The sequence below is a fragment of the Jeotgalibacillus terrae genome (assembly GCF_016908195.1).
Lineage (GTDB): Bacteria > Bacillota > Bacilli > Bacillales > Jeotgalibacillaceae > Jeotgalibacillus > Jeotgalibacillus terrae.
On sequence record NZ_JAFBDK010000003.1, the window covers coordinates 114,331 to 171,167 of the forward strand.

The window sequence follows — 56,837 nt, forward strand, 5'->3', positions numbered from 1 at the left end:
AAACACCCCGCTCTACTTAACTTCTATTGCTATTTCCCGCAATAGAAGTTTTACGGTCCACCTGACCAATCAGATAGGCAGAGCCAGGTATCCTTTTAATCAGATAGGCAGTTGTGATGCTTCCTGCTATTGAGAAAACAAATGCAGCAGGAGCAAAAATAGACGCTTTTAAATCAAAAGGAACAAAATTCGTAAACAGGACCAGAAACATCATATGTAACAAGTAAATTGAAAAAGAGTATTTACTGATCAGCTTAATAGGTCCAGGTATCCCTTTTAAATAGGAGGTTACGTATAAGCCTCCAAGAAACACAAAGATCGTATAGAAAAGAACATCAACACGACTTGAAACAATCACGATATAATGTCCCTCAATCACATTGTAGAGGACAAACAGCCAGGACATCAGTGCCAATATGACAATTGCACTTCCTGCTTTTTTTAAAAATATCATCCACTCAGTAATATATCTTCCCGCAAAATAAGCGATGACAAAAAAGATCAGCCAGCCCGGGAAGAAGATCCTGGTATTAGTCACCCATACTATGCCATCTAACAGCCCGCCAGCAGCAGAAGCTACTCTGAAAAAATGAAGGTAAGCGATATTGAGAGCTAAAGATAATGCAGTGACCAGATATGGATTAAACCGGTGAATATAACGGTTAAATAAAAAATGAAGCAGATAGAATTGAAAGATAATCAGAATAAAATAACCATGCCAGCGTGCCGCAATAATATAATTTTCGACTACTCTCAGAAAATAACTGAAATCTCCGGCATTCAAGATCATATAAAATAAGCCATAGGCGATAGACATTGTAATGTAAGGGATAAATATAAAAGAGATTCTCTTTTTCCAAAATCCTTTAGGAGGAGAATTGTGATAGGAGTAACTCAGGAGAAACTCTGAAATCATGACAAAAATCGGTGTCGCAAAAATAAATGTCATCTGAGTCAGCTTGGCAATTTCGACCGTGGATGCCGGCAAATCAAAGTTCATTAAAACCTGAGAAGCTGTATGTATTAAGACAACACTTAAACATGCCATGGCTCTGATATAATCAATTCCAATGACGCGAGCTTTTTTCAATGTTATAACCTCCAAAATAAACAGCACTTTCAATAATATATCATACCAGACACTGGCACTTAAGGTAGAAGCGGGTCAGACCCGCTTCTACCTTCTGACTCACCACTACCTCCCTCTACCCCACCACCACGTTAAAGAATTAAACGAAAAAGTATTGACTTTCTTTTTTCTTCCGATATACTTTACATACAATTCCGATTAAACAAATAGGATTAAATAGATAAGCAGGTGATGGTTTGTTTTTATCAATGAATAACGTACATAAGTCTTTTACAAATAATGATAAGACTGAGCTTGTGCTTTCGGATATTCAGCTTGATGTGAAAGAAGGCGAATTCGTTTCGATCCTGGGCCCTTCAGGCTGTGGTAAGTCTACGCTGTTATCAATTGTTGCCGGGCTTGCTCATGCAACTGAAGGATCAATTGAACTTGAAGGCAAAACGATTAAAGGACCCTGCAAAGAACGCGGGATGGTGTTCCAGCAGGCAGCTCTATTTCCCTGGCTGACCGTTGAGGAAAATGTGATGTTCCCGCTTTTACCGGACATGTCAAAAAAAGAAGCGCAGCAAAAAGCACATCAATACTTACAAATGGTGCAGCTGGGTGCTTACACAAAACACTCTCCACATGAGATTTCAGGCGGCATGCAGCAGCGTGTGGCAATCGCACGCGCACTTGCGATGGATCCGGCACTGCTCTTAATGGATGAACCATTCGGTGCACTCGATGAGCAGACGCGTTCGCGACTCCATGAGATTGTAGAAAAGATCTTTCTTGAAACAAAGAAAACGATTCTTTTTGTCACACACAGTATTGCTGAATCGTTAAAGCTGTCTGACCGTATTGTTGTCATGGGTACGCAGCCCGGCACGATCTTAGAAGTCATCGAACTGAACTTCCCGAGACCACGCTCTCAATCAAAAGAAGAGCTGCTATATTATGAAGAAAAAATACAGGCGTTATTGAAATCTGAGATTGATAAGGTAACGGAAAAGGAGCAGAATCATGCAGCCAGCCGTTAAACGGGTCATCTTTTACGTATTACTTTTTGGAATCTGGCAGGTTGCTGTCTATCTATTCGATGTATCTCCTGCTCTGCTGCCGGCACCGACTGATATATTCGTATCACTTTATGAAGGCTTCAGTAATCTCACACTGGTCTATGATCTGGTAGCCAGTTTCCGAAGATTATTTATCGGACTTGCGATTGCGCTGGTGCTGGGCCTTTTACTCGGCGTCCTGTTAGCTAAATCAAAAACAGCTGATGAAACGCTTGGCTCATTGATTCTGGCTTTGCAGTCCGTACCAAGTATTGTCTGGCTGCCACTTGCGATTATGTGGTTTGGTCTGAATGAAATGGCTGTTATTTTCATTGTGGTGCTTGGTGCCACAATTGTGATGACAATCAATGTCCGCACGGGAATTATCAACGTTCCCCCGCTTTTTATAAAAGCTGCAAAGACTATGAATTACAGGGGCTTCAGATTGTTCAGTAAAGTAACCATTCCTGCTTCAATTCCTTATGCAGTAACAGGTATGCGCCTTGCATGGGCATTTGCATGGCGGGCACTAATGGCCGGTGAGCTGCTCAGCACAGGTCCCGGACTTGGCTATTCATTAAGATTTGCATCAGATTTTGGGGATATGAGCCGCGTCATTGCGATCATGCTCCTGATTATGCTGATTGGTATTATTGTTGACTTACTGTTTTTCCAGCGTATTGAAAAGAAAGTTCTTAGAAAATGGGGACTGGCAACATAAAAAATTATTGGAGGCGAAAGCAATGAAAAAGACTTTAAGCGCATTATTCTTCCTAACGGCCATTCTGGTGCTATCAGCATGTGGCTCGGACAGCTCGTCAGGTGGCAGCAAGGATGAGGTCGTAATCGGTTATTTCCCGAATATTGACCACGTTCCTGCAATGGTGGCAAAAGAAAAGCAGTACTTTGAAGAAGCATTTGGTGAAGACAAAGAAGTAACTTATAAAACATTCCCTGACGGCGGAGCGTTCATGACTGCACTGAAAACCGGTGATATTGACGCAGGATTTGTAGGACCCGGACCTGTCATGAACAACTATGCGAATGGTGCTGATGTGAAAATTCTTGCCGGTGCCTCTTCAGGCGGAACAGTGGTTGTGGCAAGTGAGCAAAGTGGGATTGAAGGCTTAGAGGATCTTGGTGATCATACATTTATTACGCCTGGTGTCGGCTGTACACATGACGTTCAGATGGAAACATTCCTGAAAGAACAAGGCATCACTTCAGCCCGTATCGGCGGATCATTAAAGCACGTTACAGGTAACCCGGCTCAATATCAGGCTATGTTTGAATCAGGGAAAGTGGATCTTGCAGCTGTACCTGAGCCATGGGCTTCAACACTTGTCGCAAACGGAGCCAAAATCATCGTGGATACTGATGAGATTGCTTACGGCACAACTTTACCGAACACAGTACTTGTTACGAGTGGTAAGATGATCGAAGAACAAAGTGAACTTGTTGATCAGCTAACAGCAGCTCATGAAAAAAGCGTTGCATTTATCAATGAAAATCCCGAAGAAGCACAAACAATCGCAGTTGATTCAATTGAAGAAATCACGAACCAGCGCATGGATGAGTCAATCATCGCAAGTGCATGGGAGCGCGTGTCGTACACAACTGAGGTTAACGCAGAAGTGATTCAGGCATTCGCTGACTCTTCACACGATCTGCAGTTCCTGAAAGAAAAGCCTGAATTCGATGAGTTAGTCGTTCCACAAGGCACAGAAGTAGGAAGTGCACAGTAAATATGAAAAAGTGGATCACAGCATGTTTCGCACTGCTGATCCTGCATGGATGTTCATCCGGGGTTAACCTGGATGAACATTTTTCCTTAAACGGGGAAGTCACTGACCTGCAGGCAGTCAATCAAAACGAAGAACCTTTTCACACAAATGATATGGAGGGTGAAATCTGGCTTGCAGCCTTCATCTTCACACATTGTGATACGGTGTGTATGCCAATGACTTACAACATGTCAGAGCTGCAAAAACAGTTAGATGCTGAGAACCTCGACTATCAATTCGTCTCCTTCACCATTGACCCTGAACGCGATACCCCTGATGTCCTTAAGTCATATGGAGATCAATTCGAAGTGGATTATGCCAAGTGGGATTTCGTCTCAGGCTATAAACAGGAAGATGTTGAACTGTTTGCCAACAGAGGCTTCCTCTCCCCTGCTGCACAGGTGGAAGGCTCTGATCAGTTTGTACATAGTACCTCACTTTACCTGATGGTTGGCGACCGGATCCTGGAGAAATATGAAATGTCAGTTGACGTGCCTTATGAGAGAATAGTTGAGGCGGTTAAGTTGCTGCAGGATTACTAGAGCGGAGTTTGGGACAGACCCGGACTTCGCTTTTTCTTTTGTGCTTTCCGATTTACAATGGAGATACATACTTCCATCAATTTCAAGGAGATCAATATGAATATCTATCTTTTCTGGTTCATTCAGTTAACCTGGGGTGTGCTGATCAATGTAATCGGCATATGTATTGCAGCAGTTTTATTATGTACAGGTTCAAAACCGCACAGATTTAATCATGCGATTTATTTTGAGGTTGGCGAAAAATGGGGCGGTGTGAATTTCGGAGGATTCTTTTTTGTGCAGAAAAATGCCCCTGACAGGCTTAAATCACATGAATATGGCCACAGTTTTCAAAACCTGCTGTTAGGACCATTCATGATTGTGGCAGTAACGATTCCTTCTGCGGTCCGTTATCACGTCCGGAAGGTTCAATTCAAAAAAGGTTATTCTCTCAAGCCGTATGATGATTTCTGGTGTGAATCGTGGGCGACAGAATTGGGTCAGAAACACACATAACGGCAGTCTGGGTCTGACCCCGACTGCCGCACATGGCCGCCCGGGACAGACCCGGACTGCGCAATCATACTGTCAGCTTAATCTGATTTCCGGAAGGATCAAAAGTGACAACATACTCTCCTTCTTCGTCAACTGTTGCATCAATTGATTTTAGATTACGAATGGTTTCATTGAGTACTTCTTCGTCCGCAAACGATAGAACATATGACTCCAGCCCAACACTTTCCGGATCAGGGGCCGGTGCGCCAACTCCATTCCAAACGTTAACACCAACATGATGATGGTAGTTTCCATAGGACAAGAATAAAGCCTGCCCCCCAAAGCGGTTAACCAGATCCATCCCCAGTCCTTTCACATAAAACTCTTCAGTTTTCTTAAGTTCAGAGACATGAAGATGAATATGACCCATGACTGTCTTTTCTGGCATTCCCTGCCATGGTTTCTCAGGCGTTGCGTGCGTCAATAGTTCATCAAAGTTCAATGGATCTACAGTCATTGCCACTTCTTCATTGCGCCACGACCACTCAGCAGGATCACGGTCATAATAAATTTCAATTCCGTTTCCATCAGGGTCATTCAGGTACAGTGCTTCACTTACATCATGATCGGATGCCCCAACACGGATACCGTTTTCCGCGAAATGAATAACGATATTTGCTAAGTCTGAACGCTTCGGCAACAGAATCGCAAAATGATACAGACCAGTCGTTCTTCCCTGCTTTGGTTTCGCGTATTCAGGCTGCACAAGCGATAAAAAACTTGTACGTCCATCTGCAGTAAGCTTTGCGGTTGATGCTGTCTGGTCCAGCACACTAAACCCCAATTTATTTTGATAAAACTCAATCGAACGATGCAAATTCTCTACTTTTATTTCAACGTTACGGATAAACGTTGTTGGCTTTGAGTGAAATCCCATATTCAGCTCTCCTTTTAATCAAGTAACTTTATGTAACTAAGTATATTATATTAACAAAAGTACATCAAGCCATCCTGCAGTAAATGAATATCATTGATTGTTTTACAATATTCACTATACAATGACAACAATTATATAAAGTCTTTTTCGGAAAGGAGTATCTTATGAACTTTGAAAACTTCGCAAAAGAGCACTGGCAAGGCAATCTTGATTTGTTTATAAAAGAGGCACTTACATTTTATCAGATGAAATCCCATATCGAGATTGAAGATCCATCAAAAAATGATTCACTCCTCTATCTTTCCTCAATCGCTGAAGAAAACATGTTATCAAGACTGGTTGAGGCCACTGGCGCTTATGAAGATATTGAATCGGCTTTTGAAGGAAGGGTTATAAGGAATTATTGAGCGAAGTCTGAACCGCACTCAAGCTTTTTCGTGTGCCTTTAATTAATACCGTTTAATCGTTTGTTATACATTTCCTTTTTATTCCTTCTCTTTGCTATACTTCTACTGAAAGCGCAGGTGATTTGATTGTTTAAGATTTTATTAATTGAAGATGATGAAACGCTATTTAAAGAGATAAAAGACCGACTCACAGACTGGCAGTATGACGTATACGGAGTGAAAGACTTTCAGAAGGTCATGGAGAATTTTGCTGACGTTCAGCCGGATCTGGTGATTATTGATATACAGCTGCCTAAGTTTGATGGATTTCACTGGTGTCGCATGATCCGTGAGCATTCGAATGTTCCGATTGTCTTCCTGTCTTCACGCGATCACCCGACAGATGTGGTGATGTCGATGAACCTGGGGGCAGATGACTTTATCCAGAAGCCTTTTCATTTTGAAGTGCTGATTGCAAAGATTCAGGCGATTTTGCGCCGGGTCTACAATTACAGTTCAACTAGCTCAGATCTGAAGATGTGGATGGGTGCGACGATTGATCTCGAGAGTAATCGTGTTAAAAATGATCAGGGAGTGATTGAGCTCACGAAGAATGAAATCTTTATTCTGAAGCTGCTGGTTGAACGTAAAAATAAGGTCGTCAGCAGAGAGGATCTGATGAATCTGCTATGGGATGATGATCGGTTTGTCAGTGATAATACGCTGACTGTGAATGTGAATAGGCTGCGAAAAAAACTTTCTGAGATCGGGCTTGGGGATGCGATTGAAACAAAAGTTGGTCAGGGATATATTGCGCTCGAACAGGTAGAAACATGATTAAGAAGTTCCTGATAGAGAGAATCAGCTGGATTCTGCTGATTTTACTATTACTACTTTTAGCGATGATCATTGCCTATCTGGACCCTTCCCTTGCGATCAGTTCAATGATGTATTATGTGTTTCTGTCCCTAGTGATCACTGCTGTGTTTGTCACGGTACGCTTTTTCAAAGAGACGCCGTTTTATAAAGAACTTGATAGTCGGGATGCTTCGACTGATCTATCCACCTTTCCTGAACCGAACAGTCCATTTGAAACATCTATTTATGAGCAGGTAACTTCCTCTTTGGAACAGCTTGAAAAGGAAGCTGCTTCAAATAAGGTGCTGCTTGAACAGGAAAAGGATGAGCTTATGTCATGGATTCATGAAGTGAAAACGCCGCTGACTGCAATGAAATTAATCATTGATCGGACAGAAGACCCCCGTTTAAAGTCTGAGCTGATGTATGAATGGCTGAGAATTCATTACCTGCTTGATCAGCAGCTGCATCAAAAACGGATCCCATTCATTGAAAATGATCTGTTTATTGAAAAGGTTGAGCTTGAATCACTGATCCATAATGAAATACATACGCTGCGTTCCTGGTGCCTGAAAAAGAAAATCGGCTTTGACATAGAGCTGAGCGATACACATGTACTGTCAGATGCAAAGTGGCTATCCTTTATTCTCCGTCAGCTGTTAACAAACGCTGTAAAGTATAGCGGTGAGGGCTCAGACATTACAATACAGTCATCAGAGCAATCTGGTCAGACCGTACTCACTTTAGCGGATCATGGCCGTGGCATTAACCCGCGCGACCTGCCGAGAATTTTTGAAAAAGGCTTCACCTCTACTGCCAATCATGATCAGCATGCGACAGGAATGGGACTGTATTTAGTGAAAAAAGCTGCTGCTCCGCTTGACATAAACATAGCTGTTCAATCAAATCCCGGAGCCGGCACAACGATGACGCTGACCTTTCCAAAAGAAAATGAGTTTCTCAACATTCAGGGCGTGTGACAATAATGTCACACGCTTTGCTTTTTTGTCAGGAGAATCGAAGGACTTCAACTGTCTGACCCGATACAATAAATGTATCTTAACACCTGGAGGAAATAGCCATGACAATTCTTGAAGCGAAAAAAATTCATAAGTTCTACGGAAATAAATTTACAAAGCAGGAAGTCTTAAAGGGCATTGATATCAGCATTCAAAAAGGTGAGTTCGTGACCATCATGGGCGCATCTGGCTCAGGTAAAACCACTCTTTTAAATATACTGTCAACGATCGACCGGCTGAGCCACGGCTCTTTAGTCATTGAAAATGAGGATCTGACAAAAAGTAAGGAAAAGAAGCTCGCTGAATTCAGAAAGCACCATTTAGGATTTGTTTTTCAGGACTATAACCTGCTCGATACGCTGACTGTTAAAGAAAATATTCTGCTTCCCCTTTCGATCACTAGTACTTCTAAAAAAGAAGCACACGCTAAGTTTCAAAGTGTTGCAGAAGACCTTGGAATTGAAGATATTGCGGGGAAGTACCCGAACGAAATTTCTGGTGGTCAGAAGCAGCGGACCTCTGCTGCACGCGCATTTATTCATGAGCCCAGCATCATCTTTGCTGATGAGCCGACTGGTGCGCTTGATTCTAAAGCGGCATCTGACCTGCTTGGCAAGCTGACCCATTTAAATGAAAAACGCCAGGCAACAATTGTGATGGTCAGTCACGACCCGGTAGCAGCAAGTTACAGCAGCCGCGTCATCTTTATTAAAGACGGCCAGATTTATACGCAGCTGAATAAAGGTGATGAAAGCCGGAATTCATTCCTGAAGGATATTATGAAAACGCAGGGCGTGCTGGGTGGTGTGCAGTATGAGCATTAATCAGCTGATCTTCCGCAGTTTCCGGAAGAACCTGAAAAGCTATTATCTGTACGTCTTTGCACTGATCTTCAGTGCTGCTCTCTATTTTGCGTTCGTCACACTGCAGTTCGATCCATCAATGGATGAAACCTCAGGATCAGTAAAAGGTGAAGCAGGGATCAGAGCGGCTTCTGTTCTATTAATTGGGATTGTAACGATCTTTTTGCTATATGCAAATAATTTATTTATTAAACGCCGGAGTAAAGAAATTGGCTTGTTCCAGCTGATCGGTATGACGAAAAATCGGATTTTTGCCATTCTGAGCGCTGAAAATTTATTGCTTTATTACAGCTCTCTTATCGTTGGAACAGCGCTCGGCTTTGCCATTTCAAAATTGGTCGCGATGACCTTTTTCAAATTAACAGGCGTGGATGAAACGGCAACACTCAGTTTTTCCGGAGCTGCATTTATACAGACATTACTGGTTTTCAGCGCTGTGTATGTATTGATTATGGTGATGAACTTCTTATATATCAAACGCCAGACCATACTTTCCCTTTTTCATGTGAAAAGTAAAGCTGAGAGCAGAGTCAAAAAGATATCCTTCCTTGAAATGCTGATTGGCATCCTCGGAATCTCTCTCATTGCGACTGGCTATTATGTATCTGCACGCCTGTTTGATGGGGATTTCTCATCGATGACTCAACTGTTTCTGGCGATGATCTTTATACTTGGAAGTGTGATTATCGGGACTTACTTTTTTTATAAAGGTTCAGTCAGCTTTATCGCAAATATAATCAGAAAAAACAAAGGAGGCTACCTGAATATTAATCAGGTCATGTCCCTCTCTTCTATCATGTTCCGGATGAAATCAAATGCGCTACTGCTGACGATTATCACAACAGTATCAGCTCTAGCAATCGGGCTGCTGTCGTTAAGCTATATCTCCTACTACTCTGCTGAAAGATCGGCTGAGACTCCTGCTCCTGATGACTTTATATTCATTACTGAAGAGAACGCAGAAGCATTTGGCAGCGTCTTAAGTGAAAACGGCATTGCTTACAGCGAAAAACAGATTGATGTGATCCAGGCAGATATAGGCATTGAGGAAATTCTGGGTACAGAAATTGAAAATATGCAGTTTGATCCTAATCGGATGAATATGTCGGTCGTCAGTGATCGACAGGTTGAAGGCGTTGATGTGAGTATAGATGACATTTTGTTCTCAGGTTCAAGTGATGCAATCCAGGCACTGATGAACCTGCAGAATGCAGGAACACTTACACTTTATACTGCTACAGATGAGATTGAAAAAGAATATGCCGGATTGAGGGACGACTATGTATTACCTTCTATCTTCACCGGCGGCTTACCGGCAGTAGTGGTTGATGAAGCAGTATATGACAGGCTGGCTGAAGATGTGGATGAGGAACTCCAGCGTGAGGCTTCTTTGTATGTCGGTCTTACACTGGAGGATCCGGAAACCATTGAAAAAGCTGATGAACTGTTCCACAGCATGCCATTCAGTGAAGAAGCCGGGAGTGCCTCACAATATTCTATGGAACGCATGCAGAAATTGAGTATGGGCTTCATCATGTTTGTGGTCGGCTTCCTCGGACTCACCTTCCTGATCACATCAGGCTGCATTCTTTACTTTAAGCAGGTAGAAGAAGGTGATGAAGAACAGCCGAATTACAGGATTCTGAGAAAGCTTGGCTTCACCCGGCAGGATCTTCTGAAGGGCATCCTTCAAAAGCAGGTCATCAACTTCGGAATTCCACTCACAGTCGGCCTCCTGCACAGCTACTTTGCTGTCAGATCAGGCTGGTTCTTCTTCGGAACCGAGCTGTGGACACCGATGATTATTGTGATGGTTTTGTATGCCGGACTATATTCAATCTTTGGGATATTGTCGGTGGTTTATTATAAAAAAGTGATCAGGACGGCTTTGTGACGTCAGTTAATTAAAAAGACTCCCCGCATCATGTAATTGAATGGTGACGGGGATTTTTTGAATTTTCACCTCACTGTTCTCATCAATATTTAATACAAATAAATTCAGATCCATCATCTACTCAGAATAATAGGATTTCTATTATGAAATAAACATTTTTATTGAATGCTAAATATCACTGATAGGAGAGATAACACAAAACTCTTTCAAAAAAACCTTGACCTCTCTTCACATTTTTTATAAGATAAAACAGAAAATTATGAACAAATCTTGAACTTTCTTTAGAGTCCCTCAAATCTCAGACTGATATGAATAGCGATCCTGTTCCTCTGCCAGCTGAAAATTGAAAGCGCTTTAGAGATCATAGTGGTTATCTACAGCGAACCTGTATGTTTAGCTACCGTCACACATTTCCGGGCACTATTGCCAGGAAACCGTTGTGGCGGTTTTTTATGTCAAAAAACGACAAAAGGGGTATGAAAGATGAAAAAGACAAAAAATCGCTGGCTCATTGCTTTGTCAGCTGTCGGGATTCACATCTCAATCGGGTCAGTCTATGCATGGAGTAATTTCACGAATCCGCTCATTGATGAATTTGGCTGGAGTTCAAGTCAGGTACAGCTCACATTCAGTCTTGCGATTCTCTTCCTCGGGCTTTCAGCAGCTTTCATGGGTCACTTTGTTGAAAAGCACGGACCGAGAAAATCAGGAATTGTCGCAGCAGTGTTTTTTGGGATTGGTGTTACAGGCTCAGGATTTGCCGTTCAGCTTGGCTCATTACCACTGCTCTATTTATTCTATGGCGTATTCGGCGGGATCGGGCTTGGAGTTGGCTATATCGCACCTGTTTCCACACTCGTCAAATGGTTCCCTGACCGCCGCGGACTGGCAACAGGCCTTGCTATCATGGGATTTGGGTTCGCAGCAGCAATTGCAAGTCCTGTCATGAACAGCCTGATCACATCCATCGGAATTGCAGGCACATTTTTCACTTTAGGTATTGTTTATTTTGCCGTGATGTTCCTGTCATCACTTTATCTTGAACGTCCGGCAGCTGACTGGGCACCAAAGGGCTTTAATGCTGAGAATCCGGACAAAAAGAAAAAAGCACCGCAGGATCTCTCTCAGCTTACTGCTAATGAAGCAATTAAAACAAAGCGTTTTTACTATTTGTGGCTGATGCTATTCATTAATGTCACGTGCGGAATCGCTATTCTTTCAGCTGCAAAACCACTCGCTGAAGAGAGTATCGGCCTGTCAGTTGAAGAGGCTGCCATCCTTGTCGGGGCCCTCGGTATTTTTAACGGCCTTGGCAGAATCGGATGGGCCTCAGTATCAGATTTTATCGGCAGAACAAATACATACACGACGTTTTTCGTTCTGCAGGCTGCACTGTTCTTCATGCTGCCACTGACGTCAGAAGCGATTCTGTTTCAGATTATGCTCGCTGTTATTTACACATGCTACGGTGGCGGATTTGCATCTATTCCGGCTTATATCGGAGACATGTTTGGCACAAAACAGCTCGGTGCGATTCATGGTTATATTTTGACTGCATGGGCAGCAGCTGGGCTTGCAGGACCACTGTTTGCCGCATGGATTAAGGATACTACAGGAAGCTATGCAAACAGCCTGAACTTCTTTGCAGCACTGTTTCTTGTCGCACTTGTGATTTCATTCCTGACGCGGATGGATATTAACAAACTGAAGCGCGAGAACAGCGCGAAAGAAGCGGACAAGCTGGCCGGATAAAAAAATAGTATACATTTCATTTCATTTCAGTGCTATCATAATAAGTGTAAATAAATGAAGAGGGATTGTCGTAACTTTGAGTAAATACGAAGCTGAATTCAGCAACCTTGTAAGAGCATTCAGAAAGCGTCATATGGGCAAAGGCCCAAGCCAGATCAAGACAACTTTCTGTAAAAACTGGGCGATCTGTGAAATGGAAGGAAATCTTTCACCAGTTGAAAAGTTCATCGCAGGGGCGAATGAAGGAAAACAAATGCTCCGTGCAGCGAGAACAGAAATGGTCAAAGACCTCTATCAGAAACATAGACCGGTTGAAATGGAAGAACTGGTCGGCGCAAATTTCGTTGATCTGTATGTGGATATCAATATAGAAAAAGACGCAGGCATGTCCATATTCATTTTCGATGAAAACCTTGAAGATAAACTGCGTGACAACTAATTGCATAAATCGTGGATTGGCACTTGGCAGCGATCCTGTTAAAGACTAACCACCTGGGATTACCGTTCTACTTGAGCGGTATTTCAGGTGGTTTTTTTATTTAAAAAACTGACTTTGTTAAAGGGGGCTGTTGATTTCCGCTCCAGGGGGAACGCTTTCCGCAGGGCGTGCGGTAAGCCTCCTCGGGCTTCGCCCTGCGGGGTCTCACCTGTCACGCTTCTCCTGCTGGAGTCGTCCCCTTCCGCTACAATCAACAGCTGTGCCAAAACAATATTGGTCTTTAACATAGCTAAAAACTTAGAAAAAGGATGATTATAATGGGAAAAACACAACATCCGGGACCGGTAAAAATTTCTAAAAAACCTGATCCGTCACTATGGGTCAGTAAAGTTCCATTCGGTGTCGGCAAAATTAAACCACATCACTTTACAGATACGGCAAAAATCGCATGGAAAAACCGCGATAACCTCGGCTATGCTACATCCATCATTACAAAAGGCGTATGCGACGGCTGTGCGCTTGGCGTATCCGGTCTTTATGATCAGACACTGAAAGGCCCCCACGTCTGCACAACCCGCCTGAATGTACTCAGACTGAACACCATGCCGGCAGTAAAGCCCGACATTCTACACGCAGATATTGATGAACTGCGACAGTATTCAAGTGCAGAGCTGCGTGAACTAGGCCGCATTCCATACCCGCTAATCAGAAGACCGGGCGAGCGCAAATTCTCCCGTCTCAGCTGGGATGAGGCAATGGATATCATTGCAGCAAAAATGAAAAAGCTTGATCCGAAGCAGTATGCAATGTTTCTGACAGCGCGCGGGATTACAAATGAGTCCTACTACGTTGCAGGAAAAGTTGCACGTTTCCTTGGTACAAATCATATCGACAATGCATCAAGAATCTGTCACTCACCGAGTAAGACAGCGCTGAAGCGTTCAATCGGAGTCGGCGCAAGTACATCCAACTATCTTGACTGGATCGGAACGGATGTCCTGTTATTCTGGGGAAGCGTTGCATCAAACTCGTCACCTGTATCAACGAAATATATGCTTGCTGCAAAGAAAAAAGGAACGAAAATTATTGTCGTCAACCCTTACCGCGAGCCTGCAATGGACAACTACTGGGTCCCTTCAAACATGGAATCAGCCATGTTTGGCACAAAAATTGCTGATGATTTTTATCAGGTCAATATCGGTGGAGACATCGCCTTTATGCACGGGATCATGAAGCACTGGTTTGAAATGGAGCAGGAAAAAGAAGGTTCAGCGATTAACCATTCATTTGTTAAAGAGCATGTGAACGGATATGAAGAACTCAAGCAAACGGTGATGGCTCAGTCATGGGAAGACATTGTTGAATCATCAGGTGTGCCAAAAGAGCGGATTATTGAGCTTTCAACACTGCTTGCTAATAGTAAAAATGCAGTATACGCATGGGCGCTTGGCCTGACAATGCATTCTTTCGCAACAGATAACATCTCTCAGGTAGCTAACCTTGCCCTGCTGCGCGGTCATCTTGGTCGTGAGCACGCCGGACTGATGCCGTTTCGCGGACACTCATCTGTTCAGGGAAGCGGTGAAATGGGTGCCGATCCTTTCGTCCTGCCGGGCAGTGACTTTAACGATGCGAACATTGAGCGTATGGAGAAGCTGTGGAACTTTGAGATTCCAAAATGGCAGGGTGATATTGTCGGCGTTACGCTTGAAAATGCCGTACTGCCTAAAGATCATGAGCGTAAAATTAAGCTTTATTATCTTTCAGGAGGTAACTTCCTTGAAACGATGCCTGACCCAGATTTTGTTGAACAAGCACTATCAGAACTCGATATCCGCGTGCATCAGGATATTATTTTAAATACAAGTACGCTTGTTGACGCAAAAGAAGCAGTCATCGTCCTCCCTGCCAAAACGCGTTATGAACAGGAAGGCGGCGGAACGAGCACGTCTACTGAACGCATGGTCTACTTCTCACCGGAGATTGAAGGCAATAAAAATCAGGTTGAAGAAGCGCGTGCTGAATGGAAGATCTATATCGACCTTGCAAAACGCGTGAAGCCTGAGACCGCTCACCTTGTTGATTTTAAAGATGGACAGGCAATTCGTGAAGAAATTGCCAAAGCCAATACAAACTATGATGGCGTTCAGCATTTGAAAAAGCAGGGAGATGTCTTCCAGTGGGGCGGCGCATGGCTTTGTGAAGACGGGATCTGTCCCACACCTGATGGTAAAGGAAATCTTATTTCAGTGGATATCCCTGACCTTGGCAAAAAAGACGGACAGTTCGTCGTCACGTCACGCCGCGGTAAGCAGTTCAATTCAATGGTATATAAAGAAAAGGATCCGTTTAATAATGCGGGCCGCTATGATGTGCTGATGAATGCTGAAGATGGAAGAAGACTGAGCATTGCTGAAGGCGAAGGTATTGTTGTTTATAATGGATTCGGTGTTTTCCAGGGCCGTGCGAAGTTCGTTGATATTGCAAAAGGCAATCTTGAAGTGCACTTCCCTGAAGGTAACTTCCTCCTTCCACGCGGCCGCTATGAGAAATACGCGGGAATTCCAGATTACAATATTACTGTAACAGTTGAAAAGGCTGAGCGCTTCAACGCACGTAAGGATACACAGTATCTTGAAAAGCGCATTGACGACCTTGAAACTGAAGCGAACTAATGAGGTGATCACGGTGAATGAAGAAGTGATGGAACAGAGAACGATCATCCGCTATGATGGTGAGTCGCTGAGTGAAACAGATGATCAGATCGCAACCGAATATGCGATGACGATCTACGTGAACGGTGAGGAATTCGCAACGATGGTCTGCACCCCCTCTCACCTTGAGGAACTGGTCATCGGATTTCTCGCTTCAGAAGGGATGATCAGAAGAGTGGATGAAATTGAGTCGCTTGAGATCAATGAGGATCGCGGTTTCGCCTATGCTGAACTTGTGAATAAAACCCCTGCCGGCAGGGAGTTTCACTCAAAGCGATTTATCGGCTCATGCTGCGGCAAAAGCAGACAGTTTTATTTCCAGAATGACGTAAAAACAGCTAAAACCATTGCTAAAAAGTCCACCATTCCGGTCAGAAACTGTCTGAGCCTCATGAAACAAATGCAGGAAAGCTCAACAGATTTTCAAAAGACAGGCGGGCTGCATAACGCAGCACTCTGTACAACAGATGATATTGTCATCTCCCACTCTGATATTGGACGTCACAACGCACTTGACAAGATTTACGGTCACTGTCTGAAAAACCGGATTCCGTTAAAAGGCAAAGTCATTGTCTTCAGCGGCCGGATCTCTTCTGAAGTGCTGCTGAAAGTTTCAAAGATCGGTGTCGGAATCGTGCTATCAAAATCAGCGCCGACTACGCTTGCGATTGAGCTTGCACATGATCTTGGGATTACAGCGTGCGGATTTATCAGAGGAAACAGTTTGAATATTTATAGTCATGCGGATAGGATTACAGGATAAGACCGGGTTTGGGCCCGGTCTTTTTTCTATTAATATAGCTATGTTAAAGCCTAATGTTGTTTTAGCACAGCTGGTGATTGCAGCGTAAGGGGGACGACTCCAGCAGGAGAAGCGTGACAGGTGAGACCCCGCAGACGCACAGCGTCGAGGAGGCTCACCGCACGCCCTGCGGAAAGCGTTCCCCCTGAAGTGGAAATCAACAGCCACTTTCATCAGAACTTTTAATATAAAAAAGCGAACCTGAGATAAACCCAGATCCGCTCTTACCTATTGTTTCACAACGCCCTTTATCAATACTTCTCCAGTATCTGTTTTAAGACTAATATCCTTAAGAGACTCATCAGGGAATTGAAGGCTTGTTAACGCATACTCTCCTTCATTCAAAAGCAACTCCACTGAAAATGTATCAATGACCATTGTAAGCTGAAGTTCTGTCAGATCTCTGAAGAACAATTCCTGATCTTTTGAAAACAGCTCTGAGAAATCAACTTTTCCTGAATTTGAACGTTTGAAAGAGAGTTTTTTCTCGTTAAAATTGAACTGAATGACAGTATGCGTCTGATCAGAATAGTTCAATGCGATTTGGAGTTCTCCGCTCTTTGGACATGGTGTATTCAAATCAAGATACACAGGGCCCTGTTCAACATCAATGTTGATCCCGCTTGAATCTACCGTTCTTTCAATTTCAGTTGTGTGATTGAACCATTGATTAAGCTCCTTGGGAAAATGCTGAACCAGCTTTGTATGACCTTCGCATTCTTTCAAAGTCAGCTCACGCGGCAGTGTCATCTGACTTCTCCAGCCATCCGTTGGCACCTGATTGGCATAACGCCAATTACTCATCCAGCCGATCAGAATTCTGCGACTGTCTTCTTTCGGAATGTCTGAAAAAGTGACGCCTGCATATTGATCCCGTCCATCGTCCAGCCACTTCGCCTCACTGTGTTCTGAGATAAATGCTTTTCCGTCAAACGATCCTGTGAAATACTGCGTGCGGGATCCGTAAGCAAGGCCTTCTCCGTCACCAATACTGACAATCATGACCCACTTGTCTTCATTTGTTCCTTCAACTTTCAGCGCAAATAAATCCGGACATTCCCATACGCCTTCATGTGAACCGATATTTGTGCCAAACTCACTTTCAAATACCCAGTGGATCAAATTTTGTGATGAGTAGATTGAGATTGTCTGACCTGTAGCCAGTACCATCACCCATTTATCTGACTCATCGTGCCAAAACACCTTCGGGTCTCTGAAATCCGGATTTGACGGATGACTCAGCACAGGATTTCCTTCATACTTTATCCATGTTTTGCCCGAGTCTGTGCTGTAGGCAAGACTCTGTGACTGAACAATCCCCGAATCTGTTTCTTTGTGATGCGTAAAGATCGCAACAAGCCCTGGTCCATCATTGAAGAAACCAGTCGTATTGTGCCAATCCACTACTGCACTCCCGGAGAAAATCGTACCATGCTGATCAGGGTACAAGGCAATCGGCAGCTCTTCCCAGTCAATCAGGTTACTGCTTACTGCATGTCCCCAGTGCATTGGCCCCCATGTAGTGCCATTAGGGTGATACTGATAAAAAAGATGGTATTCATTGTTGAAAAATACAAGCCCGTTAGGATCATTCATCCAGTTTTTCTCAGGCGCATAATGCAGGTAAGGTCTGGAGGGATTCACTTTAGTTATACTCATGCTCCGCCCTCCATATGCTGATCGAAGCCTCGCTGCTTAATTTCCAGCCAATCTGATAAGCCCAGTCTTTCCAGCTCAGCCAGATAATCTTCCCACTCTTCTTCAACCATTCCGTTAGTGATCCATTCTGCACGTTTTCGTTGTACATAAGGAATCAGATCCGCTTCCACTTCAGCCAGACGCTCCAGATCTTCTGCTGGGAAAAATACTTTTGGATAAATGTGATCAGCAGTCATATCCGGTACCATTACTTCCTTCATCAGATCAAGTCTCCAAGCTGCATCTTCAGGTTTCGTTGTTACACTTCCATAGTATTCATCCAAAATCGCAAGCGGTCCGCCAATTGAAGTTTGTTCTCTTAATTCTACAGGTGCAGTGCCTTCAAGTGGTAAATGCTTTAACATAGATGCTGTTTCATCATATTCGAAAATGTTCTGCTTTTCAGTATCACCATATGTTCCCCAGTTGTTTTGGACAGACTGTGTTGGATCATAGAGCTGATCAATCCATTTAGCTGTGAGCTCCAGGTTTTGATTCGAACTTGTAATGACCATTTTCGCTCTGTCAAAGCCCATTCCGTTTGTGCGGGCAACATTCTTATGACCATCAGGGCCTTCAAGAGCAGGCATTAATGTATACTGTTCATTCATGCCGGTAATATTTCCTTTATCCCAGGTGAAATAGAGTCCGTAGCGATTTTCTCTTCCCTTCGCAAGATACGTATTCCAGTCCTGTTCAAAAGCTTCTACATCCATCAGGTCTTCTTCATACAGCTCATTGAAAAACTTCATTGCTTCTTTATAACCTTCATCAGCAGCAGTTAATTTCACTTCTCCATCATTCGTTACAACGGTATGGTCCCAGTTATCTCCAAGACCAAATGATCCGAATAAAAATGAAAGATCCTCTCCACCATGATTGATAATGAAAGACATTGGAATGGTCTGTCCATCACCAGCCGGGTCGTTATCTCTGAAAGCAATTAACACTTCTTTCAGTTCTTCCGTTGTTTCTGGTACTTCAAGCCCCAGTTCATCCAGCCACTCCTGGTTGATCCATGGGAATGCATCAACTGAATGAATACTTTCTTTACCTGATCCAAGCTCTTCAATCCACGGGAAAGAATAAATGTGCCCATCAGGAGCAGTCATCATTGATTTATATTCCGGTGCCTTCTCAAATACGGCCTGTAAGTTAGGCATATGATCTTCAATCAGATCTTCGACTGCAATAATACTGCCGTCTTCTGCAAGATTTAACAGCTCGTTGTCACTCAGTGCAGCATTCATAATCGCGTCAGGGTGATCCCCGCTCGCCATCGCAAGATTCCGTTTTTCTACAAAGGAATCAGACGTATAATTGGTCCATTCAACCTTTACACCTGTTTCTTCCTCCATCCGCTGTAAGATCAGCTTATCGTTCGGATCCTCAGGTGCAATTGGAGAACTCTGAGTCATAAATTTCAGCGTGACTTCTTCCTCTAGAGGAAACGTAATATCAGACAGACCATAATCTTCAGATGCAGCATTGTCCCCGGAATTACATCCCGATACGATCAGTGCGCCAGCAGCAATCGGCATCATTACTCTTAACATTTTCTTCATTGATAAAACCCCCATTTTATTATTTTAATGACCCGACCATGACACCTTTTTCAAAGTATTTCTGGAAGAACGGGTACATGATTAACAGCGGAAGACTGGCAACAACTATAGATGAGTACTTGATCATTTCTGAAATCCGCTGAAGTTCGGCTCTGGCCATTTGATCGCCAATCATGCCGGGCTGGACTTCGTTTTGAATCAGGATCGATCGTAAGACCAGCTGAAGCGGATGCAGTTCTCTGTCTTCGAGATAGATCATTGCATCAAAGTAAGCATTCCACTGGCCAATGAACGCATATAGCGCCAGTACAAAAATAATCGGCTTGGACAATGGAAGAATAATTTTCAGGAAAATCATGAAGTCAGACGCGCCATCTATTCTGGCTGCTTCTTTTAACTCATTTGGAATCGCCTTAAAATAGGTTCTTGCTAAAATGATGAACCATACTGAAATGGCGTTTGGTAGAATGATTGCCCAGACCGTATTCAGCATGCCAAGATCTCTGACCAGAAGGTACGTTGGAATCAGACCTCCATTGAAGAACATGGTCACGATGAAAAAAATCATGATTGTTTTTTTGCCGACCAGACCATTCTGCGATAGCGTATATCCGGCAAGAATACTGACCACTACGGTTACCAACGTAAATCCTGTGGCATATAAAACAGAGTTAAAAAATCCTCTTAAAATGGTGCCGTCTGCAAATAATCTTGCATAGCCATCAAGACTGAAATCAGAGAAACTAAGCATGATCCCTTTATTTAAAAGGGTGTTAGGCTGAAGAAATGAAGACAGAAATACGTACAGTAATGGCAGCAATACAAGCAGTGAAACAATCACCAGCAACATTTTATTCACTGTTAAAAGAATACGGTCGCTTTTTGTTAAATTCATTTTATTACCCCTTTCTACATGAGACCTTCGCCTTCATTTAGTTTTTTAACGACGCTGTTCACAAAGACTAAAAGGAATACATTGATGACTGCGTTAAACAATCCGACTGCAGTTGCAAATGAATAATCTCCTGCCTGGAGTCCGAGCTTATAGACATAGGTTGGAATAATTTCAGATGCAGGTATATTCATAGATGTCTGAAGCAGATAAGCTTTTTCAAAACCAATCGCCATAATGCCACCTGCTGCAAGAATGAACAGGACTGCCATCACAGGCTTTAATACCGGCAGATCGATATGCCAGATTCTTCTTAACAGTGAAGCACCATCAATTTTTGCCGCATCGTGAAGCTGCGGATCAACATTCGCTAAAGCTGCTACATAGATAATGGATGCCCACCCGGCTCCCTGCCAGATCCCTGAAATAATATAGATCGAGCGGAATGCGTCCGGATCTGACATGAAAGAATACGAGTTTCCCGTCACGAGTGTAATGAGAGAGTTAATCGGTCCTGTAGGTGAGAGAAATAAAAATACCATTCCGGAAATGACGACCACGGAAATAAAGTGTGGTGCGTACAAAATCAGCTGGATATTTTTCTTAGCATTCGCCCTTCTGATCTGATTGAGCATTAAGGCTAAAATGATCGGAATCGGAAACCCGAGCAGTAATTCAAAGGAACTCAATTTCAGTGTGTTCATAAATATATTCAGGAAATTTGGAGAGGTCAGGAATCCTGTGAAGTGTTCGAGTCCTACCCATTCACTTCCCAAAATCCCCCGCATCGGGCTGAAATCTTTAAAGGCTATCACCGCACCGTACATCGGAATGTATTTGAAAATAATCGTCAGAATAATGGCCGGGGCGATAAAAAGATATAACAGATAGTTCTTTTTGATATACTCAAGGTTTTTGTTTTTCTTTTTTCCCGGCTGATGGTCCTGCTTATTTTCCGGCTCTTTTTGCTTTTGATGCTGAACGTGTTCTTCCTGTAATTCTCTGGCTGCATTTTGCATTGTATCCCCCCTGTTTAGAAAGCGTTTTCATAAGTTGATTTCAATATAACAGAGAAAAAATAGAGGCTATTTTAAAATCTTTGGAATTGGACTTTCATTTTTTTCGGGTTGTGAACACATAAAAAAAAGATCCGCTGAACGGACCTTTACTGGGGAAATGAATATATATCGTTTGCATAGCTGTTTTGTTCCTGAATCCCGTTATCTATTTTATTTACCGCCCGATCAGCAGCTTCTTTTACTTCTGCATTCTCTATAACAATTTCCTCAAAAAGCGTTTTGATCGCATCACTTAAAAACGGATAAGCTGGAGTGACCGGACGGCTTTTGGAATAGATCTGAGACTGAGTCAGAAAGATATTTTCAGGATACTCAAGAAATTCCGGAAAGGATTGCACAATAGATTGCCGTGCAGGTGGTTCTCCAGTCTGATCAACATAAATACTCATTGCCTCATAGTCTGTCATATAAGAAATGAACGTCCAGGCTTCATCAGGATATTGCGTATTGGATGAGATGCCCATCGACCAGCCTCCATTTGGTGCAACCTGTGCAGTGCCTTTCGGGAGCGGGGCAATATCGAAGTCTTCTCCAAGTTCAAAATCCGGATCCGTTTCTTTCAGTCTGCTTAATTCCCATGAACCAAACACACTCATCCCAAGCTTCCCATTTTCAAATGCTCTGGGCGGCAGCTGAACTTCAGCTACATCATAGCGGTGATACAAATCCTTATAAAATGTCAGGGCTTCAATTGATGCAGGCGCATTCAGATATCCATCTGCCGTTGAACCATCAGGACTCAGTAATTCCCCTCCAAACTGCCAGATGAGAGGTGACTTAAAATAAGAAGCCGCCTCTCCTCCGGGGAAACCCTGTGCCGGATCAATTCCAATGACCCCTTTGTCAGGATCTGTGATTTTTTGGGCAGCCGCAAGCACTTCATCCCACGTCATTGGATCATGCGGATTTTTTGATGGGAAAGGAATACCCGCCTCCTGAAAGAGATGACGATTATAATACAGCGCTGCTCCAGGCTGTACGAGCGGCATCAGATAGACGTCATCCTCATAGCTTACCCCTTCAAGAAGCGCCGGTGGAAGATCTTTATCCAGCCGCTCTTCCAGAAAATGATCTGTTAATGGCTCAAGTACGCCAATGCGCGCATAAAGTGCCAGATTCGGGCTGTCAATCAGCATCAAATCAGGCGGCTTCCCAGTCGCAATTTCTGTACGCAGCTTCAATTCATAATCCCCATACTGAATAGCGTTCATATCTATATCAATATTGGGATAAGCCCGTTCAAAAGACGCGATCATGTATTCGAAGGCCTGATTTTCAGCAACATTTCCATAGTTTCTCCAGAATGTTAATACTGTCTGGTCATCTGTTTCAGTAACCGGTGTGATCGTCATGTCATTCTCTGAATCTATATTGAATCTCACTGCGATCACGACTCCAACAATCATTACAATCATAAGAACTGAAAATATGATTCCCTTCTTCATATCAATCCACTTCCCTGTCAATAGAACCAGTATCCTGCTGCCTGCGGTATTCAACCGGTGAACAGCCATAGTGCTTTTTAAATACGGTACTGAAGTAACCAGCACTCGAGTACCCTGTCAGTTCAGCTACATCGATAATTTTCAGACGATGATCCTTTAAAAAATCTGCCGCTTTCTTCATCCTTACTTTTACAAGGTAATCTGTAAAGTTCTGCCCGGTCTGCTGCTTAAATAACTCTGATAAGTAGGTCCCGTTCATATGAAACAGATCAGAGAGAACTGACAGGGAAATATCTTCAGCATAATGCATATCCAGGTATTGTTTGACTGAATCCGTCACCTTCGAACCTGAAAAACGCACTGAATGTACAGCCTGCGTAATCGTTTCAGAAACAAGAACAATAGAATTCATCACCGTTACATAATTTGTCATCTGACGAACTTCCTGCTGACACAACCAGATGGATTGGGAGATGGATGAGTCATTCAATTCATACTTTTGAACAATGGTCCCTAAAAGAAAAAGAATTCGATTAGCACCCACTGTGAATGAATAAGCTGAATGCTGACCTAACTTCACCAATTCTTTTTTGATTAGATCCGAAACCGGTTTTACATCGCCCTGCTCACTTGCACTCATCATAATTCTTTCAAATTCCGGTGACAGCCCGGTCCCCTGCAAACTGTGCTGATCTTCTCTATACAGATGAGCACCTGCCTCAAGTGGGGATTGACTCCATGCAAGCAGACTTGAAATATACGAATCCTTCATTCTGTCAAAGCCTGTTACGCTTTCTCCTGCGCCGATCACGGTGTATAGATTGAGCAGTGATTTGGATTGATCCTGTACTTTTCTTATAAAGGATTGTTCATCCCTTTGATGTAGCAGACTGACCGCATGAATCAAAGAAGGGTAAGCCGGATTCTCAAACAGCCAGATTTGATCGAATTGACTGCTGATCTCGTTACACAATAATCTGAACGATTCCCACAGCTTTTTAGGTCTTGAGGATTCGCCACCTGTCCCTCTGGCTTCAATTGTTAAGATCCTGATCACTGCATCCGGGTCTGCCAGGTCGTTCAATTGCAATTGCTTCAGCCGTTCACCCACCGCTTCCTGATTCAGCCACTCCCCATTGGCTACGTATAGAAGATACTTCCTGCGTTCATCTTCAAAGGCATATCTCGCTGCTCTTTTCATTTTGTTCAGTTCCTGCTTTTCAACTTTTTCATTCTCTATTTCTTGTTTAATTTTACTGAGGGTTGTTTCAAGGTCATCAGGTGACACCGGTTTGAGTAAGTAATCACTCGCCCCTTCTTTCATCGCATTCTTCACATAGTCAAAATCCGAGTAGCCTGAGAGGACAATGATTTTGATATGCGGAAACTGCTTCTTACATTCTTTAGTGAACGCAAGACCATCCATCATAGGCATTCTCATATCAGTAATCACAAGGTCGGCAGCGTTTGAAGCAAGCTTTTCAAGTGCTTCCTTCCCGTCCGAGGCTTCACCAATCACCTCACATGCCTGATCTGTTAAGTTAAGTTTCAAATACATACCTTTTCTGATCTGGACTTCATCGTCTACGATCATGATCTTCATCATTTTCCACCCCCTCATTTGTATAGAAATAAAGATACATTTCTGTTCCATGACCCGGTCTCGACTTAATGTCATAGCTGAACCTTTCGCCAAAATAAAGCTTCAACCTGCCTATGACATTACGTAAGCCAATGCTGTATCCTTTACTTTTCAGTACATCTGACTCCTCAAAATCCTTTAAGTTTGTAATTAAATCCTCTGTCATTCCTTCACCTTTATCTGAGACAGCTACGATGACGCTATGATTCTGATCAGTGATACTGATGTCAATTTCAGCATGATGCTTTTGCGTGAAGCTGTATTTAACTGCATTTTCAACGAGCGGCTGTAACGTAAACTTTGGAACCAGTAAACCCAGTCCACTGCTATCATCTTTAATGGTTACCTTCAGCTGCTCACCATATCTTATTTTTAAAATGTCAGTATAACTTTTCATATACGTTAATTCTTCAGCGAGCGGGACCTCTGTATGTTCTGTTTTCAGTGAATACCGCAGCATTTTTCCTAACGCTACACTCACATTCATCACTTCCCGGTTCTTCTCCTGCAGAGCCAGACTTCCGATAATCTCAAGCGTATTATTCAAAAAGTGAGGATTGATCTGCAGCAGCAAAGCATTGTATTCAGCGTCCTTACGTCTCAGATTCGCCTTATACTCTGTTTCAATCATGCGATTAAGCTGGTCGATCGTATGATCAGCTGCATGAATCAGGTACCCAACCTCGTCTTTTCCCGACCGCACTGAGGGAAGAGCACTTTTTGCGCCTTTAAAATCTCCCCGTTCAATAAAAGACATCGCTTTTGTTAACCCGCTCACAGGACGTATAATCGTCGATGAGAAAATAAAAGATGCAATCATGGTTAAGATAAAGATGGCAAATGAGATGAATAATAACGTCCGCTGCAGATCGTCAACCTCGCTGAACAGCGCTGATTCTGCGACTTCGTTAATCAGTACCCAATCTGCAAAAGGCAGTTTCTGATAAAAGATGAGAAATTTTCCTCCTTCTTCCACCCGCTCAATCATGCCTTTCTCCAGGTCTGACAGGTTGATCGCCCTGATCGTTTCACTTAGATCTGTCTTCTCAGAAGGGACCTGCTGGCTCAATACCTTTTCAGCATTTGAATCCACTAAATAGGTATAACCTGTTTGAACGACTGCCTGATTATCCAAGGCATTTTCAAGAATATGAGTCGGAAAGCTAACCTTAATGACACCACCGTTCATCATCGTATTCAGATCAAAAAGAGGCACTAGAAAACTATTCACCTGTTGGTTGATCATTTCAGTAGATTGCTGGAAAGAGTCAAGATGCGCACCCGTATAAATACGTTCATCATTTAAGTACTCGCTATACCAGTTTTCAGATGTCCAACCCAAACCTTCTCCCCATACCGTTGCACCATCATTTAAAAAAACGTTAATTGACATTGAATTAGAATTATTGATCATCATGGCTGCTAATTGAGATTCCAGATTCGTCTCAGCCAGAAACTTTTCTCCAACAGTTGCTTCCGGATTTCCATTCACCCTCAACCATTCCTGCGTCAGCTCATTAAGCAGCACCTGCTTACCAATATCTTCAGCCTGTGTAGCGATAGACTCAATATATAAAGAATACTGATCCATTACTTCGACTGATAACTCCCTTGTTTGATCTTTGATCGACTCAGTTAACCAGGCAGGAATGAAAATAGACAACACCAAAAAAGGTATGGTTAATAAAATCGTAAATATAACAAACAGTCTATTTCTCAATGAAAAAAACATGTCATCCCCACCCTCTTCATTCAATTAAGAACTTAGCACACTTATTCGGAATATTCTATATGCTTTTGATTTCTAAAGCGGGTCTAGACAAACATGAAATTTAAATCCAAATGAAAACCCTTACATTTTATATTGACATTCCCCCTTAAATAAAATAATCTAAATAAAACTAGTTAACCGGTTAAACGGAGGTTTTATGAAGAATAGAGTAACGATTCGGGATGTGGCCAGGGCTGCCGGTGTATCCGGAGCTACGGTGTCTTATGTATTAAATAATGTAAAAAAAGTATCTGAGGAAACCTCGCGCCGTGTGCATGAAGCGGTTGAGGAGCTTGGTTATTATCCGGACTATACCGCGATCAGCCTGTCTAAGAAAAAATCGAATTTAATCGGGGTGGTAGCCCCATTTATCAGTAATGCCCCTGCTTCTGTATTTGAAAATAATCAGTATTACGATCATTTTCTGAGCGGTGTAGAGAGTGTTTCAAGAGCCCGTCAATTTGACACAATGATTTCCGGCGTGACAGATCCTGTTGAGTGCATTAACTGGGTCAAGAAAAGAAATCTGGACGGACTGATTTTAATCGGGGCGCTTTCTGATGAGTTGTATCAGGTCATATGCAAAGTAGATCTGCCGATTATCTGTATAGATATTTATGAAGAACACGCTGAACAGTATGTAAATGTAAGAATTGATGATGAAGCTGGCGGTTATCTTGCAGCTAAGCATTTACTGGAGCTTGGTCACCGGGAAATTGCTTTTCTGGCAACCTCCCTGCAGGACAGTTCCGTTGAACAGATGCGTTATGCAGGATTTCAGCGGGCATTTAAAGAGTTTGATGTAAAAGTAGATAAAAGCTTAACTTTCGAGCTTAAGGATCTCACTTTTTCAAATGGGTATGACTGGGGAGTACGATTTGTTCAGGATCAGCTTACCTGCACTGCTGCTGTAACAGTTTCTGATCATATAGCCATTGGTGCGATGAAGGGTCTCAGTAAGAATGGTGTCTCAGTACCTGATGACTTTTCAATCATAGGTTTTGATGATTTAGCAATCAGCCAGTACATTACACCTGAATTAACGACTGTGCGGCAGAATATTTTTGAAAAAGGGTCAATCGCTGCAGATCAGCTTATTCAATCAATAGAGTATCAGACTGCTGCTGTTGAAGTTAAGAAAATGATTCAATTGCCAGTAGAATTAGTAATTCGTGGTTCAACAAAAGAACTTTAACCTCTTTTGTTGAATATTTTTAGCATTAGTTAACCGATTAACCAACCTTTAAAGGAGGTGAACCTCTCCGCTATTCTATTTTAAAAACATGATGTTTGGAGGAAAAATAATGAATAAACTAAAGTTAACCGCCGGGAGTCTGACTTTAATATTGGTTTTATCTGCATGTGCGCCAGAGCGATCACAGGATCAAGGTACTGCAGCTGCTGATGCAGAGTCTGAAGGTCTATTGGTTTGGGCGCCAGATATTGAATTAAGTGCAATTGAATCCCAGGTTGAGGCGTTTACCGAAGAAACTGGTATTCCCGTTGAGGTTGTATCCATGCCTCAGGATGATCAGACTGAAGCCATTGTACTTGACGGTCCTGCCGGTAATGGTCCTGACCTCTTTTATCAGCCAGGGGTTGGGAATTTATCAATTCAGGGTCTTGTACAGCCGGTCGAAGTGGATCAGGAAATACTTGATTCATACTCTTCAGGTTCACTTGAAGCGCTCAGCTACGATGGCGAATTATACGGTCTGCCTGCAGTTGTTGAATCACTTGCACTCTACTACAACAAGTCATTGATTCCGGATGCGCCTGAGACAGTTGAAGATTTGGAAGCTGCTATGGCTGAACTCACTGATGATGCAAATGATCAGTTTGGGTTCTTATATCCTGCAAATGATTTTTATTTCTCTTATCCATTTATGGCCGGGTTTGGCGGATACATCTTTAATGAAGACAGTAATGGATATGTAAGTGATGATGTTGGGCTGGCAAACGAAGGATCTGTTAAAGGTGCCTCGTTAATTCAGAGTTGGTTTGAAAGCGGATACATACCAACAAGTATTACAATTGACGCGGCTAATGGATTATTCATGGATGGTCAGGCTGGTGCGATTATCAATGGACCCTGGGCACGATATGATTTTGAGGAAGCGCTTGGTGAAGACCTTGGCACTGCTCCCCTTCCTATGCTTGAAAATGGAGAACACCCGGAGACATTCCTTGGCACGAAAGGATGGATGCTTTCTTCTTATTCTGATTACCCTGAAGAGGCAACTGATCTGGCCGTACATCTGACAAGTGAAGCTTCTCTCAAGGAAACATTCAGTGCTACAGGAGAAATTCCAGCGAATACAGCTATACTCAATAGTCCTGAATTCACTGAAGACCCAATGCTTGCAGGATTCGCAACGCAGCTTGAGCGTGCACGCCCGTTTCCAAATATCGCAGAACTATCAGCTGTCTGGCAGCCAATGGCAGATGCACTTACCTTTATTATTCAGGGTGATGATCCGGCTGAAGCACTTGAAGAAGGTGTAGAAAAAATAGAAGAAGAAATTGAAATAAATTACGAATAAGGAGAAATATTAGAATGCAGGGCCCCATCCTTGCATTCTTTTTTTACCTACTACCTGCCACAGAACAATTTAATTATTTCAATAAAATCAAATGAATATTTAGGTCACACTACGTTCATTTGTTTATTTTAGACTTTATTTTTTGTGAACCCAGAAAGCATGATCTGTTTCTCCGGCTGCAGCTAACCCGCTGATCCCCGGTTCCTATCCTGATCACTTTAATCTTTTGAATGAAGCCCCAAATAAAGGTTCAAAATTTGATAGGCTATGAGAAATCCTGAACAATAGATAATAAATAATTCTTTACTAATCGTTCTAGAAAAGGTATGATACTTTCAAGGCTTGATGTTATTTTTTTAATCATTTTAGAATGAACGTTCTAAAATGAGCGTATTTACATTGATTTAACTTCCATTAAGTCATGAATAGAGATTGATGGGGAGATGAAGATGGCTAGAAGTAAAGCGTTTGATGAAAAAGAAGTGTTGAAAAAAGCGATGCAGCTTTTTTGGGAACAGGGATATGAAAAAACGTCTATGCAGGATCTGGTCGATCAGATGGGCATTCACCGCAGAAGCATCTATGATACGTTTGGGGATAAGCGTTCGTTGTTCTTGAGTTCTCTGTCTTATTATGAAGCGCTCATAACAACCGAAATGACAAGGATCATGGACAGTAATTTGCCGATGAAACAGGCAATAAGGGAAGTTTTTGAGTACGCCATACATGCAGATGGTTATCATCCAAAAGGATGTCTGGCAGTAAATACAGCTGTCGAATTATCTTTATTGGATGAAGAAATCGCAAAGATGTCTACTGACATGTTCAACCGGACTGAGAAAGTATTCAGTCACCTGATTAAAAAGGGGCAAAAAAACGGTGAGTGTTCAAAGAATATTGACCCGGATACCATTTCACGGTTTCTACACAACAGTCTTTTAGGAATAAGAGTATTAATCAAGACCCATTATACAAAGAAAGAATTAGAAAGCATTATTGATGTAACACTTTCCGTGTTAGACTAGCTTTCTTTTTTTACCCATTTTAGAACGTTCATTCTAGAATGAACCGATAAATAACAATCAGACTTCTACACAAAATATGAATGTTTTTTTAGGAGGAATATACAAATGACAACAGTTACAATCCCAAAGGTCTCAGAATTTATCGAAGTTGAAGGAACACGGTATGCTTATAGAAAATTCGGTAAAGAAACAGGTATCCCGCTTTTATTTCTTATTCACTTTAGAGGAACGATGGAAAACTGGGATCCGAATATGATTGAACCAATTGCCAAAAAACGTCCAGTCATTCTTTTTGATAATAAGGGTGTGGGTGAAACCAGGGGTCAGACACCTATCACAATTGCAGAAATGGCAAAAGATGCGGGTGCATTTATTAAAGCGCTTGGACTGGAACAAGTAGATATTCTTGGATTTTCAATTGGTGGCATGGTTGCACAGGAGCTTGCTCTACAACATGGGGACCTGGTAAGACGCATGATCCTCGCTGGCACTTCCCCTGAATCCGGCGTTAATCCAGATCCCGAGATTATTGAAAGAATGAATAAAAACACTACTACTCAGGAGGAAGGGTTGGAAGATTTTATGTTTTTCTTCTACAGCCCCACTGACACCAGCCGCTCATTAGGTATGGCCTCATTGCAAAGGATTTTTGGACAAAAGACAGTAAACAGTTCTGATCAGGTACAACAGTCACAACTGCAGGCAATTGCGAAATGGGCACAGCAAAAGGAGGATCATCAATTCGAGTGGCTTCAGTCTATTGACCATCCAGTACTTGTGACAAATGGCGTGACTGATATAATGGTGCCGACCAAAAACAGCTATATTTTAACTGAAAAATTACCAAATGCTCAGCTCATCATTTATCCAGATTCCGGACATGGCCACCTGTTTCAATATCCGGAAATGTTTGCAGAGCATGTGAATCTATTCCTCAATTCTCAAACCTATGAAGCATCTAAAAATTAAATCAGCCGTTTCACTTATTCATCTACAGAAAACTTATATAATACTAAAAATGGAGGACTCATTATGAAAGCATTCGTCATTGAAAAGTACGGCAAAGATCCTGTTTTTGCAGATCGACCGCAACCTGTTGAGGAGAAACATGATGTATTGGTTGAAATACATGCAGCAAGTGTGAACCCGCTTGATACAAAGATTCGGAATGGTGACCTCAAACTGCTGCTTGAGTACAACATGCCACTAACGCTTGGGAACGATTTTGCCGGCCGCGTCATTAAGGTTGGACCCAATGTGACAAAATTTAAAATAGGAGATGAGGTATACGGTCGTCCCAGAGCAAGTAAAATTGGCACTTTCGCTGAATACCTGGCAGTTCATGAGGATGACATTGCCCTGAAGCCAAAGAACCTGAGTTTCGAGGAAGCTGCGTCCATCCCTCTGGTAGGATTAACCTCCTATCAGGCGCTGCATGAGATTTTGAATATCACCAACGGTCAAAACTTACTCATTCATGCCGGTGCCGGAGGAGTAGGAACCTTTGCGATTCAACTTGCAAAATCAATGGGTGCAACTGTCTCAACGACTGCGAGTGCCGGCAGTGATCTGGTCAAGTCACTTGGAGCCGACCGCGTGATTAATTACAAAAATGAAAACTTTGAAGATACGATACGTGAATATGATGCGGTGCTGGATACAATCGGAGGAGATACCTTAGAAAAATCATTTGTCACAGTGAAAAAAGGAGGACAAATCGTTTCTGTATCCGGTACGCCAACCCGCCGTTTTGCTGAGGAAAACGGGCTTGGTCCTCTAAAGAAAGTGTTGTTATCACTCGTCAGTTCCAAGCTGATGAAGCTAGCGAAAAAACATAATGTGCAGTACACGTTTTTGTTTATGAAGCATAGCGGGGAGCAGCTGAAAGTATTAACAGAATTGCTGGAAGCCGAAAAAATAAAACCTGTCATTGATCAGGTTTTCAATTTTAAAGAGGCCGGCAAAGCGCTGGAATATTCAGAGACGGGAAGAGCAAAAGGAAAAATAATAATAAAAATAAAATAATCAACCTTTTCATAAACCCTTTCCTGAAATAGAAAGGGTTTATTTCTTCGACATGATTGTGTTAGCTCAAACATGCAATTATTTTCTGAGGCTACTACACATTCAAGAAATAATCACTGCTTAATTCAAAATTCTTTATTGATCCTGATGACCCCAGCCTTACATCCTCTTAATTAAATACTTTAAAGACACTTAATATCTTTAATATAACTAAAAAAATCCTTTAACCTGTCTTTTGGGCAACCAGTAAATATAAAGATTCTGCAGGAAAGGAGACTTTTTTAATATTAAAACCTGCTTCGATCATTTCCCGCTTCATACCTTCCAATGTGATTCTTGGTCCCTTATCTGAAGTTCCTTTTGGTTCAAGCTCAAGGCAGATGAGATAACCTTCGTTTTTAAGAGCTTTTTTCATTTGCTGTAAAAGCGGTCCCAGCGGCTTAATTTCGTGCAGGACAAGCGAAGCAATAACTACATCAATGGCGCCGTCAGATAAAGGAAGTGATTCCATACCGCCTTGAACCGGCATAATGTTCTTAATCTGTTCATTCAGAGATTTTTCTTTAATGATATCAATCATTGCAGGGTCAATGTCCATAGCATACACATTCCCTTTCAGTCTTTTGGCTGCCGGAATTGTAAAGTAACCTGTCCCTGCTCCAAAATCCAATACGTGATCCGTCTCTCTCAGTGGAATCGTATCGAGCAGCTCTTCAGGAGAGAATTCTTTTCTGCGTTCAGGGCTTTCTAAATAAGAGACCTTTCGTTCATGAGATTTTCCGTGATGCATGTTCATCTTCCTTTCTCAACCTGATGTTCAGGTTGTCCACTGAATTTTTCTTCGACCAGCTCTGCATTTACAGATATGGCAGCCATACTCCCTTCACTTGCTGCCATGATCAGCTGTGAGGGTCCGGCAATTCTTGTATCTCCACAGGCAAAGACACCAGGTGTTTTTGTACGCTGCATACTGTCAGTTTTGATTCCGCCCTGATCATTTATTTCGTACCCAAGATCAGACTCAAATGTGGCCGCCTGCTTCCATTCTGAGGCAATAAAACCTCCTGCACGCAGGATTTCGGTCTGGTCCTCCAGCTGAATTTTTCTAAGCCTTCCTTCTTCACCAATCAATGAAATCATTTTCTTTTCGTTAATCTTGATCCCTTTTCTGGTCAAGAGTGCTTTCTCTTCTGGTGAAGCCACCTGATTCCCATTTGTAAATACAATCAAATCATCTGTCCAGTTAGACACTAACTTCGCCATGTGAACAGCTTTTTGATCTACTGCAATTACAGCAAGCGGACGATCTCTCAATTCCCAGCCGTCACAGAAAGGACAGCCGAAAAGACTCTTTCCGTAGAACTCTTTTATCTGCGGGATATCCGGCAGAATCTCTTTAAAGCCTGTTGCGATAATCACCTTCTTTGTCTTGAACACTCTTCCGTCTTCTGTTTCCACACTAAAATACGTATGGTCTTTTATGATTCGATGAACCCGCTGCTTTTCAATACTCACATCAGGATATCTGCTTAATTCCTCCTGACCAATCCGTTTGAATTCCTGAGGGTCTATTCCATCTCTGGTAATAAACCCATGGGATTCCTGCGTTACTGCATTTCTCGGTTTATTATCATCAAACAAGATTGTTTTACGTCTGGACCGTCCAAGCACTAAAGCAGCATTCAGTCCGGCCGGTCCACCGCCGATCACAGCACAATCTAATAACATGCACTCCACTCCCTTTTATAAAAAACTAACTTTCTTTGCTCATACCTGCTTCTGCTTCTTTCGCAATATCAACTAAAAGCTTAGATTTCAGTTCAGTCTTCATATTCTCTTCTGCTTCTCTCATGACATTCTCAATCAGACATCCTTCATGGTGAATCGTACAATCAAATAAACTTGTTTCGCCTTCTATCGCATTGATCACATCCAGAAATGAGATACGCTGCTTTGTTCTTGAGATCCTGTACCCTCCCTTCGCACCAGGTGTAGATTCTATGAGACCAGCTTTCGCAAGTTTGGTTAAAATCTTGGACAGATACGTTGGAGAAAGACGCTGCATGTCAGCAAGCTCCTGTACACCTGCAAGCTTTTCTCCCTGCTGGATTGTTAAATAAACCATTGTGTGCAGCGCATAATTTGTTGCATTTGAATATTTCATCATGACCTCCCGGGGTTTAAAATAGATATTAAAGACTCGTGATGTCTTTAATTAAAAACAGATTATCACCATCTGTTAAGGAAGTCAATCGATTGGGACAGACCCAGACTTCCTCTATATACATATAAGATCAAAAAAACCCTACCGTAAGTGCTCCCTTTTCATTTTATTTCATTTAATTTCATTTAATTTTTTCTCAATCTGATCAATTCTTTTATTCATTTTATGTATCTCGTTCTTATCAAGGTTTAGTCTCTCTTCTTTAACTTTTCCATTTTTGATATACGTGTTAACCACCCGGATTAGAAAATAAATGCCCAAAACACTTAATACGATGATCATGAGTAAAAACAAAGGCATGACTAATGTAAACACTTCTACGAATCCCATTTGGAGCGTTCCCCTTTATATTCAATTTTTCTATCATATAAGCTTACTACATATCGAATAACATGATCCCTTCACACACCTGTTTTTTAATTCAAATACAGCACCATATGATCTATATCAAAATATTGACCTTCATATTTCATTGCTTTTCTATCTGTTCCAAACAGTTCAAAGCCTACAGATTCGTAGAGCTTTTTTGCTGCTATATTATTCGATTCCACCGTTAAATAAACCTGTTCGACACCCGGTATGTTTCTAATTTCATCAAGCGCTTGTGTCACTAACTTTTTGCCGGTCTGATTGCCCCGACTCCCAGGAGTTACATATGTAGATACGATTTCAGCCCGATGCATCAATTTCTGTTTAATTGATTTCACAATTGTAATGATGCCAATAAGTTGTTCGTTATGAAAGGCACCGAGTGTAATGGATGTATCTGATTTTAAACGATTGACATAAAGCTCAATAGGTTGATGTTGTTCCTCATCAAAACTGGTTGCAAAAGCTTCAGGATTATTCTTCAATGATTCTAACCTGATGTAGAAGTATTTTTCTGCATCCTTTTCATGTAATTTTCTAATCTTCATATCTAACGCCTCCGACTCTTTCCAGACTAAATAACTTTCTAACCCATTCAAATAACATGGTTACAAAACTCGGCAATAGAAAACCAATCAATTTCCTCAGAATCATCAGCCTTCTCCCATCTCCTGCTGATCCGCAGCATCATCCACCCGTGTCTCCGCATCCGTCTCAATACATTCAAGCCAGTCGTCTGCCATCAGCGCATCAATCAACTTCCTGCTGCCGCCGACCAGTGTAAAATCCAGATCAATGTCTGAATAGAAGCACCAGCTTCGATCCTCAGGCCAGAAGTAACTCGGATTTCCGCATACTTCCTGCAACCCGAGCAGATGCTTCATTTCATCTGGCTTTCCTTCAAATAACTTGTCTTCATAATCCGTCGTTTTCAACAAATTATAATAGAAATAACAATTCATATTTTTTGAGAAAGGCTTTATGATCTCAACTACCTGATTAAGCGACTTATAATCCAGTATGCCTTCTTCCCCGCCACTCAAATAACGCGGCTGATCACCACCAAGTTTACGCACAATCGATGCCATACCAAGCTCCTTCGTTTCTCTAAGCCCGTATTTTTCTGCAAGGTCACGAAGCGTAATCCGTTCTCCAGGCTGCAGGTAACCTTCTGAAAATCCAGTCTCCCTCCAGGTTACTTTGTCATCCGGCGCACCCAATTCCCTGTAAATCGGATGAATGATCTTGCAGTACGCTTCAAAGACAGGTGGGATCAGGTTATAAAAGTGGCAGCCTCTCCACTCTTCCGGGAGTGGAATAATTTGTTCTTTAATCCAGTTGAATGCCTCAAGATCAGTCCGTTTGTTCATGGGAGCCCTCCAGACCAAATGAAAATTCAGAATTTTAATATGAATATGTATCATCATACCAAAAAAATCGTACAAAAAAAGGAAATTTAAAAGCCGAAGAGCTAATTTTGCTCTTCGGCTTTTTTTATAACACTTTACTTAAGAACGCCTGCGTTCTCTCTTCCTGAGGGTTTCCAAAGAGTGCATTCGGTTCGTTTTCTTCAACGATATATCCGCCATCCATGAAAATTACTCGGTCTCCCACTTCACGGGCAAATCCCATTTCATGCGTTACCACTACCATGGTCATCCCTTCGAGGGCGAGCTGCTTCATGACTTCAAGCACATCTCCTACCATTTCCGGGTCAAGAGCGGATGTCGGCTCATCAAAAAGCATGATTTTCGGATCCATCGCAAGCGCACGGGCAATCGCTACACGCTGCTTTTGTCCACCTGATAATTCGCCGGGATAGCTTTCTGCTTTTTCTTTCAGCCCAACTTTATCAAGCAGCGCAAGAGCCTTTGCTTTTGCTTCTTCTTTGTTTTTCTTACTGACTTTCATCGGTGCTAAGAGTACATTTTCGAGCACTGACTTATGCGGAAACAGATTGAACTGCTGGAACACCATCCCCACATTTTCTCTTACTTTATTAATATTTGTTTTTTTGCTTGTGATATCATTTCCATCCACAATCACCTGACCATCAGTAATATCCTCTAGGCGATTTAAGCAGCGGAGAAAAGTACTTTTCCCTGAACCGGACGGCCCGATGACACACAGCACTTCCTGTTCTTCAATGACAACATTGATATCCTTTAATACTTCCAGATCTCCGAATGATTTTTTTAAGTTCTTTACCTGAATGATACTCATCGTAAAACAAATCTCCTTTCAAGGAAATCAGACAGCAGGGTTAAGAGATAGATTAATATAAAGTATATAACCCCAACAATAAACCAGATTTCAAACGCTGCATAAGTTGCTGCAGTCTGAACCTGACCGCGCTGCACGAGATCTGCTACCCCGATAATCGAAAGCAGCGACGTATCCTTTAAACTGATAATTGATTGATTTGTAAAAGTAGGAAGCATACGGCGGAAAGCCTGAGGCAAGATGACATGTCGCATCGTCTGACTACTCGTTAAGCCCAGTGATCTTGCCGCTTCTGTCTGTCCTTTATCAATTGATTGAATCCCTGCACGGATAATCTCTGCAAAATAAGCACCCGCATTAATCGCAACGGTTACAATCCCTGCAGTGACATTATCGAATGAAATCCACGCAAGAGAGTTTAATCCGAAATAAATAAAGAATAACTGTACGATAAATGGTGTACCTCTGATCGCGTTAATAAACCAGATCGCAATCCAATTCAGGATCTTAATTGGGGATAGTCGCAGAAGCGCCACAATCAGACCAATGATGAATCCAAGTACGATCGCAATTAAAAAGATGTAGATCGTCATCTGAAGCCCGTCCATTAAATAGGGAAAGGCGTTCGTAAATACTTCCTGAAATCTTTCCAAGTGATTTCTCTCCTTTCAACAAATAGAACGCGCAAATGAGCGCGCTCTGAGTTCAATCTCTTTTATTCTTTATTCTTCTTCACCAAGATAAGTTGCAACGATTTCATCATATTCGCCGCTTTCTTTCAGTTCAGCAAGTCCTGCATTGATCTTTTCAAGAAGGTCTGCATTTTCACCTTTTAATACAGCGATACCATACTGATCACCATTCAGACGATCTCCAACTGTCTGTAATCCAAGGTCATCCTGTGCAATTGCATAAGCAATAACCGGATAATCTTCAATTAATGCAGCTGCATTGCCATTCGCAACTTCCTGGAACATAGCAGGGCTGTCATTGAACTGAACGACTTCAAAGCCGATTTCCTCAGCCTGCTCCTGTGCATATGTTGCTCCAGTTGTACCGTTCTTAACTGCTATTGTTTCACCTGCAAGATCTTCAAGCGTGGTTACATCCGAGTTGTCTTCGCCTACAACAAGGCTTAAACCAGCTTCAAAATACGGGTCAGAGAAGTCTACAACTTCTTTACGCTCATCTGTAATACTCATACCGGCAATCGCAAGATCTAATTGGCCAGCCTGCATCGCAGGGATAATTCCGCCGAAGTCCATTGGGGAAAGCTCAATTTCAAATCCCTGATTTTCAGCAATGGCGTTAATAAGGTCAATGTCGATCCCTTTATATTCACCATCTTCTTCATATTCAAATGGTGGATATGTAGTATCAATTCCTACCTTATAAACCTGCTCATCTCCTCCGTCACCTGAACCGCTGTCTGACTCTTCTGAGCCACACGCTCCGAGAATAAGAGCCGTACTTAAGAGTAGTACTGATCCTGTCAATTTCTTCATAAAATAGTCCCCCTATTTAGAAAATTTAATACATTACAACTTTAATACAAATATAACGAAAATGCTACACTTCATTTATATTGAACATTTACTTAAAATCCATCATTTATAAGTTTGGCTACAAGGACTGTCTCAACTGATACCTGTTGCGGTCGAACCATCATATGTTAAAATCAGGTTACCCTATTTCCATTATTTAGAGAGGTGACAGTGATGAGAAAAGTTTTGTTGATAGCTTTTTTTGTATTTATATTTCTGGCGACAGTTGGAATCGTTGCATTTTTTAATGAAGATGAAGACGTAGCAACGATGGAACAACAGCTTGAAAACCTGACAGTCGATTTTACAGGCATCATTGATGAGGTTGATACTGAATACGGGAAACTGACATTTTTCAGCCTGGAAAATGAAGATGGTTCCGGAGTTGGTCTGGCACTTTTTGCGGAAGACGGGGATAACTGGATACGCGAGGAGAGCACCTACCATTCGTTGTCTGATGATACCTATTCAAGTGGCAGCATTGATCTGCCTGACGGGAATAAAGTTGTATATGGATATGGCAACACTGAGCCGATTGAGGAAGTCAGTGAAATAACTTCAGACAGTACTTCACTTGAGGTCGCAGATGGTGCCGTGCATTACATGATCGTCCCTCAGGAACATGAGGTTAAGATTGAGATGCCTGAAGATGAGCAGGTTTAAAGAATGTATTCGTTGAATAACAGCGTTTTACAGACAGGAGCATTCTAATGGAATTTATTGCGCTGGCTGCATTTTTAATCACTGTGTATGTCATTATATTCGTTACCGTTATATCTATTATCAGGGTTTCCAGGCTGGCTTATATCCGAAAAGAAATCGCGTCTGGTCAATACAGAACCTGTGTGATCTCAACAGTAGCCGGCGGATTGGTTTTTGCGACCATCATACCTTTAGTGTCGTTATTTGTGATAGGAAGTAGTTAATTGGGGTGTTGATACAGTATGAGGATTGCAATCATTGCAGATATTCATGGCAATCATCCTGCCTTACAAGCAGTTTTAAGTGAAATTGATCAAAGGCAGGATATTGAACATATTTATTGTCTTGGAGACATGATCGGGATTGGTCCCGATACGAATGAAGTGTTGGAAACTCTATTTGATAGAAAAGATGTATCTATGATTACCGGAAATCACGATGAAGCCGTTTTGGCACTGCTTAAAGGTGAAGATCATCCACTGAGCCATGCACATGCCAGAGCGCATCACCAGTGGATAGCGGACAATATGGACACAACATTTATCCCAAAATTGGAACAGCTTCCTCGAACTATTAACATAACCATCGAAGGAAAAATGATCTTGTTCATTCATTATCATATAGATTCAACTAAATTGACTGATCATATTAGTGAAGATCCTTTTAGCAAAATCATTGAGCCTGAACTTGATAACTTACGCGCTCTTTTTAAAAATAATAAAGAGAACTTAATCTGCTTTGGTCATCATCACCCCCTCCATTACTTCAAAGATGATGAAACGATCTATTTGAATCCGGGCTCCTTAGGCTGCAATTCAACGCCAGTCGCTCCTTATTCAATTGTAGATATACAGCAAGACAAAATTACCGTGAGCTTACATGAAGCTTCGTACGATAATAAGAATTTCTTAGCTTCCTATGAGCGTTTACAGGTACCGGCACGTGATTTTTTAATTAAAGCATTTCATGGGAATCAGTGAAAGCCATTAACTTTTGAAGCAGGAATGGATAGTTACACTTCGTCCACCTCTGTACACTTCACAATCAATCCCTACATAAGAAAATGAGCAGTGACAACTGATTGTCATTGCTCGTTTTTTATTCGTATGATGATGCCTGTACCTTTTAAACAATCATTAATTTATTCCATTAGTTTTCATTTTATCCGATTCATGTTGCCTCTTTCCCCGAAGCCTTTCCCTGCCGCGTGACCATTGCTCCAAAAGGAATAACAGCACGACTGCCATAATCAATATGTAAGCGAGAAAGCTATCTATGTGTGCGTTCGCATACATCCAGGTCAATACAGCAATAAATAGAGCAGGAATGATCGCTCCAAAATATACAGTTCTTTGATAGGAGAAAAAATACTGTAAACTTAAAATTGCAGCAGCGAGCAATATAAAAACAAAATCATTCAATCTAATCGATCCTTTCAAATTTTTTCTATACATATTATTGCTATGAGTTATCCACCGATTGAACGTTTGATGTGCGATGCCTCACATTACTTTCCTAATGGAATGACCCGTCTGCTCATCCAGGAAAATCTCCTCAAGTGACGCTTCTTCCACCTCAACCCGGTAGATATCCACTTTGCATTGATTAAAGGCGCGTATCATCTCTGCGATTCTTTTTTCATGATTTACTGAAATGATGACATGCTTCTCCTTCATCTCCAGTCCCTCACCTGACTGCAGCAGCCACTCTGTTAATTGGTTCACTTCAGATGTCGGGATCTCACCATGCTTAATCTTGACCAGAATCGTGGACTGGTAATACGATCTGAGCTCGTCCATTGAACCGATTTTGGCGATCTGGCCATCTTTCATAATGGCAATTCGCGTGCACAGCTTTTCGACTTCATCCAAGTTATGAGACGTCATAAACACGGTTTTCCCTTCACTATTCAATTCACGAATTAACTGATGAATTTGAATAACGGATTCTGCATCCATGCCTGATGTTGGTTCATCAAGGAAGATCAATTCAGGATCATGGATAATCGCCTGAGCAATGCCGAGCTTCTTTTTCATCCCGAATGAAAATTTACCGGTTTTCTTGTGCGCCTCACCTTCTAGCCCCACCTTTTTTAAAACGCTCAGACACTTCTCTTTTGATGCTTTATTGCCTGACAGCTCAGATAGAAATCGCAGGTAGCCCATTGCTGTCAGTGAGCTTTCAAAGCTGGAATAGTCAGGCATAACGCCAATCCGCCTTTTCACTTCATCAGTCGGACCCGTCATACCAAACAGTGAAAAAGATCCCGCACTTGGATGAATAATGCCCGTTAACATATTAATGAACGTTGACTTCCCTGCCCCGTTACGTCCAAGGAACCCAAAAATTTCTCCCTTTTTAACCGTCAAATCAATTCCTTTTACAACAGGCACACTGCCATACTTCTTAAACAGCTGCTTCGTATTGATGATATTCATTAACACTCTCTCCTTTGAAAAACAAGATGCGCAACCGCCAGCAATACTGCTGCCAGCACTAAAATGATAGGAAACGTATAATCTTCTTCAAGATAATAATAGGGTGTGGCGAACTTAAGCCAGCTTACCCAGGGATTGTTTGTTAATGTCAGCCAAAATCCTAATATTGGAGAGGCAAGACCTACAATGACCCCTAGAAACATCGTAAAACCAGGCTTAGGGATCAGGACTGACAGCAGGATCGTCAAGGCAATCTGAAAGATTAATAAAGACATAAGCTGCAAAAAACTCAGCCAGTCAAAACTATGAGAAAAGAAAAACACAATTAGAAATGAGACGGCGACACATGTGAACCAGAATAAGGACACACCAAGAAATTTACCAAGCACAATGGATAATCTGGACGTTCTGGTCACTAGAAAACGAATCGTCCGGTCATGCATTTCGCGGTTCATCACGTCATGCGATAATCCCATCACAAACAATTGTCCAAAGAATAGCAGCAGGACAAGAAATCCTGCAGTATGTATGATATCAGCCTCACTTGCTGTGAACTCATCCAGCGTAAGAAGCAGGCTAGAAAACTTTGCAGAAAAATATGCTGTGATCAGCAGGATGGCAATGATGATAATTGATTTAATTCCTTTCATTAATCTGAGAAACTCTCTTTTACTGATTGCGAACATGAATATGACTCCTTCCGAATCTTCCGGTGATTTTATCTTACAGCTTCACTTTATACGACCTTCCTTAACGCCTGACAACCTCAACATTAATTCTACCTTAATTCCTATTTTTTCTAGTTAAGAATTGATATGATAAAACTATAAATATTGCCGGAACAGGAGATTTTATCATGCAGGATGCCAAGATTTTGATTGTTGATGATGAAGTCGCAATCAGTCAGATGATCATGACGATCTTAAAGAAAGAACAATTCAGATTGATTGATACTGCTGCGACCGCGGCTGAAGCGCTCGCGCAATGCAGACATAAAAAGTATGACCTGATCTTACTGGATGTCATGCTGCCTGACCGCAGCGGATTTGAGATATGCCCGCTCATCAGGGAAACAACTGATGCACCGATCTTTTTTCTGACAGCTCGGTCTACCGATCTGGATAAGTTATCCGGCTTCGCGCTCGGTGCAGATGATTATATTACCAAACCATTTAACCCGCTTGAAGTAGTCGCACGGGTAAAAGCTCACCTGAGAAGAAAAGCCGGTCAGCTGTCTGAGCAGCAGCCCTCGCACTATCAGTATGGTCCGCTTACTGTTAACACTTTATCGGGCACTGTGACAGTCAGTGGCGAGCACATCGCTTTACCGGCACAGGTGTATCAATTGTTAGTATTTTTCTGTCAGCATCCGAATCAGCTGTTCAGCAAAAACCAGTTGTACGAACGCGTGTGGGGGGAAGAATTTCTGGGGGAGGATAACACAGTCATGGTTCATATTAGAAAGCTCCGTGAAAAAATTGAGGATAACCCGAGTCAGCCGCAGCTTATTACGACAGTGCGCGGGCTGGGGTACAAACTCGTATCGGAGCAATCCTGACGATGAATATACATAGACGTTTTACAATCCAACTGTTCATCCAGCTGATGCTTATCTTTTTCCTGGTTGCTTCATTAATCATCTTATCTGCGGCGATCACCGGATTTGCGATTAAAAACGATGAGATGAAAAATGATCTCTCCTTAGCAGAAAGTTATTTTATATCAGAGAATATCACGATATCTGATGAAAGTGCCGATTTTGATGCCGGTCTGCAAGAGCTTGTGAAGGATCAAAAGGGATGGCTGATGGTCGTCTCATCAGACGGTGAGATCATGGGAAATTTCCGTACGCCAACGAGTATCCTTTCGCATCTGAACCAGAACGGCTTCTCAGGTCTGCTGGTGAATAATCAGGCATTCGATTATACGTACTGGCAGTTAGATGAAGCAGATGCCAAGTCCCCTGTTGTGATATTTGGAAAAGAAAATGTTGCAACCGGTCTTCTAGCACAGGCAAAAGAACAAATTGACTGGGAGAATAGCCAATTAGACTTCAGTGATGACACATCTAAATTATTGACTGAAAACAGCGGTTTCGTTCAGCTGCTTGACCAATCCGGCAATGTGATCAACCAGTATCAGGCGGAAGACAAGCCACCCTCCTACTCCATTGAACAGATTCTTTCATTGAATCAGTCCAAGACAGATTCAATTCAAGCCTATCATGATGAAACGACGAATCAGACATTACTGGTCGGCGTGCCAAAACAGCAATCTGGTCCTGCAGCGGCAGACCAATTTCAGAGTCCTTTTGAAAACAGTTTCTTGATCATATTTATCCTATTGTTTCTTTTACTGCTGGGCAGTACGTTCTGGTATGCCCATAAGTTCGGCAGCCCTTTGCTGCACATGCTGAAGTGGATAGATCAATTAAGTCAGGGGAACTATCAGCAGCCGCTCAACCATCTTCAGGAGCCAGCCCTATACAAACGAAATGGGAAGCTGAAGAAAAAATACAGATTATATAAAGACCTGATTATGAACTTATCGCACCTCACAGACACGTTAAAGGAAAACGAGGAACAGCGAGGGAAAATCAAGCTTACCCGGGAAGAATGGATCAGCGGTATTTCACATGATCTGAAAACGCCGCTTGCTTCTATTTCCGGCTACGCAAAAATGATTGAAGCACAGGAATATTCATGGACGCCTGAAGAAACACGGGCATTCGCAGGAACGATCAGCAGTAAAGCGACTTATATGAAAGATTTACTTGAAGATCTGACGCTGACGTATCGGATCAAAAATGGTGCATTACCGATTAATCCGGAACAGACGGATGTTGATGAGCTATTACGCACAACAATTATCAGCTTCATGAATAACTCTAATTACAACGATAAAATTCTTCAGTATAAGTCTGAGGATCACAATATTCAGGCAACAATCGATCCTAAATGGTTTCAGAGAATCATGGATAACCTGATTGAAAATGCCCTGAGATACAACCCTTCCGGTACAACTGTTACAGTATCTTTAGCCAAAATTGAAGATCAGCTGCTGCAGATTACAATTGCTGATAATGGGATCGGCATGGATCAGCACACGATCAACCAGCTTTTTAATCGATATTTCCGCGGTACGAATACGAGTGATTCCGGGAGCGGCACAGGTCTCGGGATGACAATTACAAAACAGCTGGTGCAGCTGCATAAGGGGTCTATTAATGTTAAGAGCAGACCTGGAGAAGGAACGGTTTTTCGAGTTCTCGTACCGGTTCGTCAGTTTGGAGGAGAAGATGAAAAAAGCGCTTAAAAAATCTTTAATCATTATGTTCAGTGCAGTTACACTCTTTCTTGTTGTTTCAGCTTTAACAAATCCGACACCTGATGATTATATAAAGTTTGATGAAGCTGAAACAGGCATCCAAATACCTGATAATGTACGAATAGCAACGGCAGATTTTATCTTTTTTTCAATATATGCTCCTTCACCTAAAGACGCGGCAGATAAATACGGTGCAGTACACTTAGGCTTTATGGGCCACTTTTTTAAAATGTCAGATGGACAATATGATGAATCGTTTTGGAAAAGGTTTTTAAAATAAATGAGGTGACTGCGTGAACAATAAAGACAGAGCAGAAACAGTCAGAGAAAAATTGAGGCAAAAAGAGTTAAAAAACCCTTCAGGCAGTTCACAGGGACGCAATCTGTCTGATTTAACCGGAGGCTTGAGTTGGAAAGCAACAGGGATCATCATTCTGTTGCTCATTGCCGGCAGCCTTTATTATCTATTAAAATCGAATCCTCCTATCGTGATTTCAACCATCTCTTCAAGTGATGATCGACAGTCCGTTGTAGTAGGCATTGGAAATGAGGGTTTTCGTGATATTCAACTGCTGGATGTTACCGTCAATGATGGTGGTGAACCTTCAGAAGCGATGCTGCAAGTCAGTAATGCTGAGCAGGGATTGATCGTCACAGATAACTTTATGAGCGAAGAAGTAAAAGATTTCGGTTTTACACGTCTGGATATGATCACAATCAAATCCGGCACACCCGCTTATCCTAACCTTGAAGAATCTAATCAGGGAATTCCCCTTGAGGACCTGCCACTTTTCGGCGTAAGTGTGATACATGATGAACCGATTGATCGTATTGATATTGAGTACAGGCATTTTGGGATGAAGTATGAACATACAGTGTATTTCGATTAAGTGCAGTCCGGCACACAGACTGCACTTTATTTTTGTCTAATAGAATCCTGATAAAGCTCAGCGTAAGTTTTTGAATCTTCTATCAGTGCATCGCAAAAGGCAGCTACGTCTGTTCCTGTAACTTCGAGCACATTTTTTCCTTCAGCAGCGCCTTCTTCAAAGAAGCTGACAATGTCCGTGAGCAGCCCGGTACCTTTGTGTAATTCAACAGGACCAACTTTAAAAAAATATTTTTGCATCTCTTTATACACCACCTGATAATCCTGGGGAAGTGCTTTCACGCGTGAAACATGAGCTCTCCAATTCTTCTTTTCTTCGATCATCTTTTTTATGTTCATTTCAGCCCTCCTAATTTTTTTGCTACGTTCCTGTTGAGCTGGTAACGCCATCTGTCTCTGTAAGTTTTCGCACCTGAGTGGCCGGTAATCGCTGATGTAAAGCCTTGAATATCATCTCCAAGCACTTCTTCAATAGGCTGTCCGTCAGCTGCTGTAACTTCGAGTAATTCGAGCACACTTTCTAGAATCGGCATCAGGTTACGACCTGAGAAATCTCCGTGAACCCAAATATTTTGGTTGATCTTTTTCCACGCAGCCTGATAGTCAGCCGGCAGATTTTTCACCCGCAACTCAAAGCTCTTCATTTCCCTGTTCATATCACTGCCGGTTATTCTCTCTAAGAAATTCATGTCCTTCTCCTCTCTTTTACTTATTTTTAAGTTTGTCGAGCTTACTTGAAACGAAATCCCATTTATCCCAAAATATTTTCAGGTGCTCTTCACCTGCCGGATTAAGCGTATAAAACTTTCTGGGTGGCCCCATAGTTGAGGGCTTTTTTTCGATGTTAACCAGGTTATTTTTCTCGAGCCGCATGGTAATCGTATATACGGTTCCTTCCACTACATCGTGAAAACCGAGCTCACGCAGCTTTTGGGTGATTTCATAACCATAAGTTTCACCATGGCTGATGATCTCAAGGACACATCCCTCAAGAACCCCTTTCATCATTTCTCTAAAATTACCCATGTTTACCTCCGTATCTATTTTAGTAACTGGTCTCAAGTCCATTTATATGATTAGTAATAAGTAATACTAACTACCACTATATAGTAATACTATATAGTGGTTTTGTCAATTCACTTTTTATATAAAAAAGCCAGGGAATGAAAAAGATGGATCATTTGTAGATTAAATGATTACTTTTTCATCCCCTGAACAGGTCTATTTCTTCTTAAAATAACCTTTCCATTAAATGATAAGGATTCATTTCTCAAGTCTCATAAGGCACAAAACTCTTCGCGTTCATACAATCAAGCGTTCGGGACTTCATATTCGGACGGGTGATATAGTCATCGATATTTTCTTCAGTCAGTTCAATAAATTTAGCCTCTTTAATTTCTTCCGGCTGAATTTTGATGTTCCCACTCACGTATTCCGCTTTGAATACGACTGCTAATAACCCTTTTGAGACGTTGTAATATACACCGGTTATGCCAATTGGCGTAATCACTAAACCTGTTTCCTCCAGCACTTCTCTGCAAAGAGCCTGACCAAGCGGCTCACCTTCTTCCACCTGTCCACCAGGCGTTTCCCACGTATCTGACCGCAAATGTGTTTTTACCAGCAGTGTATGGCCTTCATCATTTGTTATATTTGCTGAAACAGCAATGATATGTTTTGGTGGTGAGTGCATCTTTACTCCTCCATTTCTTCTGGCAGTTTGTGCTTTCATTCCGGTCTACTTCAGATTGAGTAATTATATGAATAGACCAGCATATTTACTGATTATACAAAGCTAAAATTGGAGCCGTAAAATCATCAAACTTCTCACGCTCTTCAAGTGAAATCCAACCTGCCTCCAGCATGTCCTCGTTTGACTCAAGTTTCAAATCAAGAAAAAGTGTTCCACCAACAATCTCTGCGATAAAAGTGTATTTATCTTCACTTTTATCCAGCAGCCTGATGACCTTCACTTCATATCCTGTTTCTTCTTTGACTTCTCTCATACATGCCTGTTCCGGAGTCTCGTTTTCTTCTATACCACCGCCCGGATAATTCCAGACGATATCCCCTCTCTGGACATATTGTTTTACCATCAATACCTTATTTTTCTTTATATAAACGCTTGAGCGATCATCATATCTCCTTCCAGAACTGTTTAATTCCCCTGCTTATACACCCTTTATCGTCAAATTATTCGTTTATTGACTAGTAATTTAAACGATAAACAAGCACAATTCCCACGTCTTTCTTACAATTTTCCCAAACCGAAGTGATAAGTAATACTTATACTTCACTAAAACCGTTACATATAAAGGGAATTATACCCCTTCTATGTATACACTTCTTCTCAATTTTCCCGATAAACAAGATGCATTCCTTTTGATAGGATGGATCTATTCACAAAATATTTAGACAAAAGGAGTCGGGGAAATGAAGAAAACGAGAAGGATCACAATGAGTCTATTACTTGCAGCAAGTTTGGCAGTACCAGCGGGGGCCAGCGCTGCACCGGATCATCAGTCGAACAATGCTGAAAAATTCCGTGTATATGTAGAAGTGTCAGGCGAATCAGCAAATAAGACAAAAGATGCCCTGCAGAAAAAATATGATTCACGCTGGGAGCTTGGCACAAATGGATTTTCAACTGATATGAATGAAGCGCAATTCAATGCCCTTCAAAACAATAAGAATATCAAACTGACAAAGGTTGAAGAAGTCCAGCTTGAGACATTAAGAAACAAAGAGAATGTCACTACTGCTTTTTCTGCACCGGCAGATCAGACACCATGGGGCATTGAAGCAATCTATAATAATGGAAGCGTGAGTGCGACATCAGGCGGATCAGGCATCAATGTAGCCGTTTTGGATACTGGTGTATTCACTGGCCACCACGACCTTCAGGGAACAGTTGAACAATGTAAGGACTTCACTCAGGCAACACCGCTTGTGAATGGATCATGTAATGATGTCGACGGACACGGTACACACGTTGCAGGTTCTGTTCTTGCAGATGGCGGCAGTGATGGCACAGGTGTTTACGGCGTAGCACCTGATGCAGACCTGTGGGCATACAAAGTACTTGGCGATGACGGTTCCGGTTACTCAGATGATATCGCAGCAGCGATCCGTCATACAGCAGATCAGGCAGTTGCAACTGGAACAAAGACAGTCATTAACATGTCTCTTGGGTCATCTGCAAGCAGCCCTCTGATTGAAGACGCAGTCAACTATGCATACGATAAAGGCGTTCTGGTTGTTGCAGCTGCAGGAAACTCAGGTTTCCGCGTGGGGTCAATCGGTTACCCTGGTGCACTTGAAAATGCGGTTGCAGTTGCAGCACTTGAAAACAGATTTGAAAACGGTACATACCGTGTAGCTGATTTCTCTTCAAGAGGCGTCCGTAAAGGTGATGGTGACTACCTGATCCAGGAAGGTGACGTTGAAATCTCGGCACCTGGTGCAGCTATCTTCTCAACATGGCCAAATGGCGGTTATAACACAATCAGCGGTACATCAATGGCATCACCGCACGTAGCAGGACTTGCAGCAAAAGTATGGGCAGAAAACCCTGGCTTCTCACACGTCCAGCTTCGCACTGAGCTTCAAAACCGTGCAAAAGCAAACGATATTCTTGGCGGCAGAAGCGCTGCTGTTGGGGATGACCTGGCATCAGGATTTGGATTTGCGAAAGTGAATTAAGTACATTTAAGTGAAGTCTGGGGTTCTATCCCAGGCTTTATTTTTTCCTCTTATTCTTAATTGCTCTCACGCTCCACTTTACTCCCTCATAAGCGATAAATAGGATTAAAAGAATCAAAAATTCATGAGAGAATGCCATCAATGCGATGACCACAAAATAACAAAAATATATACTATATCGATACAATCTAGTGTTCATAAAACTTACATTTTCCGGGTTCTTTGCTCTTACAAACTCGGTTAAGTATATTATGACCATAAGAATGATCGACGCTAAAAAGGGAGACACATCTAACGGGTCAACAATGATATTGATCGTAAGGACAACTAACACAAAAATCTCTAATAGATTTACAAGATAAAATAACCTCTTATTGTTTGAGAGAATAAGAAAACTCCTTCCTTTTAATCGTACAGGTCTCCTTTCTATATAACACCACTATCTAATAACCGAATAAAAACAAGTATCCGTTATCCTGCTACCATCAGCCGACAGGTCATCATTTCTCAAAATGCCTTCAAGACTAAAACCTGCAGCCTCTGCTAAAGCCTGGCTTCTATGATTATCTGATTCACATCTAATTTCAATTCTCTTAAAGTTCAATTGATGCAACCCTAAATGGACCACACTTTCAACTGCTTCTTTCATATAACCGTTTCCACTGAACTTCGTATGAATCCAGTATCCTGTTTCGCACTTGGGAATATCCCAATCTATCCCCTGAAGGCTGACAGCTCCGATAAACTCTTGAGTTTCCCGATGAAAAATTAAAAACCTGAAACTTTCTCTATTTAAAAACTTAATATGCGCACTTCTCAAATTAACTTCCGTGTCCTCAACAGCAGGAATCTCCTGAGCGAAAGGCAACCATTCCTTCAGCTCTTTGAAAGAATCCCTTATCGCCTCATTCACAACAGGTCCATCCCCGGTCTGCGAAGGTGCACGAAGGATCAGTCTTTCTGTATATAATTCCAGTGGCACTTCTAATAACAACGGGTTCATTTTATTGCTCCTTTCAGTTTTTATAAATCAGTCCAGAATGAGTAAAACCCACTAGTAATTAACATCATTTTACAATAATATGATAATGTTAAATAGGGAGGGATTGAATGAAAAACAAGTATATTTATTCTTTTTTGCTCTATATATCTATGCTTATTCTTGCAGCTTTCTTAATAGAATTTGTGTTCGAACTATTACTGTTTTCACCGTTCTATTCACTGAGAGAATACCATAGCATTTTTTGGTTTATCTTTTTTATTATGATTACAGCGGGCTTTAGAGAGATTCGAATTTATGTAATCAAGCATTTTGATTTCACTGTACTGTTAAATTTTCGAGTATATCTCACGATGTTAAGTATGCTGTTATTGCTGGTACTCGCTCATTACATATTTATCTATCTGCAGGAAGTTGCTGAGACAATGACTTATAGAAAATATTTGTATCATTTCTCATGGAACGATCTATTGACCAAGATCATATTTACGCCCCTCTGGGAAGAGATTTTATTCAGAGGGATTTTGTTTGGCTACCTCTTCAATAAAACGGGGCGATTCTGGTTCCCGGCAGTACTCGCTTCAATTATATTTGGCTGCTTTCATCTGGATTATTTCATTCCATCTTTTATTTTCAGTATATTCTCAATCTACCTGTTCAAACATTTCAACTCACTGATTCCAGGCATTTTTTTACATGCATTATGGAATTTTTTGATGTTGTACAGTTTGATTTAGAAACCTATACATACGATCATCAATGCTCCCTTTTTGGCAGTTCGGGCCTGTCCCTTACTGCCCTTAAAGCTTCACCGCTCTCGTCGCAATAAAGGTTTTAATATACTTATCCAAAACTCTTGTGCCACCGAAATCATCCTCATAGAATCCGTTAATAGCAAAGCCGGCATCAATTTGACCCTGGATCTGGTCTTCGAGGGTATGAGCGTATTCAATTGTCTGATTGGATTGTATGTACGTTTCCACTTCATCTTCCGGCAGGTAATCCAGCGTTGAAGAAGGAATGGTATGCTTGACTTCAAGATGACCTTTTCTTTCTTCTTCATCGTCAAAGATCCATAAAAGTGGATTCGTGAATCCTGCAATAAGCACACCATTTTTCTTTAACACCCGGTGCGCTTCTCTCCACACAGGTTGTATGTCTTTTACAAACAAATTAGAAACCGGGTTCACGACCATATCGAATAATTCGTCTTCAAAATCACTGAGATCTGTCATATCTCCCTGCACAATTTTCAGTGAAAGCTGATCCCTCTCTGCGACCATCTGATCCTGTTCCAACTGTTTTTTTGAAATGTCGGTTACTGTTACATCAGCTCCTGCTGCAGCAAGGATTGGCGCCTGCTGTCCGCCACCGGAAGCAAGGCAAAGAATCTTCAAACCCTTTAACGATTCAGGAAACCATTTCCTCGGTACATTCTTTTCAGTTGTAATAGTAATTCCCCAGTCGCCTTGTTTAGCCTTTGCGATCATTTGAGTGCTGACCGCTTTTGTATATCTGGACCCTTCTTCTACTTTCTGGTCCCATGCAGAACTGTTTTGCTGTGTTGTATCCATTTGTGATCCTCCTGACGTTAAGCCTGATTGATTAAGCCATAAACATAATGATCAACATAGTGACCATACAAACATTCGCTCTTTTCAAGACACCCTTCTTTTTTAAAACCCAACCGCTCCGGAACACCCTGGCTGCTTACATTTTCAGTTGCTGCCCGGATTTCTATTCTTTTCAGATTTAATTCATTAAAGCAATGAGAGATCACAGCCTGACAGGACTGAGTCATCAGCCCGTGACCCTGAAAATCCTCACCCAGCCAGTATCCGATTGAAGTGGACCGGTTTGTCCAATTAATACCATGCAAGCCGACCACGCCTGCCAGCTCTCCCTTGTACCAGATTCCAGCCTGAAAACCATCCTGACTGGAAAATTGTTTTAACGTATATTCAATGAACCCTTTAGAGTTCTCAACACTTTTTGTCTGATCCACCCACGGCAGCCACGTGCGCAGATGTGATCTGGAACCATCAGTCAGTCTGAATAATGCTTCCGCATGCCTCGTCTCCAGTAATTTAAGTTCAATATCTTCGTTAATCATGTATGTAAACATTTCCTTCACCGCTCTTTTCTATTAATCATATTTTTTACCGCCCAGCGCTGATGTTCATGAATCAGGCAATCAACTGCCTCAGACGGCTTCATCCATTTCAAAACGTGGTCTTCATCTGACGGATCTGTTACCTTTTCACCCATCTTAACTTCATAAAAGTGACCCTCACTTAGATAATATGTGTCCTCGCTTTTAGCTTGAAAATATTGATTGGCACTCCCAATCAAGCGAGTGACTTCAATTTCTATCCCCATCTCTTCAAGTGCTTCTCTTTTCAGACATGCTTCGTGCATTTCACTATTTTCAATAGCACCGCCTGGTAAAAAGTAGTGTCCGCTCCCCGTTTGAATCACTGCTATTTCAGTTTTAGAGGAATCAAACATAACGGCATAGGCTGCCGGCCTGACGATATAATCTTTTCCTGGTTCCCTTTCTCCGAATGTAAGCATCGTGATATCTCAGTTCTCCTTATAAATGATGAAATCAATCCTTTTCTTACCTTGTACTATATTCTACACTAGAAAGACCATATAATGGATGCATAAAAGGAATAATATGGTCGTCACTTTTGATCTTTATCTGATATCTTATACGTTTATATATGATAAGGAGGCTAAATGAGGATGGGGAAAGGACTCGGATTCATCATACTAAATGTTTTTGCTGCACTTTTGCTAATCGGTTGTTCAGGTGAACAAGACAACGATGGTCAGATTGATTCCGGTCAATACCTTGAAGCAAAAGAAGCTGCCTGGGCTTATGTGAATGAGCAGGGCTGGGATGATAATGCTGAAGAAGACTGGAGAAGCGCTGAGGTGACAGAAGTAGTGGCCAGTCATAGGTATGAATTATTTGAAGATGCCTATGCAGGGAAAGAAGTATTGAGAATACAATTTCATGATCCAGAAAATGTGATCGCCGGCACACCAGCTATATTAATGGATAGTGATACAAATAAAGTGATTGGGTATATACCAGGGGAGTAGAGTTATCATGAAAGGATGAGGAACTTGTTAATAAGACCAAACATAGAGGAATACGGCAAACCATTTGAGCCATATATCAATCGCGTACCTGATGGGAACCTAATCGATATATTGAAATCTAATGAGCAGAAAACAGTAGCGTATTTCAAATCTCTTCCTGCTTCGGATTGGCAAAAACGATATGCGTCTGATAAGTGGAATGCAAAAGAAGTACTTGGCCATATGATTGATAATGAAATGAATATGCTCTATCGGATTTTCAGAATTACGAGAGGCTTTGAAGATTCACTGCCGTTTTTTGAAAGAGAAAAAGCAGTTCAGCATTTTGATTATAATTCGATTCCGGTTGAACAGTTGATTGAGTATTTCAGGGATACGCGGCAGCTGATGATTACGACCTGTGAACAGGTAAAGGATGAGAACTGGCTGAACCAGGGACGGCTGGGTGACTATGTGTTTTCAGCCCGGGCTCTGGCATATATATCTGCCGGGCACGAGTTGCATCATCTGTATGAACTGAAGACGAAATATTTCACAGCTTGAAACTCATGTTAAAAGCAGGTGCATTTTTTGCATTTATTTGCTTTGAGTGGACCTGCGCATGATGGTTATAATATGAGAAACCATCAATAGATTAAAAGTTTAGATTTAAAATGATTATATGAGGAGAACTAGCAACTTTTTAGGCTAACATTATTTTATATCGTACAATATGGATACAATTGGATAAGCTATCTTGGAGGAGCGTTCTATGTTTACATACAAAGTAAATACACAAATTAGCCTTGGCTTGTTACAACCGCATCATGCCGGGGACGTCTATTCTTTAGTTGAGTCTAACCGGGAACACCTGAAAGAGTGGCTTGGCTGGGTTAATCATATAAAATCAAAAGATGATTATAGTGAAACAATTATTCCTCTCTGGTTAAAACAATTCGCAGATCACAACGGTTTTAACTCAGGAATATTCTATGAGGGGAAATTAGTGGGGATGGTATCACTTCATTTCATCAATTGGAAAACAAAACATACAAGCGTTGGATATTACCTGTCTAAACAATATGAAGGTAAGGGCATTATCTCACTTTGTATAAAATCAATTTGTGAACACGCTTTTTGTGATTTGGGGCTTAATAAAGTGGAGGTCCAGTGTGCGGAAGCAAATAGTAGAAGCAGGAACGTACCCGAGCGTCTGGGGTTCAAACAAGAAGGCATAAACCGTGACGCCGAGTTTATAAACGGGCACTACAATAACATTGTCACTTACAGTATGCTTAGAAAAGAATGGCTGGAAAATCAATAATACTTTTTCGCCCCCTTATATCCTAGAGGGGGCAGCAAAATAGTTTAATCGTTCGCTTTTTCAAAAATGTTATTCAACCATCTTGGTATTTACATACCCAAGTAAAATCACATAACCAATCATCATAAGTGGGAAAAGTATTTTCTCGCTATTAGGATAGTTAATGATTCCACCGCTTAACATGACAATCCCGATAATCAGACTATAAGAGCCAACGATTTTGGCAAGCTTATCCTGCTCTTTGACTCTGCTCTGGTTGAACCCCGATAAAATCCATGTTTGCTTTTTTACACCTATCAAAAAAGCGATAATAAATAATACAATTGCCGCAACGAGTAATGGCTGATTCATTTTTATACCCCTTTGTATTATGTTAAATTACCTGAAGTGCATGAGCACGCATCGCATTCATCTAAGCCCATCGCTTATTTTTATTGTCTGTTCCTAAAGAGTTTATGAACACCTATCCTCGCAAATATCTATTCGATACCTGATATAATACTTATTTTTGAATCTTTCTTATACAATTGACCTGAATGTGCAGTATTTCAGGATATGTAGTAATTTTTTTATTTTTAATTATTCCCGTAAAAAAATCCCGGTACAACAAAAAATCTTTTTTGAGGTTTCAAACTAATGACCTCTTCTACCTCCTCACCATTCTGTTGCCATTTGATGACGTAGCTGGCTTCAGTACCCTCTAATGGTTGGGTAGATAAAGATGGCAGTTCAGAAATACTTGTACTACTTTTTTGTGATTCCGTTAAAGAAAGTTCAGTCTCATGATTGTTCAACGTAAATATAAGTTCTTCAATTTTTGGATGCCCTTCCCCATTCCACTTCAGGTTTCCCTGCCAGATGTTTTTATTAGATTTCATTGGTACATATTCTGCTGTCCAATTGCCATCGGTACTTTTGCCTTTTAATACAGGTGGTTGATTATAGGAGTAAATCATCCATGCTGCTAAGCACATGATTAAAACCAGCGTAGACATGATACTCTTTTTATATCTCATATTATCTTCCCCACTAGATGACCTCATTTTTCAAAAACTCTCATCCAACATTTTCACAAATGGATAAATGCTTTCCTCAGTGTTAGATAACACATGTGTTTGAACCTTCGTCACCATATTCACGGAAGAATGCATTCTCACGCCGGGATCGAAACCCATCACGAAATACTTCAATATTTCTTCCTCTTTCATCGAGATCCAGACGCCGTATCCATAATAAATATTGTTCTGATTAAGCACGTGCGGCGTAAGCAAAATCTTTCTGAAGTCTTCTCTTAAGATCTCATCATTAAACAGACTGTCCCAAAATTTTTTCAGGTCATTTACCGTTGTGAAAGCTCCTCCATCCGGTCCTCCTTTAATCGGAAGTGAATAAATATTTGTCTTCCAGTGATCTTCATCATCTATATATCCAAGCGCCGTCCGCTCAGGCAGCTGATCCATTCTAAAGTATCCGGAGTCAGTCATTCCTGCAGGTTTGAAAATATGATCTTCTACATAATCCGTAAAAGACATCCCTGTCAGCTCTTCAACAATCAGTCCGAGGAGAATGAATCCGGAGTTGTTATAAGAAAACTCAGCTCCCGGTTCGAACTTCATTTTTTCATGCTGGAACAGCGGTAAGAAGTCTGAAGCTGATTGCATACGATACATCGGCCGGTCTTTCCAGATATCTTCAAAATCATCTGTTTCACTTTCATCAAAATAAT

At 41.7% G+C, this 56,837-nt stretch carries 63 protein-coding genes and 1 pseudogene (1 of these 64 running past the window's edge); 31 read left to right on the forward strand and 33 right to left on the reverse strand.

Translation table 11 applies throughout. The annotated features are described in order from the left end of the window. Positions 1–16: 16 nt before the first annotated feature. On the reverse strand, positions 17–1,090 hold the full coding sequence (locus JOD21_RS03695) for an acyltransferase family protein (RefSeq protein ID WP_204728315.1): 1,074 nt from the start codon (positions 1,088–1,090) through the stop codon (positions 17–19). A gap of 236 nt (positions 1,091–1,326) precedes the next feature. On the opposite strand from JOD21_RS03695, the gene JOD21_RS03700 reads away from it, so the two are divergent. The 5 genes from JOD21_RS03700 (at position 1,327) to JOD21_RS03720 (ending at position 4,951) form a co-directional block, all read left to right on the forward strand. Continuing rightward, positions 1,327–2,112, forward strand: coding sequence for an ABC transporter ATP-binding protein (locus tag JOD21_RS03700; RefSeq protein WP_204728316.1), 786 nt, complete (start codon positions 1,327–1,329; stop codon positions 2,110–2,112). Next, positions 2,096–2,851, forward strand: a complete 756-nt coding sequence (locus JOD21_RS03705; protein WP_204728317.1) for an ABC transporter permease — start codon at positions 2,096–2,098, stop codon at positions 2,849–2,851. The genes JOD21_RS03700 and JOD21_RS03705 overlap by 17 nt, the downstream gene beginning before the upstream one ends. A 22-nt stretch (positions 2,852–2,873) precedes the next feature. Further along, on the forward strand, positions 2,874–3,875 hold the full coding sequence (locus JOD21_RS03710; protein ID WP_204728318.1) for an ABC transporter substrate-binding protein: 1,002 nt from the start codon (positions 2,874–2,876) through the stop codon (positions 3,873–3,875). 2 nt (positions 3,876–3,877) lie between these two features. After that, a complete protein-coding gene (locus tag JOD21_RS03715; protein WP_204728319.1) occupies positions 3,878–4,456 on the forward strand; it encodes an SCO family protein in 579 nt (192 codons plus the stop codon). 96 nt (positions 4,457–4,552) lie between these two features. Next, positions 4,553–4,951, forward strand: coding sequence for a hypothetical protein (locus JOD21_RS03720; RefSeq protein ID WP_204728320.1), 399 nt, complete (start codon positions 4,553–4,555; stop codon positions 4,949–4,951). Positions 4,952–5,015: 64 nt separating this feature from the next. Here the strand turns inward: JOD21_RS03720 and JOD21_RS03725 are convergent, their stop codons facing one another. Beyond that, a complete protein-coding gene (locus JOD21_RS03725) occupies positions 5,016–5,867 on the reverse strand; it encodes a VOC family protein (protein ID WP_204728321.1) in 852 nt (283 codons plus the stop codon). Positions 5,868–6,025: 158 nt separating this feature from the next. Between JOD21_RS03725 and JOD21_RS03730 the strand changes: the two are divergent. The 9 genes and pseudogenes from JOD21_RS03730 to fdhD all read left to right on the forward strand — a co-directional run. Then, positions 6,026–6,274 (forward strand): annotated as a pseudogene (locus JOD21_RS03730) (DUF6407 family protein); the annotation flags it as partial. A gap of 126 nt (positions 6,275–6,400) precedes the next feature. Further along, a complete protein-coding gene (locus JOD21_RS03735; RefSeq protein WP_204728323.1) occupies positions 6,401–7,090 on the forward strand; it encodes a response regulator transcription factor in 690 nt (229 codons plus the stop codon). After that, complete coding sequence (locus JOD21_RS03740; RefSeq protein WP_204728324.1) at positions 7,087–8,091, forward strand: sensor histidine kinase; 1,005 nt, start codon at positions 7,087–7,089, stop codon at positions 8,089–8,091. Before JOD21_RS03735 ends, JOD21_RS03740 begins: the two co-directional genes overlap by 4 nt. Before the next feature lie 101 nt (positions 8,092–8,192). Beyond that, positions 8,193–8,954 (forward strand): ABC transporter ATP-binding protein, encoded by a 762-nt coding sequence (locus JOD21_RS03745; protein WP_204728325.1) that lies wholly within the window; start codon positions 8,193–8,195, stop codon positions 8,952–8,954. Beyond that, positions 8,944–10,887 (forward strand): ABC transporter permease, encoded by a 1,944-nt coding sequence (locus JOD21_RS03750; protein ID WP_204728326.1) that lies wholly within the window; start codon positions 8,944–8,946, stop codon positions 10,885–10,887. Before JOD21_RS03745 ends, JOD21_RS03750 begins: the two co-directional genes overlap by 11 nt. Positions 10,888–11,370: 483 nt before the next feature. Then, positions 11,371–12,639 carry an L-lactate MFS transporter gene (locus tag JOD21_RS03755; protein WP_204728327.1) on the forward strand — a complete coding sequence of 423 codons (1,269 nt, stop codon included), beginning with the start codon at positions 11,371–11,373 and terminating at the stop codon, positions 12,637–12,639. A 76-nt stretch (positions 12,640–12,715) separates the two neighbouring features. Continuing rightward, positions 12,716–13,078, forward strand: a complete 363-nt coding sequence (locus JOD21_RS03760) for a Na-translocating system protein MpsC family protein (protein ID WP_204728328.1) — start codon at positions 12,716–12,718, stop codon at positions 13,076–13,078. A 317-nt stretch (positions 13,079–13,395) separates the two neighbouring features. Next, positions 13,396–15,753 (forward strand): FdhF/YdeP family oxidoreductase, encoded by a 2,358-nt coding sequence (locus JOD21_RS03765; RefSeq protein ID WP_204728329.1) that lies wholly within the window; start codon positions 13,396–13,398, stop codon positions 15,751–15,753. A 13-nt stretch (positions 15,754–15,766) separates the two neighbouring features. After that, positions 15,767–16,555, forward strand: coding sequence for a formate dehydrogenase accessory sulfurtransferase FdhD (fdhD, locus tag JOD21_RS03770; protein WP_338032866.1), 789 nt, complete (start codon positions 15,767–15,769; stop codon positions 16,553–16,555). A 267-nt stretch (positions 16,556–16,822) separates the two neighbouring features. On the opposite strand, the gene JOD21_RS03775 is transcribed toward fdhD, so the two are convergent. From JOD21_RS03775 to JOD21_RS03805, 7 genes are all read right to left on the reverse strand, one after another. Beyond that, entirely contained in the window at positions 16,823–18,253 is a 1,431-nt protein-coding gene (locus JOD21_RS03775; protein ID WP_204728330.1) for a glycoside hydrolase family 32 protein, read from the reverse strand. Beyond that, a complete protein-coding gene (locus JOD21_RS03780; protein ID WP_204728331.1) occupies positions 18,250–19,857 on the reverse strand; it encodes an extracellular solute-binding protein in 1,608 nt (535 codons plus the stop codon). The genes JOD21_RS03775 and JOD21_RS03780 overlap by 4 nt, the downstream gene beginning before the upstream one ends. A 19-nt stretch (positions 19,858–19,876) precedes the next feature. Continuing rightward, complete coding sequence (locus JOD21_RS03785; protein ID WP_204728332.1) at positions 19,877–20,752, reverse strand: carbohydrate ABC transporter permease; 876 nt, start codon at positions 20,750–20,752, stop codon at positions 19,877–19,879. Between the two features lie 14 nt (positions 20,753–20,766). Next, the gene (locus tag JOD21_RS03790; RefSeq protein WP_204728333.1) at positions 20,767–21,768 is read right to left on the reverse strand and encodes an ABC transporter permease; all 1,002 of its coding nucleotides are present in this window, start codon (positions 21,766–21,768) and stop codon (positions 20,767–20,769) included. 146 nt (positions 21,769–21,914) lie between these two features. After that, positions 21,915–23,273, reverse strand: coding sequence for an ABC transporter substrate-binding protein (locus JOD21_RS03795; RefSeq protein WP_204728334.1), 1,359 nt, complete (start codon positions 23,271–23,273; stop codon positions 21,915–21,917). Position 23,274: 1 nt separating this feature from the next. Beyond that, on the reverse strand, positions 23,275–24,879 hold the full coding sequence (locus JOD21_RS03800) for a response regulator transcription factor (protein WP_204728335.1): 1,605 nt from the start codon (positions 24,877–24,879) through the stop codon (positions 23,275–23,277). Next, the gene (locus tag JOD21_RS03805) at positions 24,851–26,647 is read right to left on the reverse strand and encodes a cache domain-containing sensor histidine kinase (protein WP_204728337.1); all 1,797 of its coding nucleotides are present in this window, start codon (positions 26,645–26,647) and stop codon (positions 24,851–24,853) included. The genes JOD21_RS03800 and JOD21_RS03805 overlap by 29 nt, the downstream gene beginning before the upstream one ends. Positions 26,648–26,843: 196 nt before the next feature. On the opposite strand from JOD21_RS03805, the gene JOD21_RS03810 reads away from it, so the two are divergent. The 5 genes from JOD21_RS03810 (at position 26,844) to JOD21_RS03830 (ending at position 32,279) form a co-directional block, all read left to right on the forward strand. Continuing rightward, positions 26,844–27,881: a LacI family DNA-binding transcriptional regulator gene (locus JOD21_RS03810; protein ID WP_204728338.1), complete on the forward strand. Its 1,038-nt coding sequence runs from the start codon at positions 26,844–26,846 to the stop codon at positions 27,879–27,881. Positions 27,882–27,990: 109 nt separating this feature from the next. Next, complete coding sequence (locus JOD21_RS03815) at positions 27,991–29,229, forward strand: sugar ABC transporter substrate-binding protein (protein WP_204728339.1); 1,239 nt, start codon at positions 27,991–27,993, stop codon at positions 29,227–29,229. 449 nt (positions 29,230–29,678) lie between these two features. Beyond that, on the forward strand, positions 29,679–30,254 hold the full coding sequence (locus JOD21_RS03820) for a TetR/AcrR family transcriptional regulator (protein ID WP_204728340.1): 576 nt from the start codon (positions 29,679–29,681) through the stop codon (positions 30,252–30,254). 105 nt (positions 30,255–30,359) lie between these two features. After that, positions 30,360–31,223 carry an alpha/beta fold hydrolase gene (locus tag JOD21_RS03825; protein ID WP_204728341.1) on the forward strand — a complete coding sequence of 288 codons (864 nt, stop codon included), beginning with the start codon at positions 30,360–30,362 and terminating at the stop codon, positions 31,221–31,223. 63 nt (positions 31,224–31,286) lie between these two features. Beyond that, positions 31,287–32,279: an NADP-dependent oxidoreductase gene (locus JOD21_RS03830; RefSeq protein ID WP_204728342.1), complete on the forward strand. Its 993-nt coding sequence runs from the start codon at positions 31,287–31,289 to the stop codon at positions 32,277–32,279. 223 nt (positions 32,280–32,502) lie between these two features. Here JOD21_RS03830 and JOD21_RS03835 read toward each other — a convergent pair whose 3' ends face one another. The 9 genes from JOD21_RS03835 to JOD21_RS03875 all read right to left on the reverse strand — a co-directional run bounded on the left by JOD21_RS03835 (position 32,503) and on the right by JOD21_RS03875 (position 38,600). Then, positions 32,503–33,069, reverse strand: a complete 567-nt coding sequence (locus JOD21_RS03835) for a class I SAM-dependent methyltransferase (protein ID WP_239581358.1) — start codon at positions 33,067–33,069, stop codon at positions 32,503–32,505. 2 nt (positions 33,070–33,071) lie between these two features. Further along, positions 33,072–34,007: an NAD(P)/FAD-dependent oxidoreductase gene (locus tag JOD21_RS03840; RefSeq protein WP_204728345.1), complete on the reverse strand. Its 936-nt coding sequence runs from the start codon at positions 34,005–34,007 to the stop codon at positions 33,072–33,074. A gap of 25 nt (positions 34,008–34,032) precedes the next feature. After that, positions 34,033–34,443 (reverse strand): Rrf2 family transcriptional regulator, encoded by a 411-nt coding sequence (locus JOD21_RS03845; RefSeq protein WP_204728346.1) that lies wholly within the window; start codon positions 34,441–34,443, stop codon positions 34,033–34,035. A gap of 171 nt (positions 34,444–34,614) precedes the next feature. Next, entirely contained in the window at positions 34,615–34,833 is a 219-nt protein-coding gene (locus JOD21_RS03850) for a hypothetical protein (RefSeq protein ID WP_204728347.1), read from the reverse strand. 86 nt (positions 34,834–34,919) lie between these two features. Further along, positions 34,920–35,420 (reverse strand): GNAT family N-acetyltransferase, encoded by a 501-nt coding sequence (locus tag JOD21_RS03855; protein ID WP_204728348.1) that lies wholly within the window; start codon positions 35,418–35,420, stop codon positions 34,920–34,922. Positions 35,421–35,525: 105 nt separating this feature from the next. After that, positions 35,526–36,242, reverse strand: a complete 717-nt coding sequence (locus tag JOD21_RS03860; protein ID WP_204728349.1) for a hypothetical protein — start codon at positions 36,240–36,242, stop codon at positions 35,526–35,528. Positions 36,243–36,366: 124 nt separating this feature from the next. Next, complete coding sequence (locus JOD21_RS03865; protein WP_239581360.1) at positions 36,367–37,095, reverse strand: amino acid ABC transporter ATP-binding protein; 729 nt, start codon at positions 37,093–37,095, stop codon at positions 36,367–36,369. Further along, complete coding sequence (locus JOD21_RS03870; protein ID WP_204728472.1) at positions 37,092–37,703, reverse strand: amino acid ABC transporter permease; 612 nt, start codon at positions 37,701–37,703, stop codon at positions 37,092–37,094. Before JOD21_RS03870 ends, JOD21_RS03865 begins: the two co-directional genes overlap by 4 nt. Before the next feature lie 114 nt (positions 37,704–37,817). Next, positions 37,818–38,600 (reverse strand): transporter substrate-binding domain-containing protein, encoded by a 783-nt coding sequence (locus tag JOD21_RS03875; protein WP_204728350.1) that lies wholly within the window; start codon positions 38,598–38,600, stop codon positions 37,818–37,820. Positions 38,601–38,813: 213 nt separating this feature from the next. On the opposite strand from JOD21_RS03875, the gene JOD21_RS03880 reads away from it, so the two are divergent. Genes JOD21_RS03880 through JOD21_RS03890 form a run of 3 tightly spaced genes read left to right on the forward strand, consistent with a single transcriptional unit; the run spans position 38,814 to position 40,321 of the window. Then, entirely contained in the window at positions 38,814–39,302 is a 489-nt protein-coding gene (locus JOD21_RS03880; RefSeq protein ID WP_204728351.1) for a hypothetical protein, read from the forward strand. 47 nt (positions 39,303–39,349) lie between these two features. Beyond that, positions 39,350–39,565, forward strand: coding sequence for a hypothetical protein (locus tag JOD21_RS03885; RefSeq protein ID WP_204728352.1), 216 nt, complete (start codon positions 39,350–39,352; stop codon positions 39,563–39,565). A gap of 18 nt (positions 39,566–39,583) precedes the next feature. Then, positions 39,584–40,321 (forward strand): metallophosphoesterase family protein, encoded by a 738-nt coding sequence (locus JOD21_RS03890; RefSeq protein ID WP_204728353.1) that lies wholly within the window; start codon positions 39,584–39,586, stop codon positions 40,319–40,321. Between the two features lie 156 nt (positions 40,322–40,477). Here JOD21_RS03890 and JOD21_RS03895 read toward each other — a convergent pair whose 3' ends face one another. From JOD21_RS03895 to JOD21_RS03905, 3 genes are all read right to left on the reverse strand, one after another. After that, on the reverse strand, positions 40,478–40,762 hold the full coding sequence (locus JOD21_RS03895; RefSeq protein WP_204728354.1) for a hypothetical protein: 285 nt from the start codon (positions 40,760–40,762) through the stop codon (positions 40,478–40,480). Between the two features lie 81 nt (positions 40,763–40,843). Further along, the gene (locus JOD21_RS03900; protein WP_204728355.1) at positions 40,844–41,779 is read right to left on the reverse strand and encodes an ABC transporter ATP-binding protein; all 936 of its coding nucleotides are present in this window, start codon (positions 41,777–41,779) and stop codon (positions 40,844–40,846) included. After that, positions 41,779–42,465 carry an ABC transporter permease gene (locus JOD21_RS03905; RefSeq protein WP_204728356.1) on the reverse strand — a complete coding sequence of 229 codons (687 nt, stop codon included), beginning with the start codon at positions 42,463–42,465 and terminating at the stop codon, positions 41,779–41,781. The genes JOD21_RS03900 and JOD21_RS03905 overlap by 1 nt, the downstream gene beginning before the upstream one ends. A gap of 170 nt (positions 42,466–42,635) precedes the next feature. Between JOD21_RS03905 and JOD21_RS03910 the strand changes: the two genes are divergently transcribed. From JOD21_RS03910 to JOD21_RS19540, 4 genes are read left to right on the forward strand one after another with little or no spacing between them, the layout of a single operon-like run. Continuing rightward, positions 42,636–43,337 (forward strand): response regulator transcription factor, encoded by a 702-nt coding sequence (locus JOD21_RS03910; RefSeq protein ID WP_204728357.1) that lies wholly within the window; start codon positions 42,636–42,638, stop codon positions 43,335–43,337. Between the two features lie 2 nt (positions 43,338–43,339). After that, positions 43,340–45,094, forward strand: a complete 1,755-nt coding sequence (locus JOD21_RS03915) for a sensor histidine kinase (RefSeq protein ID WP_204728358.1) — start codon at positions 43,340–43,342, stop codon at positions 45,092–45,094. Continuing rightward, positions 45,078–45,386, forward strand: a complete 309-nt coding sequence (locus JOD21_RS03920; RefSeq protein WP_204728359.1) for a hypothetical protein — start codon at positions 45,078–45,080, stop codon at positions 45,384–45,386. Before JOD21_RS03915 ends, JOD21_RS03920 begins: the two co-directional genes overlap by 17 nt. 13 nt (positions 45,387–45,399) lie before the next feature. Next, positions 45,400–45,996, forward strand: a complete 597-nt coding sequence (locus tag JOD21_RS19540) for a DUF6366 family protein (protein ID WP_204728474.1) — start codon at positions 45,400–45,402, stop codon at positions 45,994–45,996. Between the two features lie 26 nt (positions 45,997–46,022). Here the strand turns inward: JOD21_RS19540 and JOD21_RS03930 are convergent, their stop codons facing one another. The 5 genes from JOD21_RS03930 to JOD21_RS03950 form a co-directional block, all read right to left on the reverse strand. After that, positions 46,023–46,334: a DUF1048 domain-containing protein gene (locus JOD21_RS03930; RefSeq protein WP_204728360.1), complete on the reverse strand. Its 312-nt coding sequence runs from the start codon at positions 46,332–46,334 to the stop codon at positions 46,023–46,025. Next, positions 46,331–46,684, reverse strand: a complete 354-nt coding sequence (locus tag JOD21_RS03935; protein WP_204728361.1) for a DUF1048 domain-containing protein — start codon at positions 46,682–46,684, stop codon at positions 46,331–46,333. Before JOD21_RS03935 ends, JOD21_RS03930 begins: the two co-directional genes overlap by 4 nt. 16 nt (positions 46,685–46,700) lie before the next feature. Continuing rightward, the gene (locus JOD21_RS03940) at positions 46,701–47,021 is read right to left on the reverse strand and encodes a PadR family transcriptional regulator (RefSeq protein ID WP_204728362.1); all 321 of its coding nucleotides are present in this window, start codon (positions 47,019–47,021) and stop codon (positions 46,701–46,703) included. Positions 47,022–47,265: 244 nt separating this feature from the next. Beyond that, positions 47,266–47,688, reverse strand: a complete 423-nt coding sequence (locus JOD21_RS03945) for an NUDIX hydrolase (RefSeq protein WP_204728363.1) — start codon at positions 47,686–47,688, stop codon at positions 47,266–47,268. A gap of 85 nt (positions 47,689–47,773) precedes the next feature. Beyond that, on the reverse strand, positions 47,774–48,112 hold the full coding sequence (locus tag JOD21_RS03950; protein WP_338032867.1) for an NUDIX hydrolase: 339 nt from the start codon (positions 48,110–48,112) through the stop codon (positions 47,774–47,776). Positions 48,113–48,428: 316 nt separating this feature from the next. Between JOD21_RS03950 and JOD21_RS03955 the strand changes: the two genes are divergently transcribed. After that, a complete protein-coding gene (locus JOD21_RS03955) occupies positions 48,429–49,697 on the forward strand; it encodes a S8 family peptidase (RefSeq protein ID WP_204728365.1) in 1,269 nt (422 codons plus the stop codon). Positions 49,698–50,136: 439 nt separating this feature from the next. On the opposite strand, the gene JOD21_RS03960 is transcribed toward JOD21_RS03955, so the two are convergent. Continuing rightward, complete coding sequence (locus tag JOD21_RS03960; RefSeq protein WP_204728366.1) at positions 50,137–50,700, reverse strand: GNAT family N-acetyltransferase; 564 nt, start codon at positions 50,698–50,700, stop codon at positions 50,137–50,139. Between the two features lie 107 nt (positions 50,701–50,807). On the opposite strand from JOD21_RS03960, the gene JOD21_RS03965 reads away from it, so the two are divergent. After that, positions 50,808–51,434: a CPBP family intramembrane glutamic endopeptidase gene (locus JOD21_RS03965; RefSeq protein ID WP_204728367.1), complete on the forward strand. Its 627-nt coding sequence runs from the start codon at positions 50,808–50,810 to the stop codon at positions 51,432–51,434. Positions 51,435–51,497: 63 nt separating this feature from the next. Here JOD21_RS03965 and JOD21_RS03970 read toward each other — a convergent pair whose 3' ends face one another. From JOD21_RS03970 to JOD21_RS03980, 3 genes are read right to left on the reverse strand one after another with little or no spacing between them, the layout of a single operon-like run. Next, entirely contained in the window at positions 51,498–52,271 is a 774-nt protein-coding gene (locus tag JOD21_RS03970; RefSeq protein WP_204728368.1) for a class I SAM-dependent methyltransferase, read from the reverse strand. A gap of 17 nt (positions 52,272–52,288) precedes the next feature. Next, positions 52,289–52,822, reverse strand: coding sequence for a GNAT family N-acetyltransferase (locus tag JOD21_RS03975; protein WP_204728369.1), 534 nt, complete (start codon positions 52,820–52,822; stop codon positions 52,289–52,291). Between the two features lie 5 nt (positions 52,823–52,827). Next, on the reverse strand, positions 52,828–53,271 hold the full coding sequence (locus JOD21_RS03980) for an NUDIX hydrolase (RefSeq protein WP_204728370.1): 444 nt from the start codon (positions 53,269–53,271) through the stop codon (positions 52,828–52,830). 174 nt (positions 53,272–53,445) lie between these two features. On the opposite strand from JOD21_RS03980, the gene JOD21_RS03985 reads away from it, so the two are divergent. The 3 genes from JOD21_RS03985 (at position 53,446) to JOD21_RS03995 (ending at position 55,111) form a co-directional block, all read left to right on the forward strand. Continuing rightward, on the forward strand, positions 53,446–53,808 hold the full coding sequence (locus JOD21_RS03985; protein WP_204728371.1) for a hypothetical protein: 363 nt from the start codon (positions 53,446–53,448) through the stop codon (positions 53,806–53,808). A gap of 24 nt (positions 53,809–53,832) precedes the next feature. After that, the gene (locus JOD21_RS03990; RefSeq protein ID WP_204728372.1) at positions 53,833–54,351 is read left to right on the forward strand and encodes a DinB family protein; all 519 of its coding nucleotides are present in this window, start codon (positions 53,833–53,835) and stop codon (positions 54,349–54,351) included. Between the two features lie 208 nt (positions 54,352–54,559). Continuing rightward, positions 54,560–55,111, forward strand: a complete 552-nt coding sequence (locus JOD21_RS03995; RefSeq protein WP_204728373.1) for a GNAT family N-acetyltransferase — start codon at positions 54,560–54,562, stop codon at positions 55,109–55,111. Positions 55,112–55,180: 69 nt separating this feature from the next. Here JOD21_RS03995 and JOD21_RS04000 read toward each other — a convergent pair whose 3' ends face one another. The 3 genes from JOD21_RS04000 to JOD21_RS04010 form a co-directional block, all read right to left on the reverse strand. After that, positions 55,181–55,462: a DUF3784 domain-containing protein gene (locus tag JOD21_RS04000; RefSeq protein ID WP_204728374.1), complete on the reverse strand. Its 282-nt coding sequence runs from the start codon at positions 55,460–55,462 to the stop codon at positions 55,181–55,183. Between the two features lie 224 nt (positions 55,463–55,686). Then, positions 55,687–56,127 carry a hypothetical protein gene (locus tag JOD21_RS04005; protein WP_204728375.1) on the reverse strand — a complete coding sequence of 147 codons (441 nt, stop codon included), beginning with the start codon at positions 56,125–56,127 and terminating at the stop codon, positions 55,687–55,689. A 30-nt stretch (positions 56,128–56,157) separates the two neighbouring features. Then, positions 56,158–56,837 carry the 3' portion of a serine hydrolase domain-containing protein gene (locus JOD21_RS04010; RefSeq protein WP_204728376.1) on the reverse strand. It continues 325 nt past the right edge of the window, so only the last 680 of its 1,005 coding nucleotides appear in the window; its start codon lies off the right edge, out of view — the gene reads right to left on this strand; the stop codon is at positions 56,158–56,160.

Excerpts from the sequence above, each read along its gene's own strand:
- JOD21_RS03975 (WP_204728369.1), bottom strand. The coding sequence starts at position 52,822 with ATGTTTACATACATGATTAACGAAGATATTGAACTTAAATTACTGGAG.
- JOD21_RS04005 (WP_204728375.1), bottom strand. The coding sequence starts at position 56,127 with ATGAGATATAAAAAGAGTATCATGTCTACGCTGGTTTTAATCATGTGC.
- JOD21_RS03860 (WP_204728349.1), bottom strand. The coding sequence starts at position 36,242 with ATGAACAAACGGACTGATCTTGAGGCATTCAACTGGATTAAAGAACAA.
- JOD21_RS03750 (WP_204728326.1), top strand. The coding sequence starts at position 8,944 with ATGAGCATTAATCAGCTGATCTTCCGCAGTTTCCGGAAGAACCTGAAA.
- JOD21_RS03835 (WP_239581358.1), bottom strand. The coding sequence starts at position 33,069 with ATGCATCACGGAAAATCTCATGAACGAAAGGTCTCTTATTTAGAAAGC.
- JOD21_RS03725 (WP_204728321.1), bottom strand. The coding sequence starts at position 5,867 with ATGGGATTTCACTCAAAGCCAACAACGTTTATCCGTAACGTTGAAATA.
- JOD21_RS03800 (WP_204728335.1), bottom strand. The coding sequence starts at position 24,879 with ATGATGAAGATCATGATCGTAGACGATGAAGTCCAGATCAGAAAAGGT.
- JOD21_RS03820 (WP_204728340.1), top strand. The coding sequence starts at position 29,679 with ATGGCTAGAAGTAAAGCGTTTGATGAAAAAGAAGTGTTGAAAAAAGCG.
- JOD21_RS03815 (WP_204728339.1), top strand. The coding sequence starts at position 27,991 with ATGAATAAACTAAAGTTAACCGCCGGGAGTCTGACTTTAATATTGGTT.
- JOD21_RS03795 (WP_204728334.1), bottom strand. The coding sequence starts at position 23,273 with ATGAAGAAGGGAATCATATTTTCAGTTCTTATGATTGTAATGATTGTT.
- JOD21_RS03810 (WP_204728338.1), top strand. The coding sequence starts at position 26,844 with ATGAAGAATAGAGTAACGATTCGGGATGTGGCCAGGGCTGCCGGTGTA.
- JOD21_RS03825 (WP_204728341.1), top strand. The coding sequence starts at position 30,360 with ATGACAACAGTTACAATCCCAAAGGTCTCAGAATTTATCGAAGTTGAA.
- JOD21_RS03995 (WP_204728373.1), top strand. The coding sequence starts at position 54,560 with ATGTTTACATACAAAGTAAATACACAAATTAGCCTTGGCTTGTTACAA.
- JOD21_RS03920 (WP_204728359.1), top strand. The coding sequence starts at position 45,078 with ATGAAAAAAGCGCTTAAAAAATCTTTAATCATTATGTTCAGTGCAGTT.
- JOD21_RS03885 (WP_204728352.1), top strand. The coding sequence starts at position 39,350 with ATGGAATTTATTGCGCTGGCTGCATTTTTAATCACTGTGTATGTCATT.
- JOD21_RS03945 (WP_204728363.1), bottom strand. The coding sequence starts at position 47,688 with ATGCACTCACCACCAAAACATATCATTGCTGTTTCAGCAAATATAACA.
- JOD21_RS03745 (WP_204728325.1), top strand. The coding sequence starts at position 8,193 with ATGACAATTCTTGAAGCGAAAAAAATTCATAAGTTCTACGGAAATAAA.
- JOD21_RS03830 (WP_204728342.1), top strand. The coding sequence starts at position 31,287 with ATGAAAGCATTCGTCATTGAAAAGTACGGCAAAGATCCTGTTTTTGCA.
- JOD21_RS03740 (WP_204728324.1), top strand. The coding sequence starts at position 7,087 with ATGATTAAGAAGTTCCTGATAGAGAGAATCAGCTGGATTCTGCTGATT.
- JOD21_RS03980 (WP_204728370.1), bottom strand. The coding sequence starts at position 53,271 with ATGCTTACATTCGGAGAAAGGGAACCAGGAAAAGATTATATCGTCAGG.
- JOD21_RS03780 (WP_204728331.1), bottom strand. The coding sequence starts at position 19,857 with ATGAAGAAAATGTTAAGAGTAATGATGCCGATTGCTGCTGGCGCACTG.
- JOD21_RS03720 (WP_204728320.1), top strand. The coding sequence starts at position 4,553 with ATGAATATCTATCTTTTCTGGTTCATTCAGTTAACCTGGGGTGTGCTG.
- JOD21_RS03705 (WP_204728317.1), top strand. The coding sequence starts at position 2,096 with ATGCAGCCAGCCGTTAAACGGGTCATCTTTTACGTATTACTTTTTGGA.
- JOD21_RS03930 (WP_204728360.1), bottom strand. The coding sequence starts at position 46,334 with ATGAACATAAAAAAGATGATCGAAGAAAAGAAGAATTGGAGAGCTCAT.
- JOD21_RS03955 (WP_204728365.1), top strand. The coding sequence starts at position 48,429 with ATGAAGAAAACGAGAAGGATCACAATGAGTCTATTACTTGCAGCAAGT.
- JOD21_RS03900 (WP_204728355.1), bottom strand. The coding sequence starts at position 41,779 with ATGAATATCATCAATACGAAGCAGCTGTTTAAGAAGTATGGCAGTGTG.
- JOD21_RS03855 (WP_204728348.1), bottom strand. The coding sequence starts at position 35,420 with ATGAAGATTAGAAAATTACATGAAAAGGATGCAGAAAAATACTTCTAC.
- JOD21_RS03790 (WP_204728333.1), bottom strand. The coding sequence starts at position 21,768 with ATGCAAAATGCAGCCAGAGAATTACAGGAAGAACACGTTCAGCATCAA.
- JOD21_RS03970 (WP_204728368.1), bottom strand. The coding sequence starts at position 52,271 with ATGGATACAACACAGCAAAACAGTTCTGCATGGGACCAGAAAGTAGAA.
- JOD21_RS03755 (WP_204728327.1), top strand. The coding sequence starts at position 11,371 with ATGAAAAAGACAAAAAATCGCTGGCTCATTGCTTTGTCAGCTGTCGGG.
- JOD21_RS03785 (WP_204728332.1), bottom strand. The coding sequence starts at position 20,752 with ATGAATTTAACAAAAAGCGACCGTATTCTTTTAACAGTGAATAAAATG.
- JOD21_RS03880 (WP_204728351.1), top strand. The coding sequence starts at position 38,814 with ATGAGAAAAGTTTTGTTGATAGCTTTTTTTGTATTTATATTTCTGGCG.
- JOD21_RS03715 (WP_204728319.1), top strand. The coding sequence starts at position 3,878 with ATGAAAAAGTGGATCACAGCATGTTTCGCACTGCTGATCCTGCATGGA.
- JOD21_RS03845 (WP_204728346.1), bottom strand. The coding sequence starts at position 34,443 with ATGAAATATTCAAATGCAACAAATTATGCGCTGCACACAATGGTTTAT.
- JOD21_RS03890 (WP_204728353.1), top strand. The coding sequence starts at position 39,584 with ATGAGGATTGCAATCATTGCAGATATTCATGGCAATCATCCTGCCTTA.
- JOD21_RS04000 (WP_204728374.1), bottom strand. The coding sequence starts at position 55,462 with ATGAATCAGCCATTACTCGTTGCGGCAATTGTATTATTTATTATCGCT.
- JOD21_RS03965 (WP_204728367.1), top strand. The coding sequence starts at position 50,808 with ATGAAAAACAAGTATATTTATTCTTTTTTGCTCTATATATCTATGCTT.
- JOD21_RS03935 (WP_204728361.1), bottom strand. The coding sequence starts at position 46,684 with ATGAATTTCTTAGAGAGAATAACCGGCAGTGATATGAACAGGGAAATG.
- JOD21_RS03940 (WP_204728362.1), bottom strand. The coding sequence starts at position 47,021 with ATGGGTAATTTTAGAGAAATGATGAAAGGGGTTCTTGAGGGATGTGTC.
- JOD21_RS03870 (WP_204728472.1), bottom strand. The coding sequence starts at position 37,703 with ATGGACGGGCTTCAGATGACGATCTACATCTTTTTAATTGCGATCGTA.
- JOD21_RS03840 (WP_204728345.1), bottom strand. The coding sequence starts at position 34,007 with ATGTTATTAGATTGTGCTGTGATCGGCGGTGGACCGGCCGGACTGAAT.
- JOD21_RS03960 (WP_204728366.1), bottom strand. The coding sequence starts at position 50,700 with ATGAACCCGTTGTTATTAGAAGTGCCACTGGAATTATATACAGAAAGA.
- JOD21_RS03865 (WP_239581360.1), bottom strand. The coding sequence starts at position 37,095 with ATGAGTATCATTCAGGTAAAGAACTTAAAAAAATCATTCGGAGATCTG.
- JOD21_RS03805 (WP_204728337.1), bottom strand. The coding sequence starts at position 26,647 with ATGTTTTTTTCATTGAGAAATAGACTGTTTGTTATATTTACGATTTTA.
- JOD21_RS03765 (WP_204728329.1), top strand. The coding sequence starts at position 13,396 with ATGGGAAAAACACAACATCCGGGACCGGTAAAAATTTCTAAAAAACCT.
- JOD21_RS03710 (WP_204728318.1), top strand. The coding sequence starts at position 2,874 with ATGAAAAAGACTTTAAGCGCATTATTCTTCCTAACGGCCATTCTGGTG.
- JOD21_RS03905 (WP_204728356.1), bottom strand. The coding sequence starts at position 42,465 with ATGTTCGCAATCAGTAAAAGAGAGTTTCTCAGATTAATGAAAGGAATT.
- JOD21_RS03985 (WP_204728371.1), top strand. The coding sequence starts at position 53,446 with ATGGGGAAAGGACTCGGATTCATCATACTAAATGTTTTTGCTGCACTT.
- JOD21_RS03775 (WP_204728330.1), bottom strand. The coding sequence starts at position 18,253 with ATGAGTATAACTAAAGTGAATCCCTCCAGACCTTACCTGCATTATGCG.
- JOD21_RS03910 (WP_204728357.1), top strand. The coding sequence starts at position 42,636 with ATGCAGGATGCCAAGATTTTGATTGTTGATGATGAAGTCGCAATCAGT.
- JOD21_RS03875 (WP_204728350.1), bottom strand. The coding sequence starts at position 38,600 with ATGAAGAAATTGACAGGATCAGTACTACTCTTAAGTACGGCTCTTATT.
- JOD21_RS03915 (WP_204728358.1), top strand. The coding sequence starts at position 43,340 with ATGAATATACATAGACGTTTTACAATCCAACTGTTCATCCAGCTGATG.
- JOD21_RS03850 (WP_204728347.1), bottom strand. The coding sequence starts at position 34,833 with ATGGGATTCGTAGAAGTGTTTACATTAGTCATGCCTTTGTTTTTACTC.